Below are 41,918 nucleotides of genomic sequence, written 5' to 3' on the forward strand. Positions count from 1 at the left end.
AGAGTGCAGAAATTTCAGTGTCAAATAAATGATGCTTTCCGACATGAGAAAATATTCCTGTTTCAGGATCAAGATAATTTCCTTCGCCCAAAAGCGGAGAAACTCCCTGAATTCTTAAAATTTTCACCAAAAAAATAAGGTGAGAACGGTAGTTTTTTCTTTCAAGCTCAGAGACCAGTTCCTGAATGGTTTTGAAAATAACTTCGTTCTTACTTTCATTTTTCAGTACCTGATTCAGAAAATCGGCAACAAAAAATATGACGGAATTTGCCTTTATATCTGTATAAATATCATTTAATTGTACCATCTCAAATTTAGAAATGGTTTTAATGCCGGTATTTTTATTGTGATTTACATTAATATTCAATTGATTCAGCGGAAGTAAGAAAGCTTTCTTCTTATTTTTTTTGCTGTAAATTCCTTTCAAAAAATAACTCTGAAAGCCCTCATCTTCTGTAAAGCAGTGCAAAATAGCATCGTTCTCACCATATTTGATGAAAGAAAGTAAAAATCCTCTTTGAGAAAACATTAGTTTACTACTGCGATTTTTGCGGTAGCTTTGTCAGATCCGTCTTCGTTGGTCATCAGTACAAAATAAATTCCCGAAGCTACTCTTTTCCCTTTCTGATTGTTGAGATTCCATTCATAATATCCTGTTCTTGCAACAGCAGAGTGTACTAAATTTCCTGCAGTATCGGTAATTCGGATGTTTGTTTTTTCTGCTAAACCTTTTATCGTTACATTTCCTTTAAACTGCGAATAAACAACAGGATTAGGATAGACCAGAACATTTCCGAAATTTGAAGTTACATCTGCTACATCACCCTGATAAGTCACGATTCCGTCAAAAGTCACAAAATAGATTTTGCCGGTTTTTTTATCAATTTTAATATCGGTAACGCTATTGGTAGGAAGGGGCGAATTGTTTTTGGTGAAATGTCTGATAACACGTTCTCCGGAAGCAGACAAATAATAAACACCACCATCTTCTACCGAAACCCATTTTTGATTTCCTCCGTCTACCTCAATGTGCAGAATGGCAGCATCTCTGAAAAGTTCTTCTGCAATTCCTCCCTGTTCTATAATAATAGGTTCTAGCTGTGGATTATTTTTTATTTCTGTTGCAGCATTATTCAAAATTCTGAGTCCTGTTTGGGTACCGATCCATGCGTCTCCGGATTTGTCCATCGCAAAAGAAACAGTTCTTGCAGGAATACCATTTGAATTACTTAAGATATATTGCGAATCATCAGAAATTGTTGCTGTCTTTTTGGTATCATAAACAAGAAAGTTTTCTGATCTTGGCAGCGGGATCCAGATCAAATTGTTGCTAAAAGTAGGAATCTGCATTGCTGAACTGGTATTCAGATCATTAATAACAAACTGATCTGCAACCCTCTCATAAACCCCCAATGCTGAAGTACTTCCATTGGTTGCAAATCCTACAGTAACAAATATATTATTCTGATCATCAGAAGTAAATCCTATTGGTCTTCTTACTAAAGGATTATCAGTTCCAAGGTCGTATTTTTTGATGAATTCAAAATCTTTTGAGCCGGAATTATATTTCATTTTATAGACTCCATATCCCGGGGCAAAATTATAATTGGTAAAATAAACATCTGCTGTATTCGCTGGATCAGGAAAAGCATCAATAATATTAAAAATAGTTGAATTTCCTACAAAATAAGAAGGATAAACCCATTCCGTACCCGTAAAATAATAAAATCCGGGATTTTTTGGATTAATCTGAGGCTCGTTGTAGCTGTTAGCTCTTACTCCTGTAGAAACCAAAATCTGATTGTCATTAAACAGTCTCAGTTTATATGCATAATTGAAATAAGGACCATCGGGTTTATAAGCAATATTATCCTCCGTTTTAATACCGGAAAATACAGTCCCACCATATATTTTTGAACCTATAGTGGTGGCTGTATTACAGCTTTCACCTAAAGTTGCAGTTCCTGTACTGGTTCCGGATGTGTTGTAAGTATAAATTCTTGCAGCATCGGTAATTACAATATTGCCAGCATTAACGACAACATCAGAAATATTTCCAAAAGTTTGAGAAATAGGAGTAGAAACACCATTTTCATAAACATAAGCAGTATTGGCAGATGAAAATGCTATTGTAGATTCAGAGTCAATATGTTTAAAAGCTCCCGCCATTTCTGTTGCCCATGTAGCATAAACAGGAAATGTAGTATTCATTTCGTGGCTTTTTAAACCGTCATTGGTTACCGAGAAAACTTTATTGTCTTTTATTGTGGCTTCATTACTTGCAAGAAAAGTTCCGGCAGTTACAAAAAATGCAGAATCTCCGAATTCTTTCTTTTTCAGATCAAAAATAGAGACACCGTAGCCCACAGAAACTACTGCTTTATCACCTGTAATTGAAATGTGATTAATCTTTTTGCTTCCGTTATATCCAGTAGCAATAGGAATGTCGACTACAAAAGTAATCCCTTGTGGAGTAATCACATCCAGAGAACCGTTTTGATAACCGACAAGAGCAATTTTAGTCTGTGGATTATAATCAAAAGCAGAGATTTTTACTTCATGAAGACCATTTGCCTTAGAGAGCTTTGTAATTTCTCCTGTTGATAGGGTATAATAAAAAATTCCGTTTTCTGTGGCTGCGACAATTTTTCCATTGTCTTCTTTCATTGCAAGAACATTATTGTAAGAAAAATGGTCTGCCCATTTTTTTGAAGTAATATTCTGTGCATTTACAAGTTGTAAAGATGCCCAAATGCCAAGAGAAAGTAATGATATTTTTTTCATATTATACGGTTATGCTGCTGTCGATTGCCTGATTATTCCAGGAAATCTGTTGTATATTTTTACTTGAATCAAAAAAGAAATCTATTCTGCCCAGAAGAAGTCCTGCCCATCCAACCTGGTTTACCAGAACATTTTTGCCCGCTCTGTTGGTGAAATTTTGAGGCTCCGGCAAAAACGTATGAGTATGGCCTCCCAAAATAAGATCAATATTTTCTGTTTTTGAAGCCAAAATTTTATCGCTGATTTTTTCAGGCTCATCTTTATAATCATATCCGATATGGGATAAGCAAATAACCAGATCGCATTTTTTTTCGTTCTTCAGAAAATTAGAATAATGCTGTGCGACATCAATAGGATCATTCCAGATGGTTTCTCCGTATTGTTTTTTTCCTACCAATCCTTCGAGCTGAATTCCTACCCCGAAGATTCCTACCTTTATTCCGTCTTTGTTAAAAATTTTATAGGCTGAAGTTTTTCCGTCTAAAATAGTATTTTTAAAATCATAATTAGAACAAATGAACGGGAATTTAGCATTAGGCAAAACCTTCAAAAATCCGTCCAGACCATTATCAAAATCATGATTTCCCATCGTAGAAGCATCATATTTCATCATCGACATGAGTTTAAATTCCAGCTCACCTCCAAAAAAATTAAAATAAGGTGTCCCTTGGAAAATATCTCCGGAATCAAGCAGCAAAGTATTGCTTTCTTCGTTTCTTATCTTCTGAATCAAGCTTGCTCTTCTTGCAAATCCACCTTGATTAGGATTTCGTGTATAACTGGAATCAAATGGTTCTATTCTGCTGTGCTGATCGTTGGTATGAAGAATAGTCAGTTTTCTGGAAGAGTTTAAAGACTGCAGGTTCAGACCTTCTGCCATCATCAGATTCGGAGCTAAAGTCATTGCTATAGTTCCGCCGGTAACCGTTTTTAAAAAGCTTTTTCTGTTCATTATTTTTTACCGATAAAATTTAAACGGATCTCTTCCTGAGGATTGATTTCCTGATTTTTCTTAAAATATTCTATGAAAAGATCTCTCAGTTTAATCCCCGTCGGAATCATTTCACCTGCACTGAAAAACTTCATGTTGTCCCCTCCTAAAGCAAGATAATCGGAAGTGGCTATGTAATAAATATTTGATTGATCTACCTCTTTTCCATTAATAAGTGCTTTTGAAAATACACCGTTGTTGGTCTCTATATAAAGATGAGAAACAGGATTATTTTTTTGAGTTTTTACATAATAATCAAAAAGTCCCTGCAAGTCCGAACCTTTCATTTTCATGATGATGACTTCATTTTCAAAAGGCATTACTTCAAAAACATTCTTGAGGAGGATGTCGCCTTTTCCTATGGTTGTACGGATGCCTCCGATGTTGATCAACGCAGCATCAATATTTTTTCCGATGTTTTTGATTGCCCATTCATTGGTTCCGTCAAAAGTATAATCTGCCAGAAGATTTCCAAGATTACTGTTGTCACCTTCTTTAGTAAGATCTACAACAGTATGGGAGATTTTCTGGTTCATTTCCTGGTTGAGCTTATCAGTATAAGGTTCAATAAACCGGACAAACTTTTCGTCTGACTTTATTTCGTTATTGATAGAAATGTTTTTTCGGGTGTTCACATCTGCAACCTGCCAAGATGCAGTTTTGCAGGCAGTGAGAGAGACCAGAGCAATTCCTATGAATAAGAATTTATTTTGCATAATCATTTTACTATATGCAAATATAATTATATGTATAATAAAACATGATTAATTATTGCAAATTCTTGACTTAATTGATTAAATTTGGCAATAATAATTTTTTAACAGATGAGCATTTTAAAAGGAGTAGGTGTTGCTTTGGTAACGCCCTTTAATGAAGATTTATCCGTTGATTTTGACAGTCTAACAAAACTTGTGGACTATAATATCGAAAACGGAACCAATTATTTAGTTGTTTTGGGAACTACAGCGGAAGCTGCAACGCTTTCTTCTGATGAAAAGAAACAGGTTATAGATTACATCATTAAGGCCAACAATAAACGTGTACCGTTGGTTTTAGGAATCGGCGGGAACAATACGCTTGAAGTTAAAAAACAAATTGAAGAAACAGATATTTCAGATTTTACAGCGGTTTTATCGGTGTCTCCTTATTATAACAAACCGAATCAGGAAGGGCTTTATCAGCATTATAAAGCTTTGGCTTCCACAGGAAAAAATATTATCATTTATAATGTTCCGTCAAGAACAGGACAAAATATCGAAGCAGAAACTACATTGCGTTTAGCAAAGGAATTTCCGAATTTATTCCTAATCAAAGAAGCAGCACCGAATATTCTTCAGTACTTTGATATTTTAAGAAAAAAACCTGAAGGTTTTAATCTGGTTTCGGGAGATGATGAGTTTACCCTTCCGGTTACTTTGGCAGGTGGAGCAGGAGTGATTTCCGTAATCGGACAGGCATATCCCAAAGAATTTTCCACAATGGTTCAGTTGGCTTTCGATAAAAAAGTAGATGAAGCATACGAAATTCATAATAAATTGGTTGAAATTACCAGATTGATTTTTGCGGAAGGAAATCCTTGCGGAATTAAAGCTGTTTTAGCAGAAAAAGGAATTGTTAAAAATTATTTGCGACTTCCTTTGGTTAAAGCTTCAGAGGGACTTTATGCTAAAATTAAAGCTGAAATGGCGAACATCTAAAAGGTGAATTGTCAATACATCAATGGCGAATTTTTAATTGATAAATAAAATTAAAGTGAGAAGTGTAAAACTTTTCACTTTTTTAATCTATAGCTTTTAATGCATAAGTCATAAATATTTTGATTAATCGTGAATCAATCTTATCAGTAATGAAACTAATCAAAGCAACCGAAAAAAACATACCATTAATCCAAGATTTAGCAAAAAGATCTTGGGAAAATGCCTATGCAGAAATTCTTTCACAAGAGCAGATGAAGTATATGCTTGAAAATATGTATTCTGAGATTGAAATTTCGGCACATCTTGGAAATTCTAATTATCATTATTATCTTATTTTTGATGAAAAGACAAATGATTACGACGGATTTATAGGTTTTGAACATCATTACGAAGAAAATACGACCAAACTTCACCGGATTTATCTCGTTCCCAAAAGTAAAGGAAAAGGCTTAGGCAAAAAAACGCTTGAATTTCTCAACGAAAAAGTAAAAGAAAGTGGTGATAACAGAGTTATTCTAAATGTGAATAAACATAATTCAGCACAGAAATTCTACGAATCTCAAGGATATAAAGTGTATGATGAAGGCGTTTTTGATATTGGAAATGGCTTTGTGATGGATGATTTTTTAATGGAGATATTGTTGTAAGATATAATTGTGTATACTAAATTTTGTAAATTTGAATTAAATTTCACAAGAAATGAATGCTGCTGAAATAAAATTAGAGTTAATTAATAGGATTGCTAACTTGAAAGACACGAAAATTATAGACGAAATTAAAAATCTTCTGGATTTCGAGCAGGATACTGATGTCTACCAATTAGATGATGTGCAAAACGTAAGGCTTTTAAATGCTCAAAATGATGAAGTCTTGAGTGAAGATGAAGCTAATAATCAAATTGAAAAATGGCTTCAAGAAAGGTAATCTGGACCAAGGAAGCCAATATTGAAAGAAAAGATATTCTTGAGTTTTGGATTGATAATAATAAATCTAAAACATACAGCATTAAACTGAATAAGCTTTTGATCAAGTCTATCAAGCAGCTCGCTGAAAACCCGATGATTGGTCGAGAGACAAGTTTAAGGAACGTTAGAGTTAAAATCATTTCAAATTACTTACTTTTCTATCAATTTGATGATGTTCAGATAAAAGTTTTATCTGTTTGGGACGGACGAAGAAACCGGAAGACAAATAAATTTTTCTGATTTATTGAGGTTTACGAAATCTTACTCCACTTATTTTTCCCTTTATAATTCTGAAGATAATAATTTTTAATAATCTGGTGGTCAGTTCGTGATAAATGAGGATCGGATTCCAGAATCTTTTCAACCAGACTTTTTGTCGTTTTAATGATTTGTGCATCATTGACAAGATCAAGTTTTTTAAAATCAACAACGCCACTTTGCTGGGTTCCCAAAATATCGCCCGGACCACGCAACTGCATATCAACCTCCGAAATTTTAAAACCGTCATTGGTTTCTGTCATGGTTTTGATTCTTGTGCGGCTTTCTTTTGATAGTTTATCAGATGTCATCAAAATACAGTAGCTCTGTTCAGCACCTCTTCCGACACGACCGCGAAGTTGATGAAGCTGTGAAAGTCCGAATCTTTCTGCACTTTCAATCACCATTACTGAAGCATTCGGAACATTTACACCGACTTCAATCACGGTTGTTGCGACCATAATCTGCGATTTCCCAGATGCAAAATAATTCATGGCAGCATCTTTTTCATCAGGTTTCATTTTCCCGTGAAGCATTGTTACATTGTAATTGGAGAAATTATCTATAATGTTTTCTAAACCTTCCATTAGATTTTTGTAATCCAAAGTTTCAGATTCTTCAATCAAAGGATAAACGAAATAGATTTGTCTTCCTTTCCGAATTTCTTCGTGACAGAATTGATAGACATAAGCGCGGTCTTTTTCTCTCCGGTGAGCGGTAATAATGGCTTTTCTTCCAACGGGTAGTTCATCAATCACAGAAACATCCAGATCAGAATAAAAACTCATGGCCAAAGTTCTGGGAATCGGAGTGGCGGTCATCACCAAAATATGTGGAGGAATTTTATTTTTAGCCCAAAGTTTTGCCCTTTGAGCGACACCAAACCGATGCTGTTCGTCAATAACTGCCAATCCGAGATTTTTGAATTTTACTTTATCTTCCAAAACCGCATGAGTCCCGATTAAAATTGACAGTTCTCCGTTTTCAAGCTCCTCATGAATGATTTTTCTTACAGAAGCTTTTACTGACCCAGTTAAAAGGCTCACTTTGATAGGAGTATTTTTCAGTAAATCTTTAATTCCATTATAATGCTGTTGAGCCAGAATTTCTGTAGGTGCCATCAGACAGCTCTGAAAGCCGTTATCCATGGCAATAAGCATCGTCAATAAAGCAACCATCGTTTTTCCCGAACCAACATCGCCTTGTAAAAGCCGATTCATCTGAATTGCTTTTTTCATATCCATCCTGATTTCTTTTAATACTCTTTTCTGGGCATTAGTAAGATCAAAGGGAAGATGATTTTCGTAAAATTCTGTAAAATAATCACCTACAATAGGAAACGGATTTCCAATGGACTGTGTTTTATGATGAAGCTTTTTAAGACCATAACCAAGCTGAAAGAAAAAGGACTCCTCAAATTTCAGACGGTTATCTGATTTCTCAAAATGCTGCTGATCTTTTGGAAAGTGAATATTGAGAAAAGTATGCTGTCTTGATAAAAATTGATAATGACGAATCATATATTCCGGAAGGTTTTCCTGAATCAGAGCCGGAATTTCTCTGCATATATTTTTTAAAACATTCTGGAAAAACTTTTGGTTTAAACCTCGTTTGCTTAGTTTTTCCGAACTTGGATAAATGGGTCTTAATCTGCTTTCGGTTTCTTTATTTTCTTCAGCTTCAATTTCAGGATGTGGCATTGAAAACTGATTGCTGAAAACATTTATTTTTCCGAAAATATAGACTTCTCTATTAATGGGAATCTGCTCTTTCAGCCACTTGGAATATTGGAACCAGACCAAATCCATCGTTCCGGTATGATCGTTAAATTTTGCAGAAAGTCTTTTGGTTTTTCCAGTCTGAATTTCTTTTACAGAAGTGATTTTACCTTTCAGCTGAACTTCAATATTGCTTTCCTGCAGCATTGATACGGTAAAAACTTTACTTTTATCAATATACCGGATCGGATAAAAATGAAGAAAATCTTCCACGATAGAAATTCCCAACACGTTTTTGATGAGTTTGGCTCGTTCAGGACCGATTCCTTTCACAAATTCTATGGGAGTTTCTAAAGTCAGAAATTTATTTTTGAGGCACGAATTTCGGGAAAATTTAGAAATAAAAAAAGCTTTCATTTTTGAAAGCTCAGGTTTATTTAAAACAAAAGATACAGACTTATTTAATTGCTCATTTCTTTCAAATTTTTAACTAAAAAAACTGAAATTAGATACTAAAAACCTTTTTATTCTTTTATTTTAGACTTAAATTTTTTCTGATAATCTTCCCAGTCCTCTCGGGTTTTAATTTTTTTATACATATCAGTTGAGATAAATGAAAGGTAAGGTTCCAGTTCTTTAGCAGACAGCTCACCTTGCAAAATCGTGATCGGATTGCCGTTTTCTTCTAAAAAAACCGTACTCGGAACAGCATTTACGTTCATATACTGGGTAAATTCATGCAGAGAATTTCGTCCTCTTTTTTGCGAAGTGTTTTCATTGGAAAATTTTCTCCCGAATATTTCGATCGTTTTTTTATCTTCGGCATTGAATTTTACAGGGTAATAATTTTCATTCAGATATTCATAGATGATGGGATGTCCGTAAGTTTTTTTCTCCATAATCTTACACGGACCGCACCAATCTGCATAAAAATCAATAAGAATCTTTTTAGGCTGGGTTTTTTGTGCTTCGAGAGCTTCTTCAATAGTCATCCACTTTACCTGTGAAAAGGCAAAAACAGATTGAATAAAGAATATAATCGCAAAAATTTTTTTCATAATTGTTTTAATATTAAATCATTAACGTACTTCCTGCATCAGTTTTTTTACAAATGGAGATATCAAAATAAGTACCACTCCTGCAATCACGGCATATAATCCCAATTGTTTGTAACCTTCGGTATACGTTATTAATGCATCATAGTTGGTAGAGTTTTTATCTGCTTTTGCTAATCCGGCTCCGATTATTCCGGCAACATACTGCCCATAAGCTGAGGCGAGAAACCATAATCCCATCATCATTCCCTGAAGATTTTTTGTTGAAAGCTTGGTCATAATAGATAATCCTATAGGAGAGAGACATAATTCTCCTAAAGTGATGATCAGTAAAGCCAGAGTGAAGAAGTTTAATGAAGTTATTCCTTGAAGATCAGCAAATAATCTTGTCGCAAATAAAATATAATATCCCAGTCCCAAAAATATAAACCCTAAACCAAACTTAATAATCGTATTGGGTTCTATTTTCTTTTTACTGAGCCAAATCCAAAATAACCCGATCAAAGGAGCTAAAAATATAATGAAAAATGCTCCGGCAGAATTGTTGACCCCATTAGGATCCAGATTGAGCAGGTCTTTGTTGAGGTTTTTAGCGGCAAAAATGCTTAATGAGCCTCCGCTTTGTTCGTAAATTCCCCAAAAAACAATAGAAAATAAAATGAAAATAAGCGCCGCCCAAAGTTTTTTGCGTTCTGATTCGGTTACTTTAGACATTTCATAGAACAGGTAGATCAAAGTTAAAGGTCCAACGATCCACATAAAATAATCTGTATATTCAGGGACAGATACCATTTTCATAATTAATGGAATAAAAATTAAGGATAAAATATATGTTCCATATTCTTTCCATTTCGGCATTTTTCCTGATTTTCCTTCGGCTAAGACTTCCAAGGGCTGCAATCCGATGTTTCCCAAACTTTTTTGGGTAAAAACAAAATTAATCAAACTAATAACCATCACAATTGCTGCTAAACCAAAAGCTACGTTCCATCTTATGTTTTGAGAAATCATATCTCCGAAAAGCTCACCTTTACCAATGGCAATACACAAATATCCGCCCAATAAAGCTCCAAGATTGATTCCTGCATAAAACAGAGAAAATCCCGCATCTGCTCTGGAGTCATTCGGCTTGTAGAGTTGCCCGACCATTGAGGAAATATTTGGCTTAAAAAAACCTGTACCCACTACCGTAAAAGAAATTCCTAAAAAGAAATACTCATGAGGATCTGTTGCTAAAATTAAGCTTCCGATAATCATCAAAAGTCCGCCCCAGAAAAGAGATTTTCTGAATCCGAGAATCTTATCGGCGAATAATCCTCCGATAAAGGTAAAAGCATACACAAAAGCCTGAGTTGCGCCATATTGTAAATTGGCTTTCTCATCATCAAATTTCAATTGAGAAATCATGAAAAACACCAGCATTCCGCGCATTCCGTAGAAGCAGAACCGTTCCCACATTTCAGAGAAAAAGAGACTCCAGATCTGTTTTGGATATTTTCCTTTAAAATTTTGTATTTCGTCGAGGGTGAGGTTCATAATTATATATTATTTAATAGTTTTGATTTAATTTACAATCTACTAATGTATAAAAAAACCTCTGAAAAATCAGAGGTTTAGTAATTATTTGTTTGCATAGTCTAATTTACACCGTGCATCATTTTTTTCAAAATTGGTGAAATTAACGCTAAAATTACGGCAGCTATCCCGCAAAGAACAACAAATACCATAAAGAATTCGAATAGATTGTGAATTTCAAAACCTACAAAAGTTGGGTTTTCTAATGGTAACTGTGCTTTTTCAAATGCGGCAACCTGATCAGCATTTAAGGTTACTTTTTTATCCAAAACTTCCTGTAAATTAACACCTAATTCCTCTGCTTTTTTATATTTATCTCCCGTTGCTGGAATTAATGCTCCTAATGATCCTGCTAGTGCATAACCTGCAGCATTCGAAATAAAGAATACACCATATAGCAATGATGAAAATCTTTTTGGTGCTAATTTTCCGACAAGAGATAATCCAATTGGAGATAGACAAAGTTCTCCACACGTTTGGATGAAGTATAATAACATCAGCCATTTGATTGCCAGTAATCCTGAATTGCCAAGATCTTTTACATTATGTGCAATAATAAAATAACTTAGAGCAATTAAAGCAAGACCAATTGCTTGCTTCATAGGTGAAACAGGTTCTTTGCCTTTTGCACGTAATTTATCCCATGATAAACTGAATGGAACGGCTAATAGAACCACAAAGATTCCATTAAATATCTGAACCATTGAAGGAGGCATATTCCATCCAAAAATATCTCTATCTGTTTGATTGTCTGCAATGAAGGTTAATGACGAACCGGCCTGCTCGAAGGCTGCCCAAAAGAAAATAATAAAAAATGAAACAATGTAAATTACCCAGATTCTTTGTCTTTCGATTCTATTTTCGGCAGAAGACATAATTAAAAATGCCAAAGAAATACCTGCTGCATAAATAAATGGATAAATAATTCCTTTAATTAATTGACCCATTTCAACAGAGTCAAATCCAAACTGACCTACCAGTAAATATCTGAATACAAAAAATAATGCTATAAAAAGAATACCTGTAATTCCTAATGCACTGCTAGAAAACTTAGCTGTCTGAGTTTCTCCTTCTTCAAAATCTTCACTTGTATTGTTTTTTGGTAACCCTCCAATTGGTCTTCCTTCGGGAGTTACTACATATTTATTTTTTAGTATAAGAAATGTTATTGTTCCAATTACCATGGCAATTGAAGCAGCGAGGAATCCCCATTTAAAAGCAAAAATATCTCTTACTCCTGTTGTAGAATCTTTTACATCACCCAAATAAGGGCAGATAAACTGTCCCAAAAAAGCACCGATATTAATCCCCATATAGAAAATCGTAAATGCTGAATCAAGCTTAGATTTTTCCTGTTTAGGATAAAGACTCCCAACCATTGAAGATATATTCGGCTTAAAAAAGCCGTTACCAAAAATGATAATAAACAAAGCCAGCCACATAAACATTTTAGCACTGTCGATATTTCCGGAGAATGTAGATGCACTGATAAACAATAAAAATTGTCCGATCGCCATTAGTGACCCGCCGATGAGAATTGCATTTCTGTTTCCGATGTACTTATCGGCGATAAACCCACCCATAAGCGGAGTAAGATAGCATAATGCTAAAAAACCCCCATAGATGATTGCTGCATCTGCTTCTCTGATTAGTAAAGAATTTACCATAAACAGAGTGAGCAGAGCCCTCATTCCATAAAAGTTGAAACGCTCCCACATCTCTGTTCCGAAAAGTACCCATAATCCTTTAGGATGCCTAGTCTTCGACTGAACTGCTGTATCCATATATACTTGTTAAATTTTTGTTAAGATTGACAAATATAGTTTTTTTTGGGTTTTCGGCAAGTTTTAAAATAAAAAAACCGCAGAATTGACTGCGGTTTTGTGATCGTAAAGTTAAATTTTTAATTAACTCCCTTTTCTTTCATGATTTTATTAAGTCTTTTCAGTATCGAAAGTCCAAGTAATGTTGCCAAAAGAAGTAAGCCAAAATTAACAATGAAGAAATTAGCTTTGTTGTCATAATCATACCAAAAGCTTGCTAAAACTCCGGAAAGTTTGTTTCCGATTGATGTTGAAAGAAAAAATCCACCCATCATTAAAGCTGTAATTCTCGGTGGAGAAAGCTTTGATACCAAAGAAAGACCCATTGGTGACAGACAAAGTTCTCCTACGGTAATCACTCCATACGCTGCAACAAGCCATAAAGCCGATACTTTTACCAAGCCGTTTTGTCCGGCATAAACGGCTCCAACCATTACCAGACACGATAATGCTGAAATGAATAATCCTAAAACAATTTTTGACGGCGTACTTGGTTCTTTACCCTTCCTTCTAAGCATCATAAAAAAAGCTACAACGAGAGGCGTCAGTACAATGACCCAGCCAGGATTGATTGATTGAAATAGCTCTGTATTGTATAAACTGACCTGCTGCGAAGGATTGGCTTCGAGCTTAGCTTTTTCTTCCGAAGAAATGTTTCTGAAATAAATATCTTTTCCCTGTTCTTTTAACGCTTTCCCGTTTTCGTCTTTTTTCACTTGAAACTGATCGTCATATACTGAGACTTCCTGATCTTTGTAATCTTTTATATCCACTAAATAAATGGATTCCAATGGTTTTTCAAGGGGTGCAGGGATTGTTCTGTCGGTATAATTTTTTGCCCATCTTGTTAAAGCTGTTCCGTTTTGTTTAAAAACTGCCCAAAACATTAAGCTTACGGCAAAAATAGCCAATAAGGCTCCGATAGGTTTTTTATCCTCTGAGTTGGCTTTCACATAAAGCATTACATAAAAATAAATAACAGGAACGCAGGCGAAAATAAATGCATCTGTACTATCACTTCCAAAAATGTTGTAAGGAATAAACCATCCAATCAGTCCGAAAACTACTGCAGGTAAGAATACTTTAACCAAAACATCAGAGATTTTGGTATCGCCTTCCTGTGCAGGTTTCAGAATATTAGCCTGAAGAATATGGTGTCTGCCGATCGTAAAAACCAATAGACCAACAAACATTCCTATTCCGGCAGTCATAAATGCAGGTCCCCATCCGTACTTGTTTCGCATAAAAGCAGCAATAATATTGCAGATAAAAGCACCGATATTGATTCCCATGTAGAAAATATTGTAACCGGAATCTTTATTGGCTTTATAAGGTTCCTCATTGTACAAATTACCCAAAAGCGTAGAAATGCTGGGTTTAAAAAATCCATTTCCAATAATAATTAAAGCAAGCGAAGTATAAAACAGCGGAAGTTCTTTAAAAAGTCCGATTCCCAAGTAACCCAGTCCCATCAAAAATCCACCAATATAAATTGCTTTTACATATCCCAAGACCCGGTCTGCAAGAAATCCGCCAAGAAATGGAGTGAGATAAGTCAGCGCAATAAAAGTTCCGAAAATATCATCGGCATTTTTGTCATCAAAGGCTAAGCCTCCTTTCTCGCTGTCAATCATATACAAAACAAAAATTCCGAGAATCAGGTAATATCCGAAACGCTCCCACATTTCCGTAAAAAACAGATAGGGTAGACCTTTTGGGTGTTTAGTTTTCATAATGTTTTAATTCATTTTTTCCAAAAATAGGTTTTTAAATTCAATTGATGAAATTAAGGCGGTTTTGAAAATAATATCATTGGAGTTTTACCGGATAAATAATATGAAGTAAGTGGAATTACAAAGCAGGAATTATATTTTTCTATCATATGATAATCATAACTTGTTTAAAATTTTCTTTGAGTATATCTCTATTTTGAATAAATTTGTCAACATTAAAAAATAGAAAATGAATACACCATCAGAATTAAAGTACACCAAAGATCATGAGTGGATCAAGATAGAAGGAAATGTTGCTACTATTGGGATTACAGACTTTGCACAGGGAGAATTGGGAGATATTGTTTATGTAGATGTAGATACAGTAGATGATGAGATCAATGGGGGAGATGTTTTCGGAAGTGTTGAGGCGGTAAAGACAGTATCAGATTTATTCTTGCCGATTTCAGGAAAAGTAATAGAATTTAATTCTGCTCTGGAAGATCAGCCGGAACTTTTAAACTCAGACCCTTACGGACAAGGTTGGATCATCAAGTTGGAAATAGCCGATGATGCAGATCAGTCAGAATTGCTTTCTGCAGAAGAATATCAGGAAGTCATTGGATAAAATTTCAAACATATTCATAAAGATACTGCCCATATATTGGGCATTTCTTACATATATGCTTTTACGTCCGGGCGTAGAAAATCACGAATATTGGTTTATGTTTTCCGGAATAGATAAAGTTTTACATCTAAGTATTTTTGCTGCTTTAGGTTTTTGTTTTATAGCAGCATTTCCGAGGATAAAGTTCTCCTACTTTTTACAGATTCTTCTTATCTATGCATTTCTTACTGAAATTCTTCAGGAAAAAATGCAGATGGGGAGATCTATGGAAACCTTAGATATTGTAGCAGATACTATCGGTTGTTTGGTAGGATATTATACATATAAGGAGCTGGTAAAACGATTTTTGTAAGAACTCATATATACTATTATATAATGTCTCTGAATTTTCAGGGACATTTTTCGTTTAAAGATGAATTTTTTCCAGGATCCATATACCACTTTCCTCTATATCTTTTTCGCCAGCTCTTTTTTAAAATAAAATCCTTTTCAGAAAAATGATGTCTTTTCCATGGGTCTAAGGTATTTTTATGTCCTTTTCTTTTCCTTTTTGCTTTTTTTTTAAATTTTTCTCACAGTTATTCAGGGAGTTAAGGGGAGATATTAATTTAGGATTAATTTTATGTTAAATAAATTTGGAGTTTGGGGGAAATAGTTTCTATTTTTGCGGCACTTAAAACGAGAGTTTAGAGTAGCGCAGAAGAGGCTTGAAAGGCAATAAAGAATAACCCTCTGTATTTACTGGATACGCGAGTAGCGGTAGATGAGATATAAATTTCGGAGCGGGATTTATTTAGGAATAAAAAACAAAAATAAACCTTGCTGAATTAAAAAAGATTTGTATCTTTGCAGTCCCGATAAAGGGAGCGCAGGAGAGTATTGGTTTAATGAGGATAAGGAATTAGGGTTAATAAAAAAAACTTTAAAATTTTCTTTAGAAACATTTGGCTGATAAGAAATAATTTTTTACTTTTGCACTCGCAAATACGGAGCGACACTGACAGAAAAGATTGCTACGTTATAAAGCGAAAGAGGATAGATCATTGAAAAATAGATATAACAACCAAGTAAGGAAAAACTAAAGCGTCAAATAACTTTGAGTGAGTCAGACAAACCTACAATGGAGAGTTTGATCCTGGCTCAGGATGAACGCTAGCGGGAGGCCTAACACATGCAAGCCGAGCGGTAGATTGCTTTCGGGCAATTGAGAGCGGCGTACGGGTGCGGAACACGTGTGCAACCTGCCTTTATCAGGGGGATAGCCTTTCGAAAGGGAGATTAATACCCCATAATATATTGATTCGCATGGATTGATATTGAAAACTCCGGTGGATAGAGATGGGCACGCGCAAGATTAGATAGTTGGTGAGGTAACGGCTCACCAAGTCAGTGATCTTTAGGGGGCCTGAGAGGGTGATCCCCCACACTGGTACTGAGACACGGACCAGACTCCTACGGGAGGCAGCAGTGAGGAATATTGGACAATGGGTGAGAGCCTGATCCAGCCATCCCGCGTGAAGGACGACTGCCCTATGGGTTGTAAACTTCTTTTGTACAGGGATAAACCTAGATACGTGTATCTAGCTGAAGGTACTGTACGAATAAGCACCGGCTAACTCCGTGCCAGCAGCCGCGGTAATACGGAGGGTGCAAGCGTTATCCGGATTTATTGGGTTTAAAGGGTCCGTAGGCGGATGTGTAAGTCAGTGGTGAAATCTCACAGCTTAACTGTGAAACTGCCATTGATACTGCATGTCTTGAGTAAGGTAGAAGTGGCTGGAATAAGTAGTGTAGCGGTGAAATGCATAGATATTACTTAGAACACCAATTGCGAAGGCAGGTCACTATGTCTTAACTGACGCTGATGGACGAAAGCGTGGGGAGCGAACAGGATTAGATACCCTGGTAGTCCACGCCGTAAACGATGCTAACTCGTTTTTGGGTTTTCGAATTCAGAGACTAAGCGAAAGTGATAAGTTAGCCACCTGGGGAGTACGTTCGCAAGAATGAAACTCAAAGGAATTGACGGGGGCCCGCACAAGCGGTGGATTATGTGGTTTAATTCGATGATACGCGAGGAACCTTACCAAGGCTTAAATGGGAATTGACAGGCTCAGAAATGGGTTTTTCTTCGGACAATTTTCAAGGTGCTGCATGGTTGTCGTCAGCTCGTGCCGTGAGGTGTTAGGTTAAGTCCTGCAACGAGCGCAACCCCTGTCACTAGTTGCCATCATTCAGTTGGGGACTCTAGTGAGACTGCCTACGCAAGTAGAGAGGAAGGTGGGGATGACGTCAAATCATCACGGCCCTTACGCCTTGGGCCACACACGTAATACAATGGCCGGTACAGAGGGCAGCTACTATGCGAATAGATGCGAATCTCGAAAGCCGGTCTCAGTTCGGATTGGAGTCTGCAACTCGACTCTATGAAGCTGGAATCGCTAGTAATCGCGCATCAGCCATGGCGCGGTGAATACGTTCCCGGGCCTTGTACACACCGCCCGTCAAGCCATGGAAGTCTGGGGTACCTGAAGTCGGTGACCGTAACAGGAGCTGCCTAGGGTAAAACAGGTAACTAGGGCTAAGTCGTAACAAGGTAGCCGTACCGGAAGGTGCGGCTGGAACATCTCATTTTAGAGCGTTGAAGAACGTTAAACAAAATACAAAGTACTTATATAGTACAATTGTACTTACTTAAAGTTAAAGCTTTAGTTTTTTATTTGGTTGATATATTAAAAAAATACAAAACCCACTAGAAATTAGTATAAGGGATAAGAGATTTAGAAAAAGAAGTTAGGAATTAGAAGTTAGAAATTAGTCTAACATCTAGTGTCTAAAATCTAACATCTAAAACAAAGTCTCGTAGCTCAGCTGGTTAGAGCGCTACACTGATAATGTAGAGGTCGGCAGTTCGAGCCTGCCCGAGACTACTAATTAAAGCGGTAAGCATTAAGCTTCAAGCAGTAGGCATTAGCCTAAAGCTTATAGCCTAGAGCCTGCAGCACCTAGAGGGGGAATTAGCTCAGCTGGCTAGAGCGCCTGCCTTGCACGCAGGAGGTCAAGGGTTCGACTCCCTTATTCTCCACCATCATAGATGGTTTAATTTTAAAAAAGCAGATAGAGCCAAAAACAATATTTGCGAATTAGATCAGAAATAGAAATAAGATCATTGACATTAACGGTAAAGACATCACAAAGAGAAAACCGAGCACTTATAAGTGCTTGAGTAACCTAAAAATAGGAAAGAAATCGTTAAGGGCGTATGGCGGATGCCTAGGCTTTCAGAGGCGAAGAAGGACGTGGTAAGCTGCGAAAAGCTCGGGGGATTGGCACACACGAATAGATCCCGAGATGTCCGAATGGGGCAACCCGGCATGTTGAAGACATGTCACCCAGCAATGGGAGCAAACCCGGAGAACTGAAACATCTAAGTACCCGGAGGAAAAGAAATCGAAGAGATTCCGTAAGTAGTGGCGAGCGAAAGCGGATTAGCCCAAAAGCTTTTATATGTTTAATAGAATGTTCTGGAAAGAACAGCCAAAGAGGGTGACAGCCCCGTATATGAAAGGCATATTTGAGTGATAAATGAGTAGGGCGGGACACGTGAAATCCTGTCTGAATATGGGGGGACCATCCTCCAAGGCTAAATACTCCTGAAAGACCGATAGTGAACAAGTACTGTGAAGGAAAGGTGAAAAGCACTTCGAATAGAAGGGTGAAATAGAACCTGAAACCGTACGCCTACAAGCGGTCGGAGCACCAATATGGTGTGACGGCGTGCCTTTTGCATAATGAGCCTACGAGTTAATTTTACTAGCGAGGTTAAGGACTTCAGGTCCGGAGCCGGAGCGAAAGCGAGTCTGAATAGGGCGTATAGTTAGTAGGATTAGACGCGAAACCTTGTGATCTACCCATGGGCAGGTTGAAGCTTTGGTAACACAAAGTGGAGGACCGAACCGGTTGACGTTGAAAAGTCTTCGGATGACCTGTGGGTAGGGGTGAAAGGCCAATCAAACTGGGAGATAGCTCGTACTCCCCGAAATGCATTTAGGTGCAGCGTCGATATATAGTTTATTAGAGGTAGAGCTACTGATTGGATGCGGGGGTTTCATCGCCTACCAATTCCTGACAAACTCCGAATGCTAATAAATGATGGTCGGCAGTGAGGGCATGGGTGCTAAGGTCCATGTCCGAGAGGGAAAGAACCCAGACCAACAGCTAAGGTCCCCAAATATATGCTAAGTTGAAGCAACGCGGTTGAACTGCATTGACAGCTAGGATGTTGGCTTGGAAGCAGCCATTCATTTAAAGAGTGCGTAACAGCTCACTAGTCGAGCGGTTCGGCATGGATAATAATCGGGCATAAGCATATTACCGAAGCTATGGATTTATAATTAATTATATCTGGTAGGGGAGCATTCTGTTTGCGCCGAAGCAGTATCGTGAGGTATTGTGGAGCGGACAGAAAAGAAAATGTAGGCATAAGTAACGATAAAGGGGGCGAGAAACCCCCTCACCGAAAGACTAAGGTTTCCTCAGCCATGCTAATCAGCTGAGGGTTAGTCGGGACCTAACGCGAATCCGAAAGGAGTAGTGGATGGACAATGGGTTAATATTCCCATACTTGCTCACACTAAAAAGGGGACGGAGTGCCGTACTTACTGAAGACTGACGGAATAGTCAAGACCTAGCCTTCGGGCGAAGTTGCTGTAGGGAAAGTGCTTCCAAGAAAAGCCGAAGTGAAGCAACCCGTACCAAAACCGACACAGGTAGTCGAGGAGAGAATCCTAAGGTGCTCGAGTGAGTCGTGGCTAAGGAACTAGGCAAAATAGTCTCGTAACTTCGGAAGAAGAGACGCCATCAGCAATGGTGGCCGCAGTGAAGAGGCCCAGGCGACTGTTTATCAAAAACACAGGACTCTGCTAAATCGAAAGATGCTGTATAGGGTCTGACACCTGCCCGGTGCTGGAAGGTTAAGGAAGGTGCTTAGAAGTAATTCGAAGGCATTGACTGAAGCCCCAGTAAACGGCGGCCGTAACTATAACGGTCCTAAGGTAGCGAAATTCCTTGTCGGGTAAGTTCCGACCTGCACGAATGGTGTAACGATCTGGGCACTGTCTCAGCCACGAGCTCGGTGAAATTGTAGTATCGGTGAAGATGCCGATTACCCGCAATGGGACGAAAAGACCCTGTGAACCTTTACTATAACTTCGTATTGACTTTGAGTAAGTAATGTGTAGGATAGGTGGGAGGCTTTGAAGCCGGCACGCTAGTGTTGGTGGAGCCAACGTTGAAATACCACCCTTTACTTACTTGGAGCCTAACTTCTTTTAGAAGGACATTGCGTGGTGGGTAGTTTGACTGGGGTGGTCGCCTCCAAAAGAGTAACGGAGGCTTTCAAAGGTACCCTCAGCACGCTTGGTAACCGTGCGTAGAGTGTAATGGCATAAGGGTGCTTGACTGTGAGACCTACAAGTCGATCAGGTGCGAAAGCAGGACATAGTGATCCGGTGGTTCCGTATGGAAGGGCCATCGCTCATAGGATAAAAGGTACTCCGGGGATAACAGGCTAGTCTCCCCCAAGAGCTCACATCGACGGGGAGGTTCGGCACCTCGATGTCGGCTCGTCACATCCTGGGGCTGGAGAAGGTCCCAAGGGTTGGGCTGTTCGCCCATTAAAGTGGCACGCGAGCTGGGTTCAGAACGTCGTGAGACAGTTCGGTCTCTATCTATTGCGGGCGTTAGATGTTTGAGAGGGCTTGATTCTAGTACGAGAGGACCGAATTGAACAAACCTCTGGTGTATCAGTTGTACCGCCAGGTGCACCGCTGAGTAGCTATGTTTGGAAGAGATAAGCACTGAAAGCATATAAGTGCGAAACTCGCCTCAAGATGAGACATCTTTTAAGGGTCGTGGGAGATGACCACGTTGATAGGCTACAGGTGTAAAGTTGGTAACAGCATAGCCGAGTAGTACTAATTACCCGTAGATTTATAGCCTATTGGTTACAATACCAAGCCTTATAAGTGCAGAACTGGTTTTGCCTTTGTGATGAAATTTACCGATAAAATAGAAGTTAGAAACTAGAAATTAGAAGTTAGTATTTACTAATCTCTAACTACTAACATCTAATCTCTTATATACAGCCTTTAGGGTGGTTTTAGCGGTGGGGCTCACCTGTTCCCATTCCGAACACAGAAGTTAAGCCCACCAGCGCCGATGGTACTGCGAAAGCGGGAGAGTAGGTCGCCGCCAGTTTTTTTTACAAACCTCATACAATAATGTATGAGGTTTTTTTATGCCCTTACTTTTTTGGCTCCTCATTCAAAAAATACTCCAACTCTTCATCAATTCAAAACTCATCAAATCAGAACTCATCTCAATTAAAATAACAAAAAAACCGCTTTGATGATAACAAAGCGGCTATATACAATTAGTTGAAGATATTTTTAGCTAGGAGAAGTCTATATGATTTCTTTATAAAAATTAAAAATTTAATACTATCAAATTATTTTAATTTCTTCAAAATTTCTAAAGCCGTTGAGGAAGTCTTTTAAATTCATTCTTTTTTTCCCTTCCAATTGTAGCTCTAGTGGGAAATATATTCCATCTTGAGTATAAATTTTAAATTCATTTTTTGAAATTTCTATGCTTCCGATTTCTTTATGATGATTATTAATCTCATATTTTCCAGAAAATATTTTCAAATTTTTTTCTTCTTCAGAGATTTTTAAGATAGTAAAAGCAGCAGGATATGGAGACATTCCCAAGATAAACTGATGAATTATTTTAGAATTTTCATTCCAGTTAATCTTTGTATCTTCTTTGAAAATTTTAAAGGCATTTTTAGGATTTTCAACGTGTGGCTGAGTTTTCTCTGAAATTGAGTTTTCGGATAGACCATCAAGTGTTTTTATCACTAGATCAGCTCCTATTAACATCAACCTATCATGAAGGCATCCTGCATTTTCATTGGGTAAAATAGTGAGTTCCTGTTGTAGCAGGATATTTCCTTCGTCTATTTTTTCATTAATAAAAAAAGTAGTAACTCCAGTTTTTTGCTCGCCATTTATAATGGCATAATTAATGGGTGCAGCACCTCTATAATCTGGCAAAAGTGATGCGTGAAGGTTGAAGGTTCCCATTTTAGGCATCTCAAATAAAACTTTGGGCATCATTCTAAATGCAACTACTACGAAGACATCAGCTTCTAATTTTTTTAATTCATTTAAGAACTCAGGATTTCTTAATTTTTCAGGCTGAAAAACAGGAATGCCGTTTTCAACTGCAAAAATTTTAACAGGTGATTGATTGATCTTTTGTCCTCTCCCGCTTGCTTTATCGGCAACAGTAACGACACCTGCGACTTGATGATGAGATTTATGAATGGCTTCCAATGTATGCTTTGCAAACTCGGGAGTGCCTAAAAATACGACTTTCAATGATTTCATTGTACAAAGATAAAGTTCTTTATGGTAAAGGAGAAATGAGCAGCTTTAAATTTAGTTTAGACGAATTATCATTACTTCTATGTAAGAGCATAAGTTTTAAAGTTAAGCATTTTTACTTTTCCTGCGTCCAGAAGATAAATTAAATGTTCTAAAATATTTTCCTTTGACTGAAATTGAAGCTGAACAGAAATTTCCTCTATAGTAGATGGTTTTTTGTTTAAAACACGGATGATTTCTTCGGATATATTTTTTCCGAATATTGATTGCTTATTTTTCTCACAGGCTGTACATTGCCCACAGTTTTTTGAATGTTTTTCTCCAAAATAAGATAGGATAAGTTTTATTTTGCAATATTTGGTATCTTCTACAAAAAACTTCATTTCTTCCCATTTCTGTATTTTATTTTTCTGAATGTGTTCAAAAAGTTTCCAGTATATTCCACTATTAGCTCTTTCATCTCTTTGTTTCAGAAATTTAACACTTGCTAAAGCTCCATCAATGTACTCGAGATAGTTTTTTTGTTGCATTTCCTTTAACCTTTCTTTGATTAAATGAATACTAACGCCAATTTTATTGCTCAAATTTTGTTCGCTAAACATGACTTTATGACTTGTGATTCCTGAAAGTGACCGAAGAAGTAACTCAATAAAATAAGCATCTTTTGAGGGGATCTGATCAATTTCAGCATGATTAATCAATAGTTCTAAAGAAGACAAACTTTTGTTGTTATTGTAGTAAATAATCTCCTGCGTATGAAGGAAATTGAGTACATTTTTAATTTTTGCTGTTGATAGTTTTGTAAAATTCTGTATTCCTGTCGTATTAAGTTGAAAAACTTTTTCAGGAAGTTCAAATTCAGCTACCTGAAATTTTGAGTATAAATAGCTGATAATCTTCAAAAATTCAACTTTATTAGGGATCTGGTTTTTTAAGATTTGGTCAAAATTTGATATTTCCTGCTGATTCCACAAAAGAAAAGCGAAACTTTTTTTGCCATCTCTTCCTGCACGACCAATTTCCTGATAATAATTTTCAATTGATTGAGAAGGTGAAAAGTGAATCACAAAACGGACATTATCTTTATCAATACCCATTCCGAAAGCATTGGTGGAGATTAATACATTTTGATCACTGTTGTTCCAAAAATTTTGTCTCTCATGTTTTTCTTTGGTTGTAAGACCTGCGTGATAATAATCTACATTCTGTATCTTATTGCGATGTAAATATTCTGTAAGTAGCTCGGCTTCTTTTCTTGTCCTAACGTATATAATTCCGGATTCTTTAGCATATTTTAAAATATTGAGAACCTTTTGATATTTGTCTGAAATTTCTTCAATAAAAATTTTTATATTATCTCTTTTAAAACTTTTTTGAAATACATTAGGATGAGTAAGCTCAAGTTTACTTTTTATTTCATCTAAAACTTTGGGTGTTGCAGTTGCAGTTAACGCTAAACAAGGAATTTCAGGATTATTCTTTCTAAAATCTTTTATATTTTGATAGCTAGGCCTGAAATCTTGTCCCCATTCTGAAATACAGTGTGCTTCATCTACTGCAATAAAAGAAAGTGGTATTTCTTCAATATTTTGTATAAACTGCTTATTAGTTAATCTTTCGGGTGAAATGTAGAGCAGTTTTGTTAAACCATCTTTGCATCGATTATAGATAACTTCAGCATCAAATTCATCCAGTTCGGAACTCAAATATTCAGCTTCAATTCCTCTAAATTTTAACTGATTTACCTGATCTTTCATTAATGCTAATAAAGGGGAAATTACCAGGCAAGTTCCATGCTGTAAAAGTGCAGGTAATTGATAACAAAGTGATTTTCCTGCTCCTGTAGGAAGTAGAACAAGCGTATCTTTTTGCTGTATTATAGAATCAATAATTTGTTCCTGAGTATCCCGGAAATGGTCATAACCCCAAAAATGCTGTAGGGTCTTGGCTTTTAATTCATTAAAATCTTGGGAAGAAATCATAAAGTAAATGTAAGGAAAGTATTTAAACAAAAAAAGCCACGCATTGCGTGACTTTGATATAATACAATAGTTTATTATTTAGCTTCAAAGTAAACTCTTCTGTTTGCTCTGTTTTTCCATTCAGGACATTTTGTAGCTGGTTCACACTCAGGATATTTAAGGTCTTTTTCACCTCTTCCTACTGCATTTAGCTTAGAAGCATCAACACCGTTTCTGATTAAATAGCTCTTAACGCTATTTGCTCTTCTTTCGGAAAGCTTTTGGTTATAAGCATCAGAAGCTCTGGTATCAGTTGCTCCAATTACAGTATATGAACCATTAGATGAATTGATATAGTTTACTGCATTGTTTAGAATTGGAGTATTATTTGGTAAAATTCTGTCAGAATTCAAATCAAACTCAATTCCTTCAAGGTTCATTTCATTTATCGTAACTCCACCATTGTTTGGTAATGGTTCAGGAGCCAATGGACACCCTTGATTTTCTACTGGTCCTGGTACAGTTACGCACTTGTCATAAAGATCAATTACTCCGTCTAAATCTGTATCAAGAGCTACACCAGCACCATCAACTCTTGCTCCTGCAGGAGTATCAAGCTGTCTATCCCAGTCATCACAAACACCGTCATTATCTGCATCTCCTTTTTTGCAAACTTCAATATCCTGGTTTTTGTCAGCCAAAACATCAAGTTTATAGTACATCTCCTGCAATGGATCATGCCACATTAAGTGAGATTCGTGTTTTCCTAATTTTAAAGATAAACCTAGAGTTGCATTAAAGAAGTTATCTGAAATCTGGTCTTCTCTCTTATTAATAGAGCTATATTGTGCACCACCACCGTCAAATTCATCATCACCCGTGTACACATACATTAATCTCGTTTCAAGATCTAATCTTCTGTTAACTTTAAATTTAAGACCAGCTCCGGCTTGTCCAAAGAATGATCCTAATTTAAAAGGTTTTACTTCTGTAGCTAATCTCTGACCGTTAAGATCTTTCTGATAAGCTCTGTATGCTAAAGTCCCTATACCTGCATAACCATGTAATGCCCATCTGAAAGTAGATTTGTTGTCAACTCTTCTTAATAAATTGGAGAAATTAATATCCCCTAATAAAGAGATGGCATCATATTGAGTTCTTGCACCTACCTGCTGATAAGTAGAACCTGCGGGAGCGGAATCCTTTGTGTTAAACCACCCTTGTCTTGTTTCTCCTCTGTCATATTGTAAATTGATACCAAAAGCGTGAGTAATAGCTTTGTCAATACTTATATAAGCAGAATATCCGAAAAGGTTTTTACCGTTACCGTTTTTAATAGAAGTTAAATCTCCTGACTGAACTAATGGCACACCAGCCCCAGCTGATATTGCCCAGTCATTAAATCTTTTTGATTTTTGTGTAAAGGGAGATACATTGGCAGATCCGGATGAAAACGTATTAGGATAAGTATCATTAGAAACGACCATTATTGAATCTTGTGCATAGTTTGCTGTAGGTACAGCTAAAGCTAATGCAACAATGGCTAAACTTAATTTCATAGTGTATTTTTTATTTAGTTAATTAAATGATTGTTATTTAGATTTAAAATAAACTCTGCGGTTTGCTTCATTTTTCCATTCAGGACATTTTGTAGCAGGATCACATTCAGGATATTTCAAATCAGATTTCCCATGACCTTCAGGGATTAGCATACCTGCCGGAACGCCTTTACCTGTAAGATAAGAAACGACAGCATTAGCTCTTTTTTGAGACAAAGTCTGGTTGTATTTTTCTGAACCTCTTGTATCAGTAGCACCAATAACTAAGTATTGACTATTTTTATCTAAAGTTTTGATGACTTCAACAGCATGATTTAGTTTTTCAAAAGATTGTGGTCTTATTTTGTCACTATTTAATTCAAATTCAATCCCTTCAAAATCCTGATTGATTGTTTCTTCGATTGTTGGCTCTACATTTTGTACAATTGGAGTAGTTGGGCATCCTTGGTTCTCAACAGGACCAGGAACTGTTACACATTTATCGTAAAGATCAATTACACCATCCAGATCCATATCTAAAGCTACCCCTGCTCCATCAACTCTTGCTCCGGCAGGAGTGTTGAGTTCACGATCCCAGTCATCACATACTCCATCATTGTCATTATCACCTTTTTCACAGACAACTAATTCTGTTGATGTATTTTCTAAAACATTAGCTCTGTAGTATGCTTCTTGCAAAGGATCGTGCCATGCGAGATGAGAAATGTGCTTTCCAAGCTTAAATGAAAGCCCTAAATTAAATGATAACATTGAGTCTGAATAAGAATCATTGATCAGGTTATAATTTATTTTGTAACCGTTTGCTCCTTCAAATTCTCTTCCATCACCACCACCATCAAACTCTTCATCAAAACTGTTAAGGTACATCACTCTTCCTTCAATATCTATAAGTCTGGAGATTTTATATTTCAATCCGACACCGGCCTGCATGAAAAAAGATTCGATATTAAGCTTTTGATCAATCATGATTGGAATTCTTGGAGGGTTTGTACTCCATCTTGAGGCATCGTTGTCGATGAGCTCTGTCTTATAGCCCATGAAACCAATTCCTGCATAACCATGTAAAGCCCATCTGTACGGAGAATGATTATCTACACGTCTTAGAAGATTAGAGAAATTTAGATCTCCTAATATCGAAACCTGCTTAAATTCCGTCCACGCATTAGCGACCCCTGCAGCAGGGTTGTTTGGCAACATTCCTCTTTGGTTTGTTTTACCCATTTGATACTGCAGACTTAATCCGAATGTGTGGGAAATTTGTTTGTCAAGACTTACATAAGCGTTCCAGCCCCAGTTGATTTTGCGATCGTAAAAAGAAGTAAGGTCAGCAAAAGTCATAAATGCAGGTCCTCCTCCCACAGATATAGCCCAGTCATTAAATCTTCTGGCTTTGTTATCAAATTTTTGAACGTTTGCGGATCCCGAAGAGAATGTATTAGGAAATTCATTAGTAGAATTTACGGCAATACTGTCCTGAGCATAAGTAGCAATAGGCAATGTAGCCAATAATAATAAACCTAATTTCATACAATATGTTTTATGTGTTGTTTTTTTTAAATAATATCTTTCAATAAAATTTTTGAAAATTTTCTTTCATTAAGATGTCTCTTGTGAGGGATTTCTAATCTTTCTGATAAGAATTTCAATTCATTAAACTTTACTATATCAATGTCAATTATCCTGTCAGTGTAAATTTTTGTGACCTTAGAGTCGTTTTTTCGACCCATATTGATCTCGATTTTCTTTACATAATCAAGAAGTTGAACAGGTGATAAGTCAGTTTGTATTATCGTTGCAATATTACAAAAAATATTAGAACTGACAAACTCTACAGGCTCAGATATTAAATATTCACTTTTTTTTAATATTGTATGTTCCTGTGCTATTGCTTCCAAAGCCTCATCAATATTGTTTTTTGTATTACCAATATTACTTCCGAGTAACAAAACTGCTGTATGCTGCGACATATTGAAAAATGATTATTTATGAAGAGTTTCTTTAAAAATGTATTAGCAAATATAGTAGCTATTGTCATACTATGCTTCGTATTTTTCTTCTTTTTTGTTTTAATGATTGCTTTCGGATCAATGAGCAATAAAGAATCTGTTAAAGTGAAGAAAAATTCTGTTCTGACGATTAATCTTAAAACAGATATCATTGATAGTCCAACAGAGGAGCGTCAAAATATTTTTGATCTTAACAGAAAAAGCACAAATATTCTTATTTATGATGCAATAGAAGCCATTCACAAAGCTAAAACCGATGATAATATAAAAGGAATCAGTATAGAGGTTGATAATCTTAATGCAGGAATCACCCACATAGACGATTTAAGATCTGCCATTGAAGATTTCAAGAAAAGTGGCAAATTTGTTTATGCCTACGGAAATGCTGTTTCTCAGGCTTCATATTATTTAGGCTCAGTTGCTGATCAGTACTATCTAAATCCTGCAGGTGGGATTGAATTAAAAGGACTTTCTACTGAAGTTACTTTCTTTAAAGATTTTGCTGAGAAATACGGAATAGGCATTGAAGTTATTCGTCACGGAAAATTCAAATCTGCTGTAGAGCCTTTTTTAAGAAATGATATTTCTCCTGAAAATAAAGAGCAATTAAGTACACTGTTAAATGATATTTGGGGCAATACTTCTTCTAAAATTGCAGCATCCAGAAAAATAAGCACAAATGACTTCAGAATGGTTGTTGACAGTCTGTATGGAATGATCCCTGATTTAACGGTGAAATATAAATTGGCAGATCAGCTCATCCAAAAAACAGAATATGATAATATTATCCGTAAAAAGCTTAATCTTAAAGAGAAAGATGAACTTAATAAAATTGCATTGCATAAATATGCAGATTCCTTTAAAGATAAAGAGTCTGAGAATGAAAGAGTGGCAATCCTTTATGCTTCCGGTTCTATAAATAGTGGTAATGAGTATAACGAAATTTATTCTGAAAAATATATAAAATATATAAAAGAACTGCAGGAAGATAAAAAAGTAAAGGCGGTTGTTCTGAGAATTAATTCTCCTGGTGGAAGTGCCAATGCGTCTGATGAAATTCTTTTTGAACTTCAGCAATTAAAGAAAAAGAAACCTTTGATTGTTTCGTTTGGAGACTATGCAGCTTCTGGTGGTTATTATATTGCAATGGCTGCTGATAAGATTTACTCTGAACCTAATACACTCACAGGATCAATTGGTGTGTTTGGTGTACTTCCTTATTTTAAAGATATCGCCAACAAAAACGGAATACGTTCAGACATTGTTGCTACAAATGCCAATTCAGCTTATTATTCTTCACTTCATGGTCTTACACCTTATGGAGTAAATTTGATGACAAGAAGTGTAGAAGGAACTTACAAAAGATTTGTGCATTTTGTAACTCAAAACAGAAATAAAACTTTTGAACAGGTTGATAATGTAGGGGGCGGAAGAGTATGGAGCGGAATGCGTGCTAAAGAAATTGGTTTGGTAGATGAGCTGGGTTCTCTTCATGATGCGGTAAAATTTGCAGCTCAGAAAGCTAATTTAAAATCTTACAACGTATCTTCTTATCCAAAAGAAGTAAGTGCATTCGAGCAAATTTTTAGTAATATGAATGAGGATGATATTTCTGCAAAAGTAATTAGAAATAAAATTGGAAAAGCAAATTATGAAATACTACAGCAGCTTACAGATGAAAAGCTTAAATCTGAAGTGAAGATGGAAATGCCTTACAAGATTAATATTAAATAAAAAACAAACCCGATTTGAATTTCAAATCGGGTTTGTTTATATGTATATATTTAAAAGTTAAAATTATAGATTTCTGAGAGATTATTAAGGTAGTATTGGTTTTTCTTATTAAGATTAATTAAAGTTCTAGCCTTAATCCATAATTCAATTCATCTTAAAATAATTTTATTAGTTCATTATTTTTTTCTAATTGACTGTCTTAATGCTAAAATAAAAAAAACTAAGGATATCTAAAATAAGAGTGTCTTCGGTTTTGAAATTTCACATTTCTAAATTTTAACATCATTATTGAATGTTTTTTTTCGGATTTAATAAAATTTAGACTAATTTTGGGGTATGCGTAGAATAATAGTCTACTTCCGTCAAGCTCTCAAAAAATCTTTTGACAATATCCGAAACGAACAACTGAAAAACAACCTTCTTCAGGCGGTTCCATTTTGGATAGGATCTGTAATTACAGGATTTTTTGCCGTTATGTATGCCAAAATATTTGCATGGGGAGAAAATCTTCTGCATTTTATTCTCAACTGGCACGATTGGATGATTTTTATTATTGCGCCGGTAGGTTTTGTTCTTTCCTGGTGGCTGGTAAAAGAATTTGCTCCCAATGCTAAAGGAAGTGGTATTCCGCAGGTAATGGCTGCTGTAGAATTGGCAAATCCAAAAGAACACCGTAAAATCCGAAGTCTTTTAAGCTTAAAAATAATTATTTTTAAAATCCTTTCATCGGTAGTTTTGGTAATTGGAGGTGGTGCAGTCGGAAGGGAAGGACCAACCATTCAGATTGCAGGTTCAATATTCAGAAAAGTGAATGAATATCTTCCCGATTGGTGGCCTAAGATTTCAAAGAAAAACATGATTATGACCGGAGCTGCAGCAGGATTGGCAGCCGCTTTCAATACACCATTAGGAGGGATTGTTTTTGCGGTGGAAGAACTTTCTAAAACGCACATTAATTATTTTAAAACAGCACTGTTTACTGCGGTTATTATTGCGGGTTTAACAGCACAGACTTTAGCAGGATCATACCTGTATTTAGGGTATCCTAAAACCAATGATGTTTCTTTAACGGTCATGTTTCCTATCATCCTTGTCTCAGGAATTGCAGGGATTTTAGCAAGTCATCTTTCCGTAATTATGCTCAAAATAAATCATTGGAAAAAAAGAACATTGAAAACAGATCGTTCAAATATACTTTTTCTGATTGGCTGTGCTTTGGTGATCGCTTGTATTTCGTTTTTTATCAGTCGTGAGATTCTTGGATCAGGAAAAGAAATTATGGAGCGGGTACTTTTTACCCAGGATAAACATGAAGCTTGGTATGTTCCTATATTAAGAATGTTTGGGCCGGCTCTATCGTTTACGTCAGGTGGTGCAGGAGGGATTTTTGCACCGGCTCTTACTGCGGGAGCAAGTATTGGTTCTGTAATTTCGGGTGTCATTCATTTAACAGCAAATGAAACCAATGTAGTTGTTTTGGGCGGAATGGTTGCCTTTCTTACAGGGATAACAAGAGCTCCGTTTACATCAGCAATTATTGTTCTGGAAATGACAGACCGCCATTCACTTATTTTTCATCTGATGCTTGCAGGGATGATTTCTTCTCTTTTTTCTATTTTGGTCAGCAGACATTCGCTTTATGATGTTTTGAAAGGAAATTTTCTTTCTGAGCTGAGAAATGAAGCAAAACCCTAAAACTCGAATTCTATTCCGCCTAAATAAGTTAAAGAAAAATCATCATTTTCCACAGATTTTGGCTGTGGAATCTGCCCATGACTCACAAAGATCAAAGAGTTTATTTCAAACTTCAGATTCATTTCATTTATTCGGTTAACCAAAACAGGAAGCCATTGTTCGGCAAAAGAATATTCGGCAAAATGATGTATGCTCTTTTCAAAACCATATTCCAGAAGATCCTGATCAAACCAGATTGTATCCTGTGATTCTGCAAACTTTGAAACGTAGCTGTCATCAGATTCTTCACTAATGTAATAATTCTCATCCTCTTCTACAAATTGATAAAAATACTCCTCACTTCTGAAATCTCCTACCCAAAAATCTAAAACCTGTTTATTCATCGTTCTTATTTGAAAATTCAAAGGTAATATTTTAGTGTGATAAATATAGAATCGTCATTTAACATATTTGCTTATATTTGATCTATTAGTAAAGAATAACTTTATCACTTATGTAAAGCTCAATTTTCTTATAAAAACACCAATGAAAATCAGTAAGGTATAATTAAGGTAATAAAATCTCAATATGAAAAACATCAATATTGCAGTTCTTGCTTTTTCTGGAATTGTATTTTTAAATTCTTGCGGGACATCAAAAAACACAGCCGCACAATCTAACGAAATTACTCGGGAATCAACAGCTAATCAATCTACTAATAAAGAAATTCCGGAAGAAGGACTTAATCTTTCTTACATGGATAAAACTGTTCGTCCGCAGGATGATTTCTTCAATTACGTAAACGGTAACTGGATCAAAACCACACAGATTCCTTCAGATAAAGCAAGTTGGGGGTCTTTCAATGCGTTGCGTGAGAATGTAGATGATGCTTCTTTAGGGATTTTAAACAAAATTTTAAATAAAGATTACGCAGAAGGTACGGAAGGTCAAAAGATCCAGAATCTTTATGCATCTTTTATGGATGTACAAAAGCGAAATGCACAGGGAATTACACCCATTAAATCTGATTTGGCTAAGATTGATGCCATCAAAAATGTAAACGATCTCCAGAAATATCTTTTGGAAGCTACAAAACTTGGTGACAATTCTTTCTATGGATGGAGAGTAGGTGCAGATCTGAAAAACTCTAAAATGAATGCTGTTTATCTTGGCGGTCCGGATTTGGGACTCGGAAGAGACTATTATCAGAAAGTCAACGATGCCAATACCAAAACTTTGACAGAATATCAGAATTATGTATCAAAATTATTCAGTGTTTTAGGATATCAAAATTATAATCAGGCAGCAAAAAATGTAGTTGACTTTGAAAAACAGCTGGCCAATTATCTTTTGACACTTGAGCAAAACAGAGATGCTAATTTAAGATACAATCCTAAAAATGTTTCGGAGCTTTCAGGTTTGGTAAAGAATGTCAATCTTTCAAAGTATCTTACCGAAGCCGGTGTTAATACAGATAAGGTAATCATCGGTGAGCTGAAATATTATCAGAATATGGATCAGTTTATCAATCAGAAAAATCTTCCGTTGCTGAAAGATTATCTGAAATATCACGTGATCAATGGAAATGCAAGTTATCTAGGCGACAATCTCGACAATATCCGTTTCGATTTTTATTCTAAATATTTGCAGGGACAAAAAGAGCAGCGTGCGATGGATAAAAGAGGGCTTGCTTTGGTAAACGGAGTTTTGGGTGAAGCATTCGGAAAGCTATACGTGGATGAATATTTCAGTCCGGAATCTAAAAAACAGATGGAAATGTATATTGATTACATTGTAAAATCTTTCAAAAATCACATTGATGAGATGGATTGGATGTCTGCTGAAACCAAAGTGAAGGCACAGGAAAAGCTTTCTAAATTCTCAGTAAAAATTGCATATCCGGATCAATGGAAAGATTATTCTAAATTAAAAGTAGAATCTCCTTCTCAGGGTGCAACCTTGTATTCTAATCTGCAGAATGTTTCGGCTTGGCAATATCAGAAAAGTCTGGAAAAAGTTGGCAAACCGGTTGATAAAAAAGAATGGGGAATGTCTCCTCAAACTGTTAATGCGTACTATAGCGGTTCAAACAACGAAATCGTTTTTCCAGCAGCGATTCTTCAGCCTCCTTTTTACAATCCTAAAGCTGATGCAGCGGTAAATTTTGGAGGAATTGGTGCTGTAATCGGTCATGAAATATCCCATGGGTTTGATGACAGTGGCTCTAGATTCGATGGTGATGGTAACTTAAATAACTGGTGGACAGAGCAGGACCGTAAAAATTTTGATGCAAAAGTGGGGCAGTTAGCTGCTCAATACAATGCTTATGAACCTGTAAAAGGAAGTTTTGTCAACGGGAAATTTACAAGTGGTGAAAATATCGGAGATCTGGGCGGAGTAGCAGTTGCTTATGATGCACTTCAAATGTATCTTAAAGATCACGGAAATCCAGGATTGATAAGCGGTTACACGCAGGATCAAAGATTTTTTATGAGCTGGGCAACAGTGTGGAGAACAAAATCTACTGATCAGTATATGATGAACCAAGTGAAAACAGATCCGCATTCTCCTGGATATTTCAGAGCTTTTGGTCCGCTGGTTAATCAGGATTCATTTATAAAAGCATTTGATATAAAGCCGGGTGATAAATTGTACAGAGCACCGGAACAAAGAATAAAAATCTGGTAATTATTTAGAAGAGCACGTTTTTTAAAGCGTGCTTTTTTAATGATTCGATTCAGAAAGACTAAAAACAATATTTATCTTTGCCTGCAAAATAATAATTTTATTCATTTTTAAATTGAAAAATAATAATTCAGATTTTCTTCATTTAGGTAAAAAGCTTCTCAATTGGTATCATCAAAATGCCCGTGATCTGCCATTCAGAAAAACAAAAGATCCATATAAAATCTGGATTTGTGAAATTGTTTTCCAGCAGACAAGAATTGCGCAGGGTCTTAATCATTACAATAATTTTGTAGAAAGATTTCCCGATGTAAAAACTTTGGCAGAAGCTTCTGAAGATGAGGTTTTATTATACTGGAAAGGTTTGGGATACTATTCGAGAGCGATTAATATTCACAAAGCTGCACAGCAGATCATGTCAGATTATAGCGGAGTTTTTCCTTCTCATTACGAAGATATTCTGAAGCTGAAAGGAGTAGGTAAATATACTGCAGCTGCAATTTCAAGTATTTGCTTTAATGGAAAAATGCCTGCGGTAGATGGTAATTTTTACAGAGTTCTGAGTCGTGTTTTTGCAGATGATTTTGATATTTCATCGTCCAGAGCCTTTGTTTATTTTTCAGAATTATCAAAGCTGATTATGCCGGAAAATGTAGGGGATTTTAATCAGGCAATGATGGATTTAGGCTCAGAGATCTGCAAACCTCGGAATCCGATATGCGGAGACTGTCCCTTCAATCAGGATTGCATCGCTTTTTCTTTACATAAAACAGATGAGTTTCCTGTAAAAACAAAAAAAGTAAAAGCACAAGACTTGAATCTGCAATATTTTTTCGTTCACAGAAATGGGAAGTTTTTAATTCAGCAAAGAAAAGACAATTTCATCTGGAAAAAATTATTTGAATTTCCAACTTCAATTCCTGAAGAGCTGGAACAGTTTGGCAAAGGAAGTAAAACATTGAACCATAAGCTTACGCATAAAAATTTAACAATAGAAGTGAATAATATCGAAATTCCTTCCGGAAAAATCTGGGATGATTTTACATCAAAAAATGAATATCTTATCACCGACTTTGAATCATCATTAATGAGATCTTTTCCGAAACCATTAGAAAATTATATACAAAACATGTTGAAAGAGTGAAATTTGAAGTACAGGCTCTGCAAAGTCAAATCTAATTTGTATTTTTGCCAAATGATAAAAAAGATCATTTTTATTTTTGTTTCGTTGCTGATTATTTCCTGCGGTAAGGAGGCTTCACCAAAGCCTTACGGTGAACTCAGATTAGAATATCCTGCACCAAAATACAAAAAGTTTGAGCCCAACTGTATGTACTCCTTCGAAATTTCAGATTTTGCTAAAATTTATGATGCTAAAAAGCCTTGTTGGTACTACTTGAATTATCCGAAAATGAAAGCAAAGATTTTTCTTACTTATTACCCCATCAACAACGATTTTGCACAGCAGATTCAGGAAACAGAAAAAATGGTCTATAAGCATACTATAAAGGCAAGCTCAATTGATACAAAATCTTTTGAATATCCGGAGAAAAGAGTCTTCGGTAATTTTTATGAGCTGAAAGGTCAGTCTGCTTCAAACCTGCAGTTCTATGCGACAGATAGTACAAAACATTTTGTTACCGGTTATCTGTACTTCAATTCCAGACCGAAGCCCGATTCTCTCGCTCCTGCGGTAGATTATATCAAAAAAGATGTAATGCATCTTCTGGAAACCTTTGAATGGAAAAAATAAACTAAAAAAAATACAATAGATAATTATATGAAACTATTAGTCGTAGGAAGCGTGGCATTTGATGCAATTGAGACGCCGTTTGGTAAAACAGATAAAATTTTGGGCGGAGCCGCTACTTATATCGGGATTACATCTTCAATTCTTGGGGTAGACTCTGGGATTGTTTCCGTTGTTGGAGGCGATTTTCCTCAGGAACATCTGGATATGTTTACCAGCAGAAATGTAAATATTGAAGGAATTGAAATCGTAAAAGAAGGAAAAACTTTTTTTTGGGCAGGTAAATATCATAATGACCTTAATACAAGAGATACTTTGGTGACCGAAGTTAATGTATTGGAGAATTTTGATCCTAAAATCCCAGACTCAATGCAGGATGCAGAGATTTTATTGCTTGGAAATCTTCATCCGGGAGTACAGCTTTCTGTATTGGAAAAAATGAACCAACGTCCGAAGCTTGTAATTCTTGATACCATGAATTTCTGGATGGATTCTGCAATGGATATTCTCGAGCAGATGATTGCCAAAACCGATGTAATCAGCATTAATGACGAAGAAGCAAGACAGCTTTCAGGAGAATATTCTTTGGTAAAAGCGGCTAAAAAAATCCATGAAATGGGTCCTCAGTTTGTAATCATTAAAAAAGGGGAGCATGGTGCACTTCTATTTCATGATAACAAAATTTTTGCAATTCCTGCGTTACCTTTGGAGGAAGTGTTTGATCCGACAGGAGCAGGTGATACTTTTGCCGGTGGTTTTGCAGCTTATCTTGCTAAAAAAGGGACATTCGATTTTGATACCATGAAGTCTGCATTGATCGTAGGTTCTGCAATGGCATCATTCACTGTAGAGAAATTCGGAACTGAAAGACTGGAAGAAGTAAAAGAAGCTGATATTCAAAACAGATTATCACAATTTAAGGAATTGACAACCTTTAATGTGGAACTTCAATAATATTCTTTTTTTAAGAAATATTTATAATAAAAAATTGAGTGCAATTCGTTAAGAATTATAAATTTGCAACTTGTTTAAAAATTTAAAATGATAAATAAACTAAAAATCACTTTTCTTCTGGGGGTATTGGTGATGTTTTTTTCAGGAAACATCCATGCTCAGCTTAAAAAAGGACAGTTGGTAGATGGTATCGCAGCAGTAATTGGTGACGAAATCGTGCTGGAATCTGATGTTGAAGAACAGATCAATTATGGAAAGCAGCAAGGTGTTGCCGCCACCAACAGATGTGAGTTTTTGGAAAACCTAATCAATAATAAGCTTTTGGTATACGAAGCTAAGAGAGATACGCTTATCGAAAACCGTGCGGCAATGATCAAAGAGCAGGTAAATGCAAAATACAGTCAGTTACTTTCTCAGTTTCCGGATGAAAAATCAATGCTTGCAGCTTACAAGTTCAGAAATCAGTATGAACTGAAAAACGCCATCGAAAAAATTGATACCGACCAGTATTACGGGCAGGAAAAATTTCGAAGAATTACCGAAAAAGCTGATGTTACGCCAAACGAAGTGACAGATTTTTATAATTTATACAAATCTCAGCTTCCGGAAATCAAAGATGAGGTTTCTCTTTCCCAGATTATGATGTATCCGAAGCTTACTGAAGCGCATAAAGATGAATTGATCAGCAAGCTTAAAAAAATAAAAGCCGATATTGAAGGAGGCGAAACTTTTGAAAGTCAGGCAAGAATCTATTCTGAAGATGACGGTTCTGCGGCAAACGGAGGTTTGTACAAAAATATCAATAAAGGACAGATGGTAAAACCATTTGAAGCAGCTGCTCTCAACTTGCAGGAAGGCGAAATTTCAGATCCGGTAGAATCTGAATTTGGTTATCACATTATTCAGCTTGTCAAAAAATCGGGTAAGAATTATGATGCAAGACATATTTTGCTGAAAGCAATTCCTACAGAATCAGAAATGATGGCTGCCAAAAAGAAATTAGACAGTATTAGAGGACTGATTTTAGCTGAGAAAATTACTTTCAAAGACGCTGCTTTCAAATTTTCGGATGATAAAAGAACGAAATTTAACGCAGGAGTTATTACGGGAAATGATGGTTCCAATAAAATCGAAAGAGAAAGTGTTCCTGGAGTTATCAGCTATGAACTTGCAGGTTTAAATAAAGGAGACATCACTAACGCTTTTGAGGATGTGGCAGACCGAGACAGAAAGGTGGTGAAGATTATTAAAATCGAAGATGTGATTCCGGCTCACCAGATAAAACTGGAAACCGATTACGACAGAATCAAACAAATGGCACTCAATAAAAGAAAGAACGAAATGGTAGAAAAGTTTGTCAATTCCAGGCTTCCTACAACATTTATTTCCATAGACGGCAGATATGACAACTGTGATTTCAGAGCCAACTGGAAAAAAGATTCAATCAAAAAATAATAAATTAACCTTCAGTTTTCTGAAGGTTTTTTTTTGATCACCTTTAAACATATTATCTTGATGGGGGTTTATGTTTTCAAATCAAGGCGATTTCATATATTTGTTCATTATTCAACTTATGGAGGCAACACAAGATAAAAGGCTTTTTCTCATTGATGCATATGCAATGATTTTCAGAGGATATTATGCATTGATCAGAAGTCCAAGAATTACCAGTACAGGGATTGATACATCAGCAATCTTCGGATTTACCAATTCTTTGATAGAACTAATAAGAAGAGAAAGACCTACGCATCTGGCAGTGGTTTTTGATGTAGGTGAAGCAAGTATAAGAACAACCGATTATACAGAATATAAAGCCAATAGAAGCGAGACTCCTGAAGCCATAACAATTGCGCTTCCTTATATTAAGAGAATTTTGGAAGCCATGCATATTCCGCATCTCGGAGTTACAGGTTACGAAGCAGATGATGTTATAGGAACTATTGCCTGCAAAGCAGAAAAAGAAGGGTATACAACTTTTATGGTAACGCCGGACAAAGATTTTGCCCAGTTGGTGACAGATAAAATTAAAATTTATAAACCTGGCTTGAAAGGTGGTGACATAGAAATTTTAGGCGTTGAAGAAGTGAAAGCTAAATACGAGATTGAAGATCCGAAACAGGTCATTGATTTCTTAGCCATGATGGGAGACGCTGTGGATAATATTCCCGGATTGGAAGGTGTAGGCGAAAAAACCGCAATGAAATTCCTCAAAGAATTCGGAAGTATTGAAAATCTTTTAGCCAATACGCATCAGCTCAAAGGTAAATTGAAAGAGAAAGTAGAAGCCTCTGCAGAACGCGGGATTTTATCTAAAAAATTAGCGACTATTATCTGTGACGTTCCAATTGAATTTCATCAGGAACAGTATGATCTGGAAACTCCGGATTTTGAAAAAGTAAAAGAAGTTTTTGACGAAATAGAATTCAGAAGACTGTACGAAAATCTGTATCGGGCTTTTGCTCCGGCTGAAATTAGTGCTGCAAAATCGGAAGGGAATACTGAAAAAGAGCAACAGACACCACAGCAGAAAGTGGCAGCAAATGTTGGTCAGCTGGATCTTTTTGCAACTTATGAGGAACTGGATCAGGCAACTTCAACCAAATCAACAATTGAAGATAATGATCATCTGTACCAATTTGTAGATAACCCCAAAGCGCAGAAAATTTTAGTTCAGAATTTATTGCTTCAAAAAGCGGTATGTTTTGATACAGAAACTACTTCGCTTAACGAAATGGAGGCTGAGTTGGTAGGAATGAGTTTTTCTTACAAAAAAGGTTTGGCGTATTATATTCCGCTTTCTGAAGATCAGGGCGAAGTTTTGCAGACTTTGGAAATTTTCAGACCGTTTTTCGAGAAAGAAGATTTAATTAAAATTGCTCACAATTTAAAATACGATTATAAAATTCTTCAGCAATACAATATTACCGTAAAAGGAGCAATGTTCGATACCATGATTGCTCACTACCTTTTGAATCCGGACGGAAGGCACGGAATGGATTATCTCTCTGAAGTTTATCTCGGATATAAACCTGTTTCCATTGAAACGATTATCGGAAAAAAAGGAAAAAAACAAGGCAATTTCAGAGATGCTGATCTCAGAACACAGACTGATTACGCAGCAGAAGATGCTGATGTCACATTTCAGTTATACGAATTGTTTGCACCGCAGCTCAAGAAAGAAAACCTTGAAGATTTATTCTTTAAAATAGAAATGCCGCTGATGGAGGTTTTGGCTAAAATGGAATTGGCAGGAATTTCTCTTGACGAAAAATGGCTGGCTCAGGAAAGCATTGATCTTGAGAATGATTTAAGACAGTTAGAATCAAAAATATTTGAAATTTCGGGAGAAGAATTTAATATGAACTCTCCAAGACAGTTGGGAGATATTCTGTTTGAAAAAATGCAGCTAGATCCGAAAGCAAAAAAAACAAAGACCGGTCAATATGCGACTTCTGAAGACATATTGCAGAAGCTGGCTTCAAAACACGAAATAATTCAGCATATTTTAGAATACAGAACGTATCAAAAGCTGAAATCAACTTATGTGGATGCATTGCCGTCACAGATTGATAAAGATGACAACCGCGTTCATACCAATTTCTCTCAGACAACGGCTGCAACGGGTCGTTTGGCAAGTGTGAATCCGAATTTGCAGAATATTCCTATTCGTACTTTAAGAGGACAGCAGATCCGTGGAGCGTTTGTTTCCGGTGAAGGAAAGAAAATTATTTCTGCCGATTATTCTCAGATTGAACTCCGCTTAATTGCTGAAATTTCCGGTGAAGATAACATGATTAAGGCTTTTCAGAACGGAGAAGATATTCATGCCTCTACGGCAGCAAAATTATTCAGAATTCCGTTGGAAGAAGTGTCTAAAACGCAGAGAAGTCAGGCAAAAACCGTCAACTTCGGAATTATTTATGGACAGGGTGCTTTTGCTTTAGCCGAGCAGACCGGGCTTTCCAGGACAGAAGCAAAGCAGATGATCGAAGCCTATTTTGAAACCTATCCGAAACTGAAAGCTTATATGGCCGAACAGGTCGCTAAAGCCCGTGAATTGGGATATGTAGAAACCATTTTGGGAAGAAAAAGACATTTGAAAGATATCAATTCCGGAAATTTTGTGGTAAGAGGTCATGCCGAAAGAAACGCCGTTAATGCTCCGGTTCAGGGAAGCGCAGCAGACGTTGTAAAAATGGCGATGATTAAAATTGATAAAGAACTGGAAGCACAGAATCTTCAAACCAAAATGCTGCTGCAGGTTCACGACGAATTGCTGTTTGAAGCCCCGGCTGAAGAAGTAGAAACCGCTACACGACTCATCAAAAAAGAAATGGAATCTGCCATTGAGACACAGGTGCCGTTATTGGTTGAGGTTGGGGTAGGGAACAACTGGCTGGAAGCGCATTAAGAAAAATTTAAAAGGCTGTATCATTTCTGAAGCAGCCTTTTTTATGATGATTTTTTGATTTCGAAACTGAACAGTTCTGTTATTTCTATTTCTAAGGCTTGAGAAATTGCGTATGCAACACCAATTGAAGTGTTTATTACACCTCTTTCGATCCTGCTTATCTGTGAATATTCTACATTAATTGAATCTGCGAGACTTTGCATGCTCATTTTTTTGGACTCTCTTATCTTTCTTAGATTTTGTCCAAACAATCTGATAAATTCTTTGTCTATGCTTGCTTTCACAAAGCAAAGGTTAATAATTAATAAAAAAAATATTGTGGCTTATTTGCCATAATTTAAAATTGTTTTATATATTTGTAAAAAATTTATATATTTAACCTTTAAAAACATCAAATAGCATGAAGAAAAAATTATTTCTCAGGCTCTGCCTGATTCTTGCAGTCGGTTTCTCGGCGTTCTCCTGCCGAACCGAAGAATTTCACAACGAGGAAGAAACCCACGGCAACGCAGGTTTGCGATTGACTTCCC

The 41,918-nt window shown here is 36.3% G+C and carries 30 protein-coding genes, 2 tRNA genes and 3 rRNA genes (1 of these 35 running past the window's edge); 19 read left to right on the top strand and 16 right to left on the bottom strand.

The window, feature by feature from the left end; translation table 11 throughout:
- The 4 genes in view from recO to FOL89_RS09920 are tightly spaced (at most 1 nt apart) and all read right to left on the bottom strand, a layout consistent with a single transcriptional unit that may run on beyond the window.
- On the bottom strand, window positions 1-529 hold the 5' portion of the coding sequence (recO, locus tag FOL89_RS09905; RefSeq protein ID WP_144282642.1) for a DNA repair protein RecO. 158 nt of this gene lie to the left of the window's left edge; only the first 529 of its 687 coding nucleotides appear in the window; its start codon is at window positions 527-529; its stop codon lies beyond the left edge, outside the window.
- Window positions 529-2,784 carry a type IX secretion system anionic LPS delivery protein PorZ gene (gene porZ / locus FOL89_RS09910; protein ID WP_185146959.1) on the bottom strand — a complete coding sequence of 752 codons (2,256 nt, stop codon included), beginning with the start codon at window positions 2,782-2,784 and terminating at the stop codon, window positions 529-531. Before porZ ends, recO begins: the two co-directional genes overlap by 1 nt.
- 1 nt (window position 2,785) lies before the next feature.
- Entirely contained in the window at window positions 2,786-3,736 is a 951-nt protein-coding gene (locus FOL89_RS09915; RefSeq protein WP_144282643.1) for a bifunctional metallophosphatase/5'-nucleotidase, read from the bottom strand.
- The gene (locus FOL89_RS09920) at window positions 3,736-4,491 is read right to left on the bottom strand and encodes a 5'-nucleotidase C-terminal domain-containing protein (protein WP_144282644.1); all 756 of its coding nucleotides are present in this window, start codon (window positions 4,489-4,491) and stop codon (window positions 3,736-3,738) included. Before FOL89_RS09920 ends, FOL89_RS09915 begins: the two co-directional genes overlap by 1 nt.
- Window positions 4,492-4,599: 108 nt before the next feature.
- Here FOL89_RS09920 and dapA point away from each other — a divergent pair, with 108 nt between their 5' ends.
- From dapA to FOL89_RS09940, 4 genes are all read left to right on the top strand, one after another.
- Window positions 4,600-5,472, top strand: a complete 873-nt coding sequence (gene dapA, locus FOL89_RS09925; protein ID WP_144282645.1) for a 4-hydroxy-tetrahydrodipicolinate synthase — start codon at window positions 4,600-4,602, stop codon at window positions 5,470-5,472.
- Window positions 5,473-5,621: 149 nt separating this feature from the next.
- Window positions 5,622-6,119 carry a GNAT family N-acetyltransferase gene (locus FOL89_RS09930; RefSeq protein WP_144282646.1) on the top strand — a complete coding sequence of 166 codons (498 nt, stop codon included), beginning with the start codon at window positions 5,622-5,624 and terminating at the stop codon, window positions 6,117-6,119.
- A 52-nt stretch (window positions 6,120-6,171) separates the two neighbouring features.
- Window positions 6,172-6,396 carry a hypothetical protein gene (locus FOL89_RS09935; RefSeq protein ID WP_144282647.1) on the top strand — a complete coding sequence of 75 codons (225 nt, stop codon included), beginning with the start codon at window positions 6,172-6,174 and terminating at the stop codon, window positions 6,394-6,396.
- Window positions 6,378-6,677 carry a type II toxin-antitoxin system RelE/ParE family toxin gene (locus FOL89_RS09940; RefSeq protein ID WP_144282648.1) on the top strand — a complete coding sequence of 100 codons (300 nt, stop codon included), beginning with the start codon at window positions 6,378-6,380 and terminating at the stop codon, window positions 6,675-6,677. Before FOL89_RS09935 ends, FOL89_RS09940 begins: the two co-directional genes overlap by 19 nt.
- An 11-nt stretch (window positions 6,678-6,688) precedes the next feature.
- Here the strand turns inward: FOL89_RS09940 and recG are convergent, their stop codons facing one another.
- The 5 genes from recG to FOL89_RS09965 form a co-directional block, all read right to left on the bottom strand.
- Window positions 6,689-8,830 (bottom strand): ATP-dependent DNA helicase RecG, encoded by a 2,142-nt coding sequence (gene recG, locus FOL89_RS09945; RefSeq protein ID WP_144282649.1) that lies wholly within the window; start codon window positions 8,828-8,830, stop codon window positions 6,689-6,691.
- Between the two features lie 107 nt (window positions 8,831-8,937).
- Window positions 8,938-9,471, bottom strand: coding sequence for a thioredoxin family protein (locus tag FOL89_RS09950; RefSeq protein ID WP_144282650.1), 534 nt, complete (start codon window positions 9,469-9,471; stop codon window positions 8,938-8,940).
- Between the two features lie 21 nt (window positions 9,472-9,492).
- On the bottom strand, window positions 9,493-11,004 hold the full coding sequence (locus FOL89_RS09955) for a peptide MFS transporter (protein ID WP_144282651.1): 1,512 nt from the start codon (window positions 11,002-11,004) through the stop codon (window positions 9,493-9,495).
- A 101-nt stretch (window positions 11,005-11,105) separates the two neighbouring features.
- A complete protein-coding gene (locus FOL89_RS09960; protein ID WP_144282652.1) occupies window positions 11,106-12,827 on the bottom strand; it encodes a peptide MFS transporter in 1,722 nt (573 codons plus the stop codon).
- A 119-nt stretch (window positions 12,828-12,946) separates the two neighbouring features.
- Window positions 12,947-14,599, bottom strand: coding sequence for a peptide MFS transporter (locus FOL89_RS09965; RefSeq protein WP_144282653.1), 1,653 nt, complete (start codon window positions 14,597-14,599; stop codon window positions 12,947-12,949).
- A 229-nt stretch (window positions 14,600-14,828) separates the two neighbouring features.
- Here FOL89_RS09965 and gcvH point away from each other — a divergent pair, with 229 nt between their 5' ends.
- The 7 genes from gcvH (at window position 14,829) to rrf (ending at window position 21,464) form a co-directional block, all read left to right on the top strand.
- On the top strand, window positions 14,829-15,206 hold the full coding sequence (gene gcvH / locus FOL89_RS09970) for a glycine cleavage system protein GcvH (protein WP_144282654.1): 378 nt from the start codon (window positions 14,829-14,831) through the stop codon (window positions 15,204-15,206).
- Window positions 15,151-15,558, top strand: coding sequence for a VanZ family protein (locus FOL89_RS09975; RefSeq protein ID WP_185146960.1), 408 nt, complete (start codon window positions 15,151-15,153; stop codon window positions 15,556-15,558). The genes gcvH and FOL89_RS09975 overlap by 56 nt, the downstream gene beginning before the upstream one ends.
- Window positions 15,559-16,323: 765 nt before the next feature.
- Window positions 16,324-17,840: ribosomal RNA gene (locus tag FOL89_RS09980) — 16S ribosomal RNA — on the top strand.
- A gap of 222 nt (window positions 17,841-18,062) precedes the next feature.
- Window positions 18,063-18,136: transfer RNA gene (locus FOL89_RS09985), tRNA-Ile, on the top strand.
- Window positions 18,137-18,217: 81 nt separating this feature from the next.
- Window positions 18,218-18,294, top strand: a tRNA-Ala gene (locus FOL89_RS09990).
- Between the two features lie 154 nt (window positions 18,295-18,448).
- A 23S ribosomal RNA gene (locus FOL89_RS09995) occupies window positions 18,449-21,205 on the top strand.
- Between the two features lie 151 nt (window positions 21,206-21,356).
- Window positions 21,357-21,464 (top strand): 5S ribosomal RNA (rrf, locus tag FOL89_RS10000).
- The 16S, 23S and 5S rRNA genes sit together here with 2 tRNA genes alongside, the layout of an rRNA operon.
- Before the next feature lie 245 nt (window positions 21,465-21,709).
- On the opposite strand, the gene fmt is transcribed toward rrf, so the two are convergent.
- From fmt to folK, 5 genes are all read right to left on the bottom strand, one after another.
- Window positions 21,710-22,657, bottom strand: a complete 948-nt coding sequence (gene fmt / locus FOL89_RS10005) for a methionyl-tRNA formyltransferase (protein ID WP_144282655.1) — start codon at window positions 22,655-22,657, stop codon at window positions 21,710-21,712.
- A 77-nt stretch (window positions 22,658-22,734) separates the two neighbouring features.
- Window positions 22,735-24,636, bottom strand: a complete 1,902-nt coding sequence (locus tag FOL89_RS10010; RefSeq protein ID WP_144282656.1) for a RecQ family ATP-dependent DNA helicase — start codon at window positions 24,634-24,636, stop codon at window positions 22,735-22,737.
- Between the two features lie 74 nt (window positions 24,637-24,710).
- Window positions 24,711-26,174 carry an OmpA family protein gene (locus FOL89_RS10015; protein WP_144282657.1) on the bottom strand — a complete coding sequence of 488 codons (1,464 nt, stop codon included), beginning with the start codon at window positions 26,172-26,174 and terminating at the stop codon, window positions 24,711-24,713.
- Window positions 26,175-26,207: 33 nt separating this feature from the next.
- Complete coding sequence (locus FOL89_RS10020; RefSeq protein ID WP_144282658.1) at window positions 26,208-27,701, bottom strand: OmpA family protein; 1,494 nt, start codon at window positions 27,699-27,701, stop codon at window positions 26,208-26,210.
- A 26-nt stretch (window positions 27,702-27,727) separates the two neighbouring features.
- The gene (folK, locus tag FOL89_RS10025; protein WP_144282659.1) at window positions 27,728-28,141 is read right to left on the bottom strand and encodes a 2-amino-4-hydroxy-6-hydroxymethyldihydropteridine diphosphokinase; all 414 of its coding nucleotides are present in this window, start codon (window positions 28,139-28,141) and stop codon (window positions 27,728-27,730) included.
- An 18-nt stretch (window positions 28,142-28,159) separates the two neighbouring features.
- Between folK and sppA the strand changes: the two genes are divergently transcribed.
- Complete coding sequence (gene sppA / locus FOL89_RS10030) at window positions 28,160-29,914, top strand: signal peptide peptidase SppA (RefSeq protein WP_144282660.1); 1,755 nt, start codon at window positions 28,160-28,162, stop codon at window positions 29,912-29,914.
- 336 nt (window positions 29,915-30,250) lie between these two features.
- Complete coding sequence (locus tag FOL89_RS10035) at window positions 30,251-31,609, top strand: chloride channel protein (protein ID WP_144282661.1); 1,359 nt, start codon at window positions 30,251-30,253, stop codon at window positions 31,607-31,609.
- On the opposite strand, the gene FOL89_RS10040 is transcribed toward FOL89_RS10035, so the two are convergent.
- Window positions 31,606-32,013 carry an immunity 22 family protein gene (locus FOL89_RS10040; protein ID WP_185146961.1) on the bottom strand — a complete coding sequence of 136 codons (408 nt, stop codon included), beginning with the start codon at window positions 32,011-32,013 and terminating at the stop codon, window positions 31,606-31,608. The two genes, FOL89_RS10035 and FOL89_RS10040, sit on opposite strands and share 4 nt — an antisense overlap.
- A gap of 163 nt (window positions 32,014-32,176) precedes the next feature.
- On the opposite strand from FOL89_RS10040, the gene FOL89_RS10045 reads away from it, so the two are divergent.
- The 6 genes from FOL89_RS10045 to polA all read left to right on the top strand — a co-directional run bounded on the left by FOL89_RS10045 (window position 32,177) and on the right by polA (window position 41,388).
- The gene (locus FOL89_RS10045; protein WP_144282663.1) at window positions 32,177-34,276 is read left to right on the top strand and encodes a M13 family metallopeptidase; all 2,100 of its coding nucleotides are present in this window, start codon (window positions 32,177-32,179) and stop codon (window positions 34,274-34,276) included.
- A 112-nt stretch (window positions 34,277-34,388) separates the two neighbouring features.
- Window positions 34,389-35,417: an A/G-specific adenine glycosylase gene (mutY, locus tag FOL89_RS10050; RefSeq protein ID WP_144282664.1), complete on the top strand. Its 1,029-nt coding sequence runs from the start codon at window positions 34,389-34,391 to the stop codon at window positions 35,415-35,417.
- Between the two features lie 51 nt (window positions 35,418-35,468).
- A complete protein-coding gene (gene gldD / locus FOL89_RS10055) occupies window positions 35,469-36,026 on the top strand; it encodes a gliding motility lipoprotein GldD (protein ID WP_144282665.1) in 558 nt (185 codons plus the stop codon).
- 27 nt (window positions 36,027-36,053) lie between these two features.
- On the top strand, window positions 36,054-36,977 hold the full coding sequence (locus FOL89_RS10060; protein WP_144282666.1) for a PfkB family carbohydrate kinase: 924 nt from the start codon (window positions 36,054-36,056) through the stop codon (window positions 36,975-36,977).
- An 87-nt stretch (window positions 36,978-37,064) separates the two neighbouring features.
- Entirely contained in the window at window positions 37,065-38,432 is a 1,368-nt protein-coding gene (locus FOL89_RS10065) for a peptidylprolyl isomerase (RefSeq protein WP_144282667.1), read from the top strand.
- Between the two features lie 118 nt (window positions 38,433-38,550).
- On the top strand, window positions 38,551-41,388 hold the full coding sequence (polA, locus tag FOL89_RS10070) for a DNA polymerase I (protein ID WP_144282668.1): 2,838 nt from the start codon (window positions 38,551-38,553) through the stop codon (window positions 41,386-41,388).
- A gap of 41 nt (window positions 41,389-41,429) precedes the next feature.
- Here the strand turns inward: polA and FOL89_RS10075 are convergent, their stop codons facing one another.
- Window positions 41,430-41,672 carry a helix-turn-helix domain-containing protein gene (locus FOL89_RS10075; RefSeq protein WP_185146962.1) on the bottom strand — a complete coding sequence of 81 codons (243 nt, stop codon included), beginning with the start codon at window positions 41,670-41,672 and terminating at the stop codon, window positions 41,430-41,432.
- Between the last annotated feature and the right edge of the window lie 246 nt (window positions 41,673-41,918).

This window comes from Chryseobacterium echinoideorum (assembly GCF_007474535.1).
Taxonomy (GTDB): Bacteria; Bacteroidota; Bacteroidia; order Flavobacteriales; family Weeksellaceae; genus Chryseobacterium; species Chryseobacterium echinoideorum.

Excerpts from the sequence above, each read along its gene's own strand:
- porZ (WP_185146959.1), bottom strand. The coding sequence starts at position 2,784 with ATGAAAAAAATATCATTACTTTCTCTTGGCATTTGGGCATCTTTACAA.
- FOL89_RS09915 (WP_144282643.1), bottom strand. The coding sequence starts at position 3,736 with ATGAACAGAAAAAGCTTTTTAAAAACGGTTACCGGCGGAACTATAGCA.
- FOL89_RS09920 (WP_144282644.1), bottom strand. The coding sequence starts at position 4,491 with ATGCAAAATAAATTCTTATTCATAGGAATTGCTCTGGTCTCTCTCACT.
- dapA (WP_144282645.1), top strand. The coding sequence starts at position 4,600 with ATGAGCATTTTAAAAGGAGTAGGTGTTGCTTTGGTAACGCCCTTTAAT.
- FOL89_RS09930 (WP_144282646.1), top strand. The coding sequence starts at position 5,622 with ATGAAACTAATCAAAGCAACCGAAAAAAACATACCATTAATCCAAGAT.
- FOL89_RS09935 (WP_144282647.1), top strand. The coding sequence starts at position 6,172 with ATGAATGCTGCTGAAATAAAATTAGAGTTAATTAATAGGATTGCTAAC.
- FOL89_RS09940 (WP_144282648.1), top strand. The coding sequence starts at position 6,378 with ATGGCTTCAAGAAAGGTAATCTGGACCAAGGAAGCCAATATTGAAAGA.
- recG (WP_144282649.1), bottom strand. The coding sequence starts at position 8,830 with ATGAAAGCTTTTTTTATTTCTAAATTTTCCCGAAATTCGTGCCTCAAA.
- FOL89_RS09950 (WP_144282650.1), bottom strand. The coding sequence starts at position 9,471 with ATGAAAAAAATTTTTGCGATTATATTCTTTATTCAATCTGTTTTTGCC.
- FOL89_RS09955 (WP_144282651.1), bottom strand. The coding sequence starts at position 11,004 with ATGAACCTCACCCTCGACGAAATACAAAATTTTAAAGGAAAATATCCA.
- FOL89_RS09960 (WP_144282652.1), bottom strand. The coding sequence starts at position 12,827 with ATGGATACAGCAGTTCAGTCGAAGACTAGGCATCCTAAAGGATTATGG.
- FOL89_RS09965 (WP_144282653.1), bottom strand. The coding sequence starts at position 14,599 with ATGAAAACTAAACACCCAAAAGGTCTACCCTATCTGTTTTTTACGGAA.
- gcvH (WP_144282654.1), top strand. The coding sequence starts at position 14,829 with ATGAATACACCATCAGAATTAAAGTACACCAAAGATCATGAGTGGATC.
- FOL89_RS09975 (WP_185146960.1), top strand. The coding sequence starts at position 15,151 with ATGCAGATCAGTCAGAATTGCTTTCTGCAGAAGAATATCAGGAAGTCA.
- fmt (WP_144282655.1), bottom strand. The coding sequence starts at position 22,657 with ATGAAATCATTGAAAGTCGTATTTTTAGGCACTCCCGAGTTTGCAAAG.
- FOL89_RS10010 (WP_144282656.1), bottom strand. The coding sequence starts at position 24,636 with ATGATTTCTTCCCAAGATTTTAATGAATTAAAAGCCAAGACCCTACAG.
- FOL89_RS10015 (WP_144282657.1), bottom strand. The coding sequence starts at position 26,174 with ATGAAATTAAGTTTAGCCATTGTTGCATTAGCTTTAGCTGTACCTACA.
- FOL89_RS10020 (WP_144282658.1), bottom strand. The coding sequence starts at position 27,701 with ATGAAATTAGGTTTATTATTATTGGCTACATTGCCTATTGCTACTTAT.
- folK (WP_144282659.1), bottom strand. The coding sequence starts at position 28,141 with ATGTCGCAGCATACAGCAGTTTTGTTACTCGGAAGTAATATTGGTAAT.
- sppA (WP_144282660.1), top strand. The coding sequence starts at position 28,160 with ATGAAGAGTTTCTTTAAAAATGTATTAGCAAATATAGTAGCTATTGTC.
- FOL89_RS10035 (WP_144282661.1), top strand. The coding sequence starts at position 30,251 with ATGCGTAGAATAATAGTCTACTTCCGTCAAGCTCTCAAAAAATCTTTT.
- FOL89_RS10045 (WP_144282663.1), top strand. The coding sequence starts at position 32,177 with ATGAAAAACATCAATATTGCAGTTCTTGCTTTTTCTGGAATTGTATTT.
- gldD (WP_144282665.1), top strand. The coding sequence starts at position 35,469 with ATGATAAAAAAGATCATTTTTATTTTTGTTTCGTTGCTGATTATTTCC.
- FOL89_RS10060 (WP_144282666.1), top strand. The coding sequence starts at position 36,054 with ATGAAACTATTAGTCGTAGGAAGCGTGGCATTTGATGCAATTGAGACG.
- FOL89_RS10065 (WP_144282667.1), top strand. The coding sequence starts at position 37,065 with ATGATAAATAAACTAAAAATCACTTTTCTTCTGGGGGTATTGGTGATG.
- polA (WP_144282668.1), top strand. The coding sequence starts at position 38,551 with ATGGAGGCAACACAAGATAAAAGGCTTTTTCTCATTGATGCATATGCA.